This window comes from Methylomonas defluvii (assembly GCF_033949435.1).
Taxonomy (GTDB): domain Bacteria; phylum Pseudomonadota; class Gammaproteobacteria; order Methylococcales; family Methylomonadaceae; genus Methylomonas; species Methylomonas defluvii.
Genome location: NZ_JAXARY010000006.1, coordinates 115,343 through 173,013, shown reverse-complemented (window position 1 = coordinate 173,013; position 57,671 = coordinate 115,343). Strand labels below are relative to the sequence as shown.

Annotated in this window: 52 protein-coding genes (2 of these 52 running past the window's edge); 22 read left to right on the top strand and 30 right to left on the bottom strand. The window is 50.5% G+C overall.

Going from position 1 to position 57,671, the window contains the following annotated elements; all coding sequences use genetic code 11:
- Positions 1 to 2,343, bottom strand: partial view of a TonB-dependent siderophore receptor gene (locus QLH52_RS08655; protein ID WP_205453503.1) — the 5' portion only. 192 nt of this gene lie to the left of the window's left edge; the window shows 2,343 of its 2,535 coding nt (coding positions 1–2,343); it begins with the start codon at positions 2,341 to 2,343; its stop codon lies beyond the left edge, outside the window.
- 326 nt (positions 2,344 to 2,669) lie between these two features.
- Here QLH52_RS08655 and QLH52_RS08650 point away from each other — a divergent pair, with 326 nt between their 5' ends.
- Positions 2,670 to 2,915 (top strand): type II toxin-antitoxin system Phd/YefM family antitoxin, encoded by a 246-nt coding sequence (locus tag QLH52_RS08650; RefSeq protein WP_033157050.1) that lies wholly within the window; start codon positions 2,670 to 2,672, stop codon positions 2,913 to 2,915.
- 5 nt (positions 2,916 to 2,920) lie between these two features.
- Positions 2,921 to 3,328 (top strand): type II toxin-antitoxin system VapC family toxin, encoded by a 408-nt coding sequence (locus QLH52_RS08645; protein WP_240348339.1) that lies wholly within the window; start codon positions 2,921 to 2,923, stop codon positions 3,326 to 3,328.
- Positions 3,329 to 3,379: 51 nt separating this feature from the next.
- Here the strand turns inward: QLH52_RS08645 and QLH52_RS08640 are convergent, their stop codons facing one another.
- The 8 genes from QLH52_RS08640 to QLH52_RS08605 all read right to left on the bottom strand — a co-directional run bounded on the left by QLH52_RS08640 (position 3,380) and on the right by QLH52_RS08605 (position 11,180).
- The gene (locus tag QLH52_RS08640; RefSeq protein ID WP_319961254.1) at positions 3,380 to 4,438 is read right to left on the bottom strand and encodes a FecR family protein; all 1,059 of its coding nucleotides are present in this window, start codon (positions 4,436 to 4,438) and stop codon (positions 3,380 to 3,382) included.
- A 48-nt stretch (positions 4,439 to 4,486) separates the two neighbouring features.
- Positions 4,487 to 5,008 carry an RNA polymerase sigma factor gene (locus QLH52_RS08635; protein WP_205453506.1) on the bottom strand — a complete coding sequence of 174 codons (522 nt, stop codon included), beginning with the start codon at positions 5,006 to 5,008 and terminating at the stop codon, positions 4,487 to 4,489.
- Positions 5,009 to 5,295: 287 nt separating this feature from the next.
- A complete protein-coding gene (locus QLH52_RS08630) occupies positions 5,296 to 5,802 on the bottom strand; it encodes an RNA polymerase sigma factor (RefSeq protein WP_319961253.1) in 507 nt (168 codons plus the stop codon).
- 346 nt (positions 5,803 to 6,148) lie between these two features.
- Positions 6,149 to 8,596 (bottom strand): TonB-dependent siderophore receptor, encoded by a 2,448-nt coding sequence (locus QLH52_RS08625; protein WP_205453508.1) that lies wholly within the window; start codon positions 8,594 to 8,596, stop codon positions 6,149 to 6,151.
- Positions 8,597 to 9,049: 453 nt separating this feature from the next.
- On the bottom strand, positions 9,050 to 9,328 hold the full coding sequence (locus tag QLH52_RS08620; RefSeq protein WP_205453509.1) for a hypothetical protein: 279 nt from the start codon (positions 9,326 to 9,328) through the stop codon (positions 9,050 to 9,052).
- Positions 9,318 to 9,620, bottom strand: coding sequence for a BrnT family toxin (locus QLH52_RS08615; protein ID WP_205453510.1), 303 nt, complete (start codon positions 9,618 to 9,620; stop codon positions 9,318 to 9,320). Before QLH52_RS08615 ends, QLH52_RS08620 begins: the two co-directional genes overlap by 11 nt.
- A 78-nt stretch (positions 9,621 to 9,698) precedes the next feature.
- Positions 9,699 to 10,664, bottom strand: coding sequence for a FecR domain-containing protein (locus QLH52_RS08610; RefSeq protein ID WP_205453511.1), 966 nt, complete (start codon positions 10,662 to 10,664; stop codon positions 9,699 to 9,701).
- A 6-nt stretch (positions 10,665 to 10,670) separates the two neighbouring features.
- Positions 10,671 to 11,180, bottom strand: a complete 510-nt coding sequence (locus QLH52_RS08605; RefSeq protein ID WP_205453512.1) for a sigma-70 family RNA polymerase sigma factor — start codon at positions 11,178 to 11,180, stop codon at positions 10,671 to 10,673.
- 407 nt (positions 11,181 to 11,587) lie between these two features.
- Here QLH52_RS08605 and QLH52_RS08600 point away from each other — a divergent pair, with 407 nt between their 5' ends.
- A complete protein-coding gene (locus QLH52_RS08600) occupies positions 11,588 to 12,880 on the top strand; it encodes an MFS transporter (protein WP_205453513.1) in 1,293 nt (430 codons plus the stop codon).
- Between the two features lie 114 nt (positions 12,881 to 12,994).
- Here QLH52_RS08600 and nhaD read toward each other — a convergent pair whose 3' ends face one another.
- On the bottom strand, positions 12,995 to 14,437 hold the full coding sequence (gene nhaD / locus QLH52_RS08595) for a sodium:proton antiporter NhaD (RefSeq protein WP_319961252.1): 1,443 nt from the start codon (positions 14,435 to 14,437) through the stop codon (positions 12,995 to 12,997).
- A 127-nt stretch (positions 14,438 to 14,564) separates the two neighbouring features.
- Positions 14,565 to 15,101, bottom strand: coding sequence for a MarR family winged helix-turn-helix transcriptional regulator (locus QLH52_RS08590; protein WP_319961251.1), 537 nt, complete (start codon positions 15,099 to 15,101; stop codon positions 14,565 to 14,567).
- A 665-nt stretch (positions 15,102 to 15,766) separates the two neighbouring features.
- On the opposite strand from QLH52_RS08590, the gene QLH52_RS08585 reads away from it, so the two are divergent.
- From QLH52_RS08585 to QLH52_RS08575, 3 genes are all read left to right on the top strand, one after another.
- Positions 15,767 to 17,257 carry an HAD-IB family phosphatase gene (locus QLH52_RS08585; protein WP_319961250.1) on the top strand — a complete coding sequence of 497 codons (1,491 nt, stop codon included), beginning with the start codon at positions 15,767 to 15,769 and terminating at the stop codon, positions 17,255 to 17,257.
- A gap of 712 nt (positions 17,258 to 17,969) precedes the next feature.
- Complete coding sequence (clcA, locus tag QLH52_RS08580) at positions 17,970 to 19,301, top strand: H(+)/Cl(-) exchange transporter ClcA (RefSeq protein ID WP_319961249.1); 1,332 nt, start codon at positions 17,970 to 17,972, stop codon at positions 19,299 to 19,301.
- A gap of 62 nt (positions 19,302 to 19,363) precedes the next feature.
- The gene (locus QLH52_RS08575; RefSeq protein WP_319961248.1) at positions 19,364 to 20,527 is read left to right on the top strand and encodes a cation:proton antiporter; all 1,164 of its coding nucleotides are present in this window, start codon (positions 19,364 to 19,366) and stop codon (positions 20,525 to 20,527) included.
- Between the two features lie 42 nt (positions 20,528 to 20,569).
- Here QLH52_RS08575 and QLH52_RS08570 read toward each other — a convergent pair whose 3' ends face one another.
- From QLH52_RS08570 to QLH52_RS08530, 9 genes are all read right to left on the bottom strand, one after another.
- Positions 20,570 to 21,913: a glycoside hydrolase family 5 protein gene (locus QLH52_RS08570; protein ID WP_165385921.1), complete on the bottom strand. Its 1,344-nt coding sequence runs from the start codon at positions 21,911 to 21,913 to the stop codon at positions 20,570 to 20,572.
- A 189-nt stretch (positions 21,914 to 22,102) separates the two neighbouring features.
- A complete protein-coding gene (locus QLH52_RS08565) occupies positions 22,103 to 24,058 on the bottom strand; it encodes an alpha-amylase family glycosyl hydrolase (RefSeq protein WP_319961247.1) in 1,956 nt (651 codons plus the stop codon).
- A 166-nt stretch (positions 24,059 to 24,224) separates the two neighbouring features.
- On the bottom strand, positions 24,225 to 25,079 hold the full coding sequence (locus QLH52_RS08560) for an HAD-IIB family hydrolase (protein WP_101052146.1): 855 nt from the start codon (positions 25,077 to 25,079) through the stop codon (positions 24,225 to 24,227).
- A gap of 15 nt (positions 25,080 to 25,094) precedes the next feature.
- Positions 25,095 to 27,233 carry an HAD family hydrolase gene (locus QLH52_RS08555; RefSeq protein ID WP_319961246.1) on the bottom strand — a complete coding sequence of 713 codons (2,139 nt, stop codon included), beginning with the start codon at positions 27,231 to 27,233 and terminating at the stop codon, positions 25,095 to 25,097.
- A gap of 73 nt (positions 27,234 to 27,306) precedes the next feature.
- Complete coding sequence (locus tag QLH52_RS08550; protein ID WP_319961245.1) at positions 27,307 to 28,509, bottom strand: cation:proton antiporter; 1,203 nt, start codon at positions 28,507 to 28,509, stop codon at positions 27,307 to 27,309.
- Between the two features lie 14 nt (positions 28,510 to 28,523).
- Positions 28,524 to 29,873, bottom strand: coding sequence for an OpgC family protein (locus QLH52_RS08545; protein ID WP_319961244.1), 1,350 nt, complete (start codon positions 29,871 to 29,873; stop codon positions 28,524 to 28,526).
- Between the two features lie 130 nt (positions 29,874 to 30,003).
- On the bottom strand, positions 30,004 to 30,141 hold the full coding sequence (locus QLH52_RS08540) for a universal stress protein (protein WP_319961243.1): 138 nt from the start codon (positions 30,139 to 30,141) through the stop codon (positions 30,004 to 30,006).
- A 236-nt stretch (positions 30,142 to 30,377) separates the two neighbouring features.
- Positions 30,378 to 30,725: a hypothetical protein gene (locus QLH52_RS08535; protein ID WP_319961242.1), complete on the bottom strand. Its 348-nt coding sequence runs from the start codon at positions 30,723 to 30,725 to the stop codon at positions 30,378 to 30,380.
- A gap of 64 nt (positions 30,726 to 30,789) precedes the next feature.
- Positions 30,790 to 31,389, bottom strand: coding sequence for a DUF502 domain-containing protein (locus QLH52_RS08530; protein ID WP_319961241.1), 600 nt, complete (start codon positions 31,387 to 31,389; stop codon positions 30,790 to 30,792).
- A 448-nt stretch (positions 31,390 to 31,837) separates the two neighbouring features.
- Between QLH52_RS08530 and QLH52_RS08525 the strand changes: the two genes are divergently transcribed.
- Positions 31,838 to 32,098 carry a hypothetical protein gene (locus QLH52_RS08525; RefSeq protein WP_319961240.1) on the top strand — a complete coding sequence of 87 codons (261 nt, stop codon included), beginning with the start codon at positions 31,838 to 31,840 and terminating at the stop codon, positions 32,096 to 32,098.
- Between the two features lie 30 nt (positions 32,099 to 32,128).
- Here the strand turns inward: QLH52_RS08525 and QLH52_RS08520 are convergent, their stop codons facing one another.
- Positions 32,129 to 33,346, bottom strand: coding sequence for an MFS transporter (locus QLH52_RS08520; protein WP_319961239.1), 1,218 nt, complete (start codon positions 33,344 to 33,346; stop codon positions 32,129 to 32,131).
- Between the two features lie 88 nt (positions 33,347 to 33,434).
- Positions 33,435 to 34,547, bottom strand: coding sequence for an NADH:flavin oxidoreductase/NADH oxidase (locus tag QLH52_RS08515; RefSeq protein ID WP_319961238.1), 1,113 nt, complete (start codon positions 34,545 to 34,547; stop codon positions 33,435 to 33,437).
- Positions 34,548 to 34,773: 226 nt separating this feature from the next.
- On the opposite strand from QLH52_RS08515, the gene QLH52_RS08510 reads away from it, so the two are divergent.
- The 5 genes from QLH52_RS08510 (at position 34,774) to QLH52_RS08490 (ending at position 38,973) form a co-directional block, all read left to right on the top strand.
- Complete coding sequence (locus tag QLH52_RS08510; RefSeq protein ID WP_346015197.1) at positions 34,774 to 36,012, top strand: glutamate-5-semialdehyde dehydrogenase; 1,239 nt, start codon at positions 34,774 to 34,776, stop codon at positions 36,010 to 36,012.
- Positions 36,012 to 36,653 carry a nicotinate-nucleotide adenylyltransferase gene (gene nadD / locus QLH52_RS08505; protein ID WP_319961237.1) on the top strand — a complete coding sequence of 214 codons (642 nt, stop codon included), beginning with the start codon at positions 36,012 to 36,014 and terminating at the stop codon, positions 36,651 to 36,653. Before QLH52_RS08510 ends, nadD begins: the two co-directional genes overlap by 1 nt.
- Positions 36,654 to 36,995 (top strand): ribosome silencing factor, encoded by a 342-nt coding sequence (rsfS, locus tag QLH52_RS08500; RefSeq protein WP_033157031.1) that lies wholly within the window; start codon positions 36,654 to 36,656, stop codon positions 36,993 to 36,995. It begins immediately after the preceding gene.
- Between the two features lie 114 nt (positions 36,996 to 37,109).
- Positions 37,110 to 37,802 (top strand): hypothetical protein, encoded by a 693-nt coding sequence (locus QLH52_RS08495; protein WP_319961236.1) that lies wholly within the window; start codon positions 37,110 to 37,112, stop codon positions 37,800 to 37,802.
- Positions 37,792 to 38,973 carry a flagella assembly protein FlgT middle domain-containing protein gene (locus QLH52_RS08490; protein ID WP_319961235.1) on the top strand — a complete coding sequence of 394 codons (1,182 nt, stop codon included), beginning with the start codon at positions 37,792 to 37,794 and terminating at the stop codon, positions 38,971 to 38,973. The genes QLH52_RS08495 and QLH52_RS08490 overlap by 11 nt, the downstream gene beginning before the upstream one ends.
- Here the strand turns inward: QLH52_RS08490 and QLH52_RS08485 are convergent.
- Entirely contained in the window at positions 38,963 to 39,469 is a 507-nt protein-coding gene (locus QLH52_RS08485; RefSeq protein ID WP_033157028.1) for a glutathione peroxidase, read from the bottom strand. The genes QLH52_RS08490 and QLH52_RS08485 overlap by 11 nt on opposite strands.
- Positions 39,470 to 39,762: 293 nt before the next feature.
- A complete protein-coding gene (locus QLH52_RS08480) occupies positions 39,763 to 40,458 on the bottom strand; it encodes a hypothetical protein (protein ID WP_319961234.1) in 696 nt (231 codons plus the stop codon).
- A 773-nt stretch (positions 40,459 to 41,231) separates the two neighbouring features.
- On the opposite strand from QLH52_RS08480, the gene QLH52_RS08475 reads away from it, so the two are divergent.
- The 4 genes from QLH52_RS08475 to QLH52_RS08460 all read left to right on the top strand — a co-directional run bounded on the left by QLH52_RS08475 (position 41,232) and on the right by QLH52_RS08460 (position 47,086).
- The gene (locus QLH52_RS08475) at positions 41,232 to 41,939 is read left to right on the top strand and encodes a PEP-CTERM sorting domain-containing protein (protein ID WP_319961233.1); all 708 of its coding nucleotides are present in this window, start codon (positions 41,232 to 41,234) and stop codon (positions 41,937 to 41,939) included.
- 283 nt (positions 41,940 to 42,222) lie between these two features.
- Positions 42,223 to 44,040: a S8 family serine peptidase gene (locus tag QLH52_RS08470; RefSeq protein WP_319961231.1), complete on the top strand. Its 1,818-nt coding sequence runs from the start codon at positions 42,223 to 42,225 to the stop codon at positions 44,038 to 44,040.
- A 220-nt stretch (positions 44,041 to 44,260) separates the two neighbouring features.
- On the top strand, positions 44,261 to 46,048 hold the full coding sequence (locus QLH52_RS08465; RefSeq protein WP_319961230.1) for a S8 family serine peptidase: 1,788 nt from the start codon (positions 44,261 to 44,263) through the stop codon (positions 46,046 to 46,048).
- A 270-nt stretch (positions 46,049 to 46,318) separates the two neighbouring features.
- Complete coding sequence (locus tag QLH52_RS08460) at positions 46,319 to 47,086, top strand: HAD family hydrolase (protein WP_319961228.1); 768 nt, start codon at positions 46,319 to 46,321, stop codon at positions 47,084 to 47,086.
- Positions 47,087 to 47,096: 10 nt separating this feature from the next.
- Here QLH52_RS08460 and QLH52_RS08455 read toward each other — a convergent pair whose 3' ends face one another.
- From QLH52_RS08455 to QLH52_RS08440, 4 genes are read right to left on the bottom strand one after another with little or no spacing between them, the layout of a single operon-like run.
- Entirely contained in the window at positions 47,097 to 48,278 is a 1,182-nt protein-coding gene (locus QLH52_RS08455) for a molybdenum ABC transporter ATP-binding protein (RefSeq protein WP_319961227.1), read from the bottom strand.
- A gap of 55 nt (positions 48,279 to 48,333) precedes the next feature.
- Positions 48,334 to 48,762 carry a TOBE domain-containing protein gene (locus tag QLH52_RS08450; RefSeq protein WP_033157025.1) on the bottom strand — a complete coding sequence of 143 codons (429 nt, stop codon included), beginning with the start codon at positions 48,760 to 48,762 and terminating at the stop codon, positions 48,334 to 48,336.
- A gap of 57 nt (positions 48,763 to 48,819) precedes the next feature.
- Positions 48,820 to 49,590 carry a molybdate ABC transporter substrate-binding protein gene (gene modA / locus QLH52_RS08445; RefSeq protein WP_319961226.1) on the bottom strand — a complete coding sequence of 257 codons (771 nt, stop codon included), beginning with the start codon at positions 49,588 to 49,590 and terminating at the stop codon, positions 48,820 to 48,822.
- A gap of 26 nt (positions 49,591 to 49,616) precedes the next feature.
- Positions 49,617 to 50,990 (bottom strand): alginate export family protein, encoded by a 1,374-nt coding sequence (locus QLH52_RS08440; protein WP_319961225.1) that lies wholly within the window; start codon positions 50,988 to 50,990, stop codon positions 49,617 to 49,619.
- 341 nt (positions 50,991 to 51,331) lie between these two features.
- On the opposite strand from QLH52_RS08440, the gene QLH52_RS08435 reads away from it, so the two are divergent.
- From QLH52_RS08435 to QLH52_RS08420, 4 genes are all read left to right on the top strand, one after another.
- Entirely contained in the window at positions 51,332 to 52,171 is an 840-nt protein-coding gene (locus QLH52_RS08435; protein ID WP_171696338.1) for a TOBE domain-containing protein, read from the top strand.
- A 254-nt stretch (positions 52,172 to 52,425) separates the two neighbouring features.
- The gene (locus QLH52_RS08430) at positions 52,426 to 53,001 is read left to right on the top strand and encodes a hypothetical protein (RefSeq protein WP_101051838.1); all 576 of its coding nucleotides are present in this window, start codon (positions 52,426 to 52,428) and stop codon (positions 52,999 to 53,001) included.
- A 35-nt stretch (positions 53,002 to 53,036) separates the two neighbouring features.
- Positions 53,037 to 53,345, top strand: a complete 309-nt coding sequence (locus tag QLH52_RS08425) for a rhodanese-like domain-containing protein (RefSeq protein WP_319961224.1) — start codon at positions 53,037 to 53,039, stop codon at positions 53,343 to 53,345.
- A gap of 10 nt (positions 53,346 to 53,355) precedes the next feature.
- Entirely contained in the window at positions 53,356 to 54,063 is a 708-nt protein-coding gene (locus tag QLH52_RS08420) for a dinitrogenase iron-molybdenum cofactor biosynthesis protein (protein WP_033157020.1), read from the top strand.
- Between the two features lie 90 nt (positions 54,064 to 54,153).
- Here QLH52_RS08420 and QLH52_RS08415 read toward each other — a convergent pair whose 3' ends face one another.
- Positions 54,154 to 54,801, bottom strand: a complete 648-nt coding sequence (locus QLH52_RS08415) for a DUF2959 domain-containing protein (RefSeq protein WP_319961222.1) — start codon at positions 54,799 to 54,801, stop codon at positions 54,154 to 54,156.
- A gap of 375 nt (positions 54,802 to 55,176) precedes the next feature.
- On the opposite strand from QLH52_RS08415, the gene QLH52_RS08410 reads away from it, so the two are divergent.
- Complete coding sequence (locus QLH52_RS08410; RefSeq protein WP_165385922.1) at positions 55,177 to 55,338, top strand: hypothetical protein; 162 nt, start codon at positions 55,177 to 55,179, stop codon at positions 55,336 to 55,338.
- A gap of 231 nt (positions 55,339 to 55,569) precedes the next feature.
- On the opposite strand, the gene QLH52_RS08405 is transcribed toward QLH52_RS08410, so the two are convergent.
- Positions 55,570 to 56,880 (bottom strand): replication-associated recombination protein A, encoded by a 1,311-nt coding sequence (locus QLH52_RS08405; RefSeq protein ID WP_319961221.1) that lies wholly within the window; start codon positions 56,878 to 56,880, stop codon positions 55,570 to 55,572.
- Between the two features lie 88 nt (positions 56,881 to 56,968).
- Between QLH52_RS08405 and accA the strand changes: the two genes are divergently transcribed.
- A protein-coding gene (gene accA / locus QLH52_RS08400; RefSeq protein WP_319961220.1) for an acetyl-CoA carboxylase carboxyl transferase subunit alpha crosses the window boundary here: on the top strand, positions 56,969 to 57,671 show its 5' portion. Its footprint extends 272 nt past the window's final position; the window shows 703 of its 975 coding nt (coding positions 1–703); it begins with the start codon at positions 56,969 to 56,971; its stop codon lies beyond the right edge, outside the window.

Below are 57,671 nucleotides of genomic sequence, written 5' to 3'. Positions count from 1 at the left end.
TCCTGGTAATTTATAGCTATTTGCATTATCTCCTTCACGAGTTCCAGCAAGATAGCTACCAATACCCACACTTAAGCCTTTTAACGATGATTGTTGAAAAGCATATTTTAACCAAGCGCTTCCAGAATGTTCCGCAACATTAGGCAAACGCTTTCCAATATTATTTCCGGGCGCCCCACCGTCGGCTGTAATGCGTGCATCCGTGAAAGCATAACTGGCAATAAGGCTAAGTCCGTCTGATAAACGACCTGCGATGTCAACCTCAATTCCTTGACTACGAGCCGCACCAATTGTGTCGTAAATTCCGCCATCACTAACAAGTGTCAGTACATTCTTTTTATCAATATGGAAATAAGCAGTACTTGTTGTTAAGTTTCCATCAAACCATTCTGTTTTAAACCCAGCCTCATACTGTTCGGTAGTTTCTGGCTTTAATGGTTGTCCATTTCCAGACCTTCCATTATTTGTTCCAAATCCTTCTGTCCTATTACCGAATACAGATAGCCATGTCCATGGGCGATACAGAACACCTACACGCGGGCTAAAGAATCCCTCATTTTGCTTTGCCAATGCAATGATATTAAAGCTCGGTACGTAGCCATTGTAGTTGCCATTTATATCCTCTGAATTTGTATATGAATTAGATGATCCTGAGGCAAGATGTGCCCAATCATAACGACCACCTCCTAATATTTGTAATTTGTCATCAAATAAGGAAATTTGATCTTGGAAATAAAGGCCATACCAAGATGTTTGACTAACGAAGAAATTGTTTGGATGATTGATTCGCTGATTTTCATAAGCGTTGAAATCTAAATTTGGATAATTTGGGCTATAAAGATTAACTCGGGAGAATGCAAAGCTTCCTCCGCCAAAATCTCCTGGCATTTTATACGGGCTATCGAAAGGCGCATTTGTAGCGCTGAATCCAAAAAAACCACCCGATCTTGTTTCATCAGAATAATAATCACCTCCCAATAAAACGTTATGATTTACTTCGCCTGTTTTAAATTTACCGTTCAAATTAAAATAGGTAAGGTAGGTTTCTTGTGAGTCATCAGTAAATTGAGACCCCCGCCTTACCTGCATCGGATCAGTGCCTTGCTCTAATAAAGGCTGAAAAACTGCCACTAAGACTTTACGGTAATGCAAATTAGCCCAGTTGCCGACAAAGCCATTTTGTATCTTCCAGTTATCATTAAATGAATGAGACCAATTAAAATCTAATAAAGTGCTGTCACTTGGGTCTTCGTTAAATTTAAATCCTGGTTGCCCATAATTGGTATTAATTGGAACATTAGCTACCCTATTGCCAATTGCAGGAATACCTGTGTCATAAGGTAGTTTTCGATCCGTGTATTCAAGGCTTAAATTGAATTCGGTTTTGTCACTGGCTTGCCAATGCAATGCCGGTGCGACAAAAATCTGATTTTGACTAACAAAGTCACGAAAAGAATTCCTATCGGTATAGCCAAAATCCATACGATAGGTTAGTGACTTGTCACCAGTCAGGGGGCCAGTTGCCTCCGCAACAGTGCGGTAAAAATCATAAGAACCGAATTGCTGTTGCAATGAATAGTGAGCTTCATCCCGTGGCTTTTTAGTTACAACATTAACCATACCGCCGGGCTCAACCCTACCGTACAACATCGCCGCAGAACCTTTCAAAACCTCAACTTGTTCTACGTTGGCCATATCAGTATTGAAGTTTGAAATTCTTTGCCCGTTTCTAAATCTTGTATAACGTGTACCAAAGCCGCGAATCACGAAATCTTGCCCATTGGCTTCACCGTTCCACACACGCTGAACACCACTTACATTTTTGGTGGCGTCTTCAAGTATTGTCGCCTGTTGGTCACTTAATACTTGCTGAGGAACAACTTGGACGCTTACGGGAGTATCCATCAAGGGCTTATCGGTCTTTGTTGCAGTAATGGAATTTCCGACTAAATAGCTTTCAGTCGAATCATAAACCGCCTTCCCAGCAACCGTCACCGCCGGCAAAGTCGTCGTCGCATTGCTTCCTGTTTCTGCGGCCTTAACTGCCACCGCATCCTCCGCCGTAAAGGTATAGGTCAAGCCCGTGCCGGTCAGTAATTTCTGCAAGGCTTCCCGTGCGGTAAAGTCACCTTGAATGCCGCTGGTTTGCTTGCCTTTCAGCGCATCACCATCGCTGAATATTTGGATGTGGGTTTCCGCTGCCAGTGCTTTTAATGCATCACTCATGCTTTGCGGGGCAATGCTCAGGTGATGGGTTTGCTGTTCGGCAAGCGCTGTGCCGGTTGCAGACAGGATTGCCAGTGCCAGCAGGCTGCGACGCGGTTTCCATGTGAATTTTTTCATTCTTGATCCTCTGATTGCTGAAAGGTCTGTGCCGTTTATTCCGGCTCACTAAGTAAGACAGCTCAGCTTCGAAAATCTGGTCAGCTTGGCTTAGGAGTTTTGAAAAAATTTTGTTTGGTATTTGTAGTCAATGCGTGATTAATGGTTCGGCTTAGGAACGCCAACCAACGCAAGTCTTTCATCGTTACCAACAGTTTTATTTGCGTTGACCAATGAAGCCAGGCAACGGTTTATGGCTACACATGTTTTGATGGTTGTTTAGCGTTTTGACACACCATTTTATAAAGCTCATACTCATAACTGGTATCACTGGACAGGAGAGATAGATGCATACTTGGCAATTACAAGAGGCGAAGAGCCGATTCAGCGAGGTGGTGGAGCTCAGCCTGAAAGAAGGCCCACAACTGGTGACTCGACGCGGTGAAGAGGCTGTTGTCATCTTGGCCGTTGACGATTATCGGCGCTTAAGCGGTCAATTGCCGCGTTTGAAGGACTGCCTGCTCAATGCGCCACGCGGTGAGGCCTTAGTGTTGGAACGATCCACAGAAGTGATTCGGGATCTGGCTTTGTGAAATATATGTTGGATACTTGTGCGCTCTCTGAGCTAGTCAAGAGTAAGCCCGATGCCAAAGTCCTACAGTGGTTTGAAGCTAGCAAAGCGCACGAGCTTTGCATCAGTGCGATGACTTTGGCTGAATTGCAGCGTGGTGTGAACCGGTTGCCAGAATCAAAGCGCCGATCTGAGCTTACGCTATGGCTACAAGAGTTGGAGATCGGTTTTGAAGATCGAATTCTGGTATTTGACACTAGGGTTGCAAAGGTGTGGGCGCAAATGACGGTTGAGGCAGAGGCACAAGGGAAATCTCTAGCTGCCTTTGACTCGATCATTGCCGCGACTGCCCGAATGCATGGCTGTCGATTGGTTACTCGTAATGTTCGAGACTTCAGCAACGCAGGTATTGAAGCGCTTAATCCTTGGCTGTAAACATGATGGGCTAATCAGCCTCTTGGGACAAAGGGCTGGTTTGTATGCCTGTCAACCTCGGTTCGCAGAAACCACAATCTTGCCGCCTTGCAACTGCTGAGTTTTGATCGGCAGTGCCGCCTGCAGAGTATTCAGTATTTTTGGCAGGTTGTCGATTTCGAAGCTGGCCGATACCCGAATTTGTTTAAGTGCTTCGCCGCTGTATTGGAAGCTTATTTTGTGATAACGCTGGACTTGGCTTAAGACCGTTTCCAAAGGCGCCATCTCAAATACCAGCCGGCCACTGCGCCAGGCAATGATGTTGGTGGCATTGGTGGCAATCGGCGCATTGACTTGGCCTTGGTCGTCGTAGCTAATTTGCTGGCCTGCTAGCAATGCAGGGGTTTCGTCATTTTTCGGCGCGCTGTTCAGGTGCAGCCAAAATGCTGATCGGCTGATGACATGATCCAGCCAGCGAGCTCCGGTTATTTTGCTGTCCGGAATGATCTGTACTTGACCTTCGGCGACGGTGACTTGCGTTGTGTTGTTGGCCGAATAGACATTAAAGCGCGTACCAATATCATGAATGCGGCCATTGCCGGCTATCACATCGAAAGGACGGTCTATTTCATGGGCCACACTCACGTAAACCTCGCCTTTTTCCAGACCAATCACCCGGCGGTTGCCGGTCATTTTCACCGACAGTTGGGTATCGGTATTCAGGGTGATTTGCGAACCATCGGCCAAATCAATCGACTTGCGTTCGCCGACTGCGGTGGCATAGTAATCGGTTAGCCGATAGTCATTTAAACCAAAAGTCGTGGTCAAAACCAGCAATCCCATCAATCCGGTTGTTTGCGCTTTGCGGATGCGTTGTTTACGCTGGATGCGCTTTGCCCGAGTTTCCTGTGCCGCTTGCCGAGCCGGAAAAGTGGCTGGTTTTAGTTGATCCAGCTGTTGCCAAAGCTGGAGCGCGCGCTCGTATTCAAAGCGGTTGCTGTCATTTTCTGCCAGCCAAGCTTGTAGCTGCTGTTCTGCAGCCGTCGTCCACTCTTCCGAATGTTGAGTAAACACCCAAAATCCGGCTTGTTCCTGTGGCGTACCGCTGAGTTTGTAAGTTTTGGATTTCATCTGGCCAGTCTTGTTTGCGCTTTACCTAATAAGACAGTTGAGCCCTGCTTATCGGGTCAGATTATCGCCCAAAAAATCATGCCCCAGATGCTGAATAAGATGTTGCCAGGCTTTGAACACATAGCGTTGCGCCGATTTGCTGGAAATGCCCAGCGCTTCGGCAACCTCTGGGTAACTTAAACCATCCAGTTTGCTCAAGATGAAGGCGTGCTGTACGACTTCCGGCAGTTGCAGCAAAACCGATAGAAAACGCTCCAGTTGCTGCTGGATTGCGACCGTCGTTTCCGGCGCAGGCAGTGGGCAAACCAGTTGCTCCAGCTCTACCGGTTCGTCTGGCGTATACCGCAACCTGACCTGTTCGTGATCGTAGGCGTTTTTGCTGAGATTGGCGGCGGTTTTGAACAAATAGGCCCTGTGGTTTTCGATGGCCGTCAGATTGGGATGTTGCATTAATCGTAAAAAAGCTTCCTGGGTAATGTCTTCCGCGATTGTGACATTGCTTTGGCGTTCAGCGAATGCCAGAAGCTCCTTGCCGTGTCTGCGGAATAGTTTGTCCAGTAATGTATTCATGCATTTTTGATCGAGGCAGGCTTGATGCGGTCAATCGAGTTGGTTTTTTGGATAGAAAACCTGGTAGGGCAGCAAAAAATATTCCATTTAACTGGCTTCGGGTTTTTTCATGGCATGTGTTTTTCATAAAATCTCAATATATTCATTCGGTTAGATTATGGCTAAAACTCTAGTCAAGCCGATATTTTGACAACGCATCCAGTGCTGGTAAGCAATTGTTTAAGAAAAATCGTGGCATATGACTTATTTTCTTGTCGGAGTAAGTGAAATCTCATATCCGATAGATATCAACAATCGTCCAGGCGGACTCCTGCCAGCAATTTTCCGGTTCGGTACAAGATGTGTTCGACTTGACGTGCCGAGAGCTTTAATTCGGCGGCAATTTGTGGGTGACGTTTGCCGTCCAAGCGATGCAAGCACAAGATTTGTCGGTTGAGTGTGGGTAAACCGCAAAGCCAACTTTCGAGCGCCAACCATCGTTGCTCGCCCTGTAAAAAGCGCTCCGGCAGCGGCTTGGGGCACTGCCAGTCTTCATCCAAAGCGCCGCCGTCCCGCGCCTGTTGCCGAGCTTGGCGACGCAAATAATCCAAAGCCAGATTGCCGGCCACCCGGTACAAAAACGCCCGGCAATTGCTAATGGCATCTTGTGTTGGGTATTCGGCGATGTGCAAAAAGGTATCCTGCAACAAGTCTGCCGCCGCTTCCCGGCACTGGATCTGCCGCCACAGAAATTGCTGTAGCTCGGTTTGGTGCTGTAAAAACGCGGCAGTTAAGGGTGGGTGGTGGTTCGTCATCTAATATCAAAAAGATTGCCGCTTTTAAGCTGTGCCTCGGCGCTCAGGAGTGCCGAACAACTCTGAGTAATTCGTGTTTTACATCAGCGTATGGAATGCGAGTGGCATTTGGTTTGACCGGGTTTTTGGGTTCAATTTGAAAGTGGGCGGAAAATCGCCGAGAGCGTAGGTTGGGGTGAGGCACGAACCCCAACACGACAACCATAAAACCACCCGCAAACAACCGACAACGCGACATCAAAATTACCGATGATTCGAAGGCCACCAATGTTGGGGTTCGTGCCTCACCCCAACCTACGGTCCTAGCCAGCGCGAGTGGTAAACGAGCAAACAGATGATTTTGAAGCTAGTAATCCAATCGTAATGATCCGATAAATGAGATAGGTTCTCCCGGCAAGGCTCCAGTGCTATCCTGCACCCGTGAACCCCGGAAATAATCCTTATCCAATAAATTGTTGACATTGAATTGAGTGGTCAACTTCGAACCGCCGATTTTCCAGTTATAAGACACCATGGCATCCACGCGCACAAAGCCGGGCAATTCATAGGTATTATCATTGTTGCCGGCGCGCTGGCCTTGGGCAAACATACCGGCACCGATTTTAAAGCGCTCGTCAGGATGAAAGGTCAGCCACAAGCTGCCTGAGTGTTCTGGGACATTGGGTAAACGATTCCCTTGTTTGGATGTCATTCCCCAGGGTGCAAAGTCATTGTCTTTAGTAAAGATCGCATCGGTATAGGCATAATTGCCGAGCAGGCTCAAGTAATCGGTGAGCTCGCCGGTCAGGTCAAGCTCTATCCCCTGGCTTCTTGCCTCGCCAACAGGAATTCTATAGGGCAGGCCCGGCACGCCGGTCAACATGTTTTCCTTGGTTAAATGGTAGTAGGCGAGATTCGACGACAAACGGCCGTCGAAAAACTCGGTTTTAAATCCAATTTCATATTGAGTGCCAACTTCCGGCTTATTGACCGTTTTGGTGGGGGTTAAGCCGTTATTGGTACCGATGGATTCCACGTAATTGCCGAACACGGATAGCCATTCCCACGGTTGATAAACGATACCGAATCGGGGATTCAATCGGTTGTCTTCTCTATCATCAATACTGATTGGCTCCGAGCAACAACCGGTACCATAGTCCAGGATGTCGTAACGCGCGCCGACCAAGAAATGCAATTTATCCCATAGGGTGATTTGGTCCTGAGCGTAAACACCATACCATTGATCTTTTTCCTGCCACCAGAAGTCGTTTGGTACGGCGTTGATCGCATTGGCATCCAGCATGTGATTATTAGGATTAAAAATATCCAGCGCCGGTATCACACCATAGGTCCAATGGTTGTCATAGGTATCGGTGGTAAGCTTAAAGTAATCGCCCCCTATCAAGAGCTTATGCTTTAGGCCGAAGGTGTCGAATTCGCCGGAAATATCCAGATTGGTGGCAAAACTTTCCCTGTCTGTTGGCCCTGTCATCAAGGCTCGATTGATCGTTTGCTTGTCGGCATTGATGCTGCCCGCCGGGAAAATCGAGTTGAATTCGTGTGTCCATTCATGCCAATTGAATTTGTGTTCTATCTTCCAGTGGGCATTGAAGCGATGCGAAATGATGGTGGCGATTTGATTGCTATCCATGGAGCTATTGTTAACCGCCGCATCGCCGACAAAAAAACTTTTGGGAACCTGCGCAGGACGGTTGCCGACGGCAGGAATACCAAAATCCATCACATAGTCGTCATGTTGGTGTTCGAGCTGCACCGTCATCTCGGTTTGATCGGAAAGGCGCCAAGTCAAGGATGGGGCGACATAAATCCGCTCGTTCTCGTTGTAATTGCGGAATGAGTTGTTGCTCGAATAGGCAATATTTAAACGGTATAGCAATGATTTATCGTCGTCAATTGGGCCTGTCGCATCTGCCGTTGTGCGATACAAGTCGTAAGAACCGAACTGTTGTTGCAGAGAATAATGCGCTTTATCCAGTGGTTTCTTGGTAACGTAATTAACCAAACCTCCGGGCTGGGTACGACCATAAAGCATGGCCGCTGCTCCTTTCAGTACCTCAACCCGCTCCATGCCAGCAGGCTCGAAGTAGCCCGTGTTTTGCCTGAGACCATCGCGGTAAATGTTCGCCCCTAAACTAAAACCACGAACAATAAAGCCTTGGTACAAATCGCCGAAGTCGAAATTACGCTGTACGCCGCTTACATTTCGAATGACTGCGTCGTCAAATAAGACAATTTGCTGATCATCCATCACAGCTCTAGGTACAACCTTGATAGACATCGGCGTTTCCATGATCGGCGTATCTGTCTTGGTTGCCGTGGATGCGTGAGATCGGTTGTAATCAGGGTTGAAGGGATCGGTCGAGTCATAAACCGCCTTCCCCAAAACCGTCACCGCCGGCAAAGTCGATGCCGCATTACTCCCCGAATCCACCACCTTGATAGCCACCGAGTCCTCACCGGTAAAGCTGTACGTCAAACCGCTACCCGCCAGCAGTTTTCTAAAGCCTTCTTCGATGGTGTACTCGCCATCCAGCCCGCTAGTGGTTTTGCCGTCGGTCAACGTGGCTTCCGCTGAAAATAGTAAGCCGGAGCTAGTCGCAAACTGCCTTAAGGCCTGACTCAACGAGCCGCCGCCAATATGGTAGCTGCGCTTAATGCTGGCGTGGCCGTTACTGCTTTCCGCATGGATGGGAGCGGATACGGTTAATGCGGAGGCCAGTAGAATGCCTTGTATGGCTAAGTGCAATCGCGAGGGTGCCAAGCTCGATTTGCTGGTGTGTAGCGTCGATGACATCGGTTTTATCTCCTGTAAAAAATGCGGTTGTCATCACCTATGTCAATCGAGACTGAAAAAGCGGAACTGGAAATTGAAAAAATTTGAAATATTTTTTAAGTATTTGTTTTTTTTGTAAAAAAATTGAGTTTTTGGTGTAAATGCGTAGGGTGGAGTGCGCCTCGAACCCCAACACGACAACCGTTGAGCCACCCGCTAACCATGAAAGCGAGACACCGCGACCCATAAAGCCATCAGCAACCGATAAAAGCTAAACTGATCGAAAGTGTTGGGGTTCGTGCCTCACCCCAACATGCCCTTGAGCCACGCTACGTAAGCTTGATTTGCAGGAGGTGGGGCGATGCTGGGAGCGATTACCGAGACGATAGGATCATTTCGAAATGCGTGACAGGATGATGTAGCTGGCTTATCAGGGAACGGCCAAGTCGATTGAGGAGATGGGAAGTAACTCACTCATGAAACATCAAGATGAATTTTGTTAGACGTATATTGGTGCACCAAAATTTGAATAATATTTTGATACGGCACGCCATTTTCCAGTCCCTTTTTCTTTAACGCATAAAGATCGTTTTCAGAAAGTCTGATGGAAACTGATTTTTTCTTTTCGTGTTTCAAAAAATCTTGCAGTTCTACCAGGCGCTCCTGAATATTGCCTTTACTGCGCCATTCATCGTTTTCAACACTATCGAGAATGTCTTGTTCAAAAGCATCTAAATTTAGCTCAGTCATCATTTGCCGCCTTGTTGTAACGTTTATTCATTTTTCGGGAGGGGATAATCGTCTTTAAAAAAATGCTGTTCTCTTCTTCAACGTAAGGCACGATGTAAACATAATTTTTTATGGAGATTAAGATGATAAAAACCGATTGATTGGGATATTTTTCAGAATTTGGATGCGCCAAATCATCGAGTACATGTCCCATTTCAATGGCTAATAAGACATCCTCAAAACCAATCCCTCTTTCCGCTTTTAGCAAAGCGTTTTTTTCAGGAGAGAAATATACTTGTTTTTGCCTGTATGCCATACGATGTATGGTATTTTCTCAAGCAAGGTGCAGTCAACTAATACTCGGTGTATAGCGATGTTAAGTTGTCTGGCGCGCTTAGCGCGGCAGGACTTTAACCCAGAGCGGCAATGGGTTTGTTAACTTGACCGGCAAGTTGGTAGCCAACGAAGCCAGGATTTTGTCGGTATCCTTGAGCGGGAAGGAGCCGATGATGCGCATGTCGGCAATCTCCGGCGCACAGGTTATGTAGCCTTGCCGGTAACGATTCAGTTGTAGCAGAAACTCGCTGAGCGGGATGTCGTCGGCGACGATGACGCCTTGGGTCCAGGCGGGTTTGTCGAGTTTGTTTGGCTGTATGGGTTCGATGCGATCAGCTGCAAACCGGGTATTTTGTCCGGCATGTAGCTGCTGTTTTGGGCTGTTAGGATGGATTGGCTGAATCTCTACGCTGTCGGCAAACACCGTGACCTCGCTGCGGTCGGCTTGTTGGCTGACGCTAAAACGGGTGCCCAGCGCCCGAACTCGGCCATCCTGGGTATCGACCACAAAAGGCCGCTGCCAACCTGCGTTATCCTTGGCGGTCTCGATATAAATTTCCCCGGATACCAGTTGCAAGCGCCGCAAATCAGCGCCGAATGCCACGTTCAAGGCGCTGCCGCTATCCATAGCGACTGTCGAGCCGTCCGCCAAGGTGATTGTTTGGATTTGACCTTGGGCGACATGGTAATCCGCCGTCCAGGCTTGCCAGTAACCTGCACGGGAAAACTGCCAGCTCGCCAAGCCGACGCCACCGAGCAATACCAAATGTTTGATAGCGCGCCTGCGCTGCAAATCCGGCGCCGTCAAGGCGGCTAAAGCGGCTTTGGGTGGCAGCGCTTTAAAGCGCTCGATATGAAATTCCACTCTGGACCAAGCGGTTTGATGGTCAGGGTGTGCGGCTAACCAGGCTTGCCATTGCGCGGTTTCATTGGCTTGCACTCGTCCGGATCGGAATAACGCAAACCACTCGGCTGCTTCAGCCAGAATGCGCGGGTCGATTTCCAGGGGGCGTTTTTGTTGCATCTGGGATTAAAACCCGGCGCTCAGGCACTGAAACATGGCTTGTGCCATGTATTTTCTGACCATGCGGTCACTGACGCCCAATTGCCGACCGATTTCGGCATAAGTGAGGTCGTCCAGTTGCGCCAACAAAAAAGCCTTACGGACTTTTGCCGGTAGTTGATTGAGTAGTTCGTCGATTTCCCGCAAGACTTCGAGCACGATGGCGCTATCCTCCGCCGAAATGACCCGCTCCTCGGGATAGGCCGCGAGTCTCGCCAGGTAAGCCTGTTCGATGCTGTTGCGCCGCCAGTGATTGATCAGCAGGCGTTTGGCGATGGTGGTCAGGTAGGCGCGGGGTTCGTTGAGACTTGGTGTGTCTTTTGCGGCGATGACGCGCAGAAATGTATCTTGGGCATGATCTTCCGCCTGCAGGCGGTCCTGCACCCGTTTTTCCAACCATTGCAGCAGCCAGGGGTGGTGGTCCTGATAAAGGCGGGTGAGGTCTTGTTGGCCGTCGTCAATACACTCTGTGCTCATCGATTTAGTTTTACATGCCCAGTTTACAAAAGGTCTTACGCTTTGCCGTTAATGCTTTCGGCCTAGCGGCCCCGCTTTTTTTGCAAATTCAAAACTAAGCAAGAACTGCTCCGAAGTCGTTAATTTAGGCGGCTTGTCTGTTTAGGGTTTTAAAAAAGTAAATAAAATCATTTTCTTACAGTTGTTCACACTCAAACGCATTGTCGAGCCGGGGAGTGCGCTGCTTCGAAACCGGATGTCTAAAATGCGTGATTTGGCGTATTTTGTTTGGGAATGCGTGAAATCACCTAAATCCCCCAGGCCCCGCCGTTGAGGTATGGATCGGCCCTGTTACACGCGACCGAAATGGGTGTGGTTCAACGGGGGGCGTAAGTTAAGATGTGCAAAAACTCATCGGCTTAAACGACATGTCTCATTCCAATGACCCGTACTCGGAAACAAGGCGGCTGTTCAATATCTTCAGCGGCTCGGTTGGCAACCTGGTGGAATATTTTGATTGGGCCATTTACGCCGCGTTTGCCTTGTACTTTGCCCCGGCATTTTTCCCGGAAACCGATCAAACTGCTCAGTTGTTGAACAATGCGGCGATATTTGCGGTGGGCTTTATTTTTCGGCCTTTGGGCGGATGGTTGCTCGGCAGTCTTGCAGACCGCAAAGGCCGCAAAAGCGCTTTGCTGCTTTCGGTCAGCTTGATGTGTTTAGGATCGTTAATCATCGCTTGCACGCCGGGCTATGCGGTAATTGGTATGTGGGCGCCGGCTTTGTTGTTATTTGCCCGGATGTTGCAGGGGTTTAGTATCGGCGGCGAATACGGCAGCTCCGCGACATATCTGAGCGAGATGGCAGCACCCGAGCGGCGCGGCTATTACTCCAGTTTTCAATACGTCACTATCGTACTGGGGCAAATTCTGGCTTTGGGTTTATTGATGTTGCTGCAAAAATGCCTACTGAGCAGCGCAGAGCTGCATGATTGGGGCTGGCGTATCGGCTTTATTGTCGGCGGCTTGTTGGCGGTGGTGGCGATGGGCTTACGCGGCAACATGGCCGAGACCACGGCTTTTGTCGAACAACAGACTTTTACCGGCCAACGCGCCCAGCTACGGGAACTGCTGAACTATCCCAAACCGGTAATGACGGTGGTGGCGTTAACCGCTGGTGGGACCTTGTCGTATTACACCTTCACCGTCTACATGCAAAAGTATCTGGTCAACACCACCGGCTTTAGTAAGGACGATGCCACCACAATCTGCACGCTGGCCTTGATCGTGTTCATGTTGCTGCAGCCGTTGTTCGGATTAATTTCGGACTACCTCGGCCGTCGCACGATGCTGATTGCTTTTGGTGCCGGTGCCACATTGTTTACGACGCCATTGCTTGATCTATTAGGCCACGCGCAAACGATGGCTTCGGCGTTGGGCTGGTATGTTTGTGCATTGCTGATTGTCTCGGGCTATTCGTCAGTTAACGCCATCGTCAAAGCCGAGCTGTTTCCGGTGCATATTCGAGCTTTGGGGGTGGGGTTTCCCTATGCTTTGACCGTAGCAATATTCGGCGGCACCGCCGAGTATCTGGCTCTTTGGCTGAAAAGCCTGGGACACGCGGAATGGTTTGCATACTACGTTAGCGCATGCGCGGCCGTATCGATGCTGGTGGCCTTTACGATGAAAGAGCCTATGCGGCTGTCTCGCTTGGACGGATAGTTGGGCAAGTTTTGTCCAGTATGACCATGAATGCACTCGTTCGACACACAGCCACATGCGGAACTTTGGGGTGGATAAGTCGCGCGTATCCCCCCCATTTGTCGGACTGCAGAGCTAAAAAAGCGCGGAATTTATTAAAAAGTGCGCAGCCACGCTGCCCAAATACCCTAGGGCAATCACCGGCGTCCATTTCAGATGAGTCATGAAGGTGTAAATGCCCTTGGCTTGGCCCATAAGCGCCACGCCTGCTGCCGAGCCGACCGACAACAAACTGCCGCCAACACCCGCCGTCAGCGTGACCAGCAGCCATTGACCTTCCGACATCTCGGGGCGCATGGCTAAAATTGCAAACATTACCGGAATGTTGTCGATCAAGGCCGAGATCAGGCCAACTAGGACATTGGCAGGCGTTGCGCCAAGTTCGCCGTACAGAAACTCTGATAAATGGCGTAAATAGCCGAGAAAGTTCATACCACCCACACACAGCACCACGCCGTAGAAAAACAGCAAGGTATCCCATTCCATGCGCGCCAAATGATGAAAGACGTCGAAGCGCATACTGTCCTCGTCGGCAGCAGCGGGGTTTTCCTCGCCGGACATCGGGTCTAGGCCCAGTTCCGGTTCGTCGCGGTGGGTAATATGCAGAAAATAGCCGAACAATTGCAGATAGGTCAGGCCAGCCATCATGCCCACTGCTGCCGGCATATGCAGGCTATTCTGAAAGCCGACTGCCGTGAGAACGGTGAGCAGAAACAACGCTACGATACGCTTGGCGCCGCGACGCGTGACAACCTGGGCATGAAGAGGCGCCGGCAGGGTTTTCGGAATGGCAAAATGCATGATGGCAGCGGGAATCAGGAAGTTAAGCACCGAAGGCACAAACAACTTGAAGAACGCCCAGAAATCGATGATACCTTTTTGCCAGACCATCAAAGTGGTGATGTCGCCGAACGGGCAAAACGCACCGCCGGCATTGGCGGCTACCACCGTGTTGACGCAGGCAATGCCGACAAATTTGGGATTGTCCTTGCCAACCGCCATGACGACCGCGCACATCAGCATCGCGGTCGTCATGTTGTTGGACACCGAGGAGATGAAAAACGCCAAGACTCCGGTCACCCAAAACAGTTGGCGATAACTCAAACCTTTGTTAACCAGCCAGGCCCGCAAGCTATCAAAAACCCGTCTTTCTTCCATGGCATTGATGTAAGCAATCGAGACGATCAGGAATAGCAACAATTCACCATAATCCAACACATCGTGCCGAATCGCCGTTTCCGCGACCGGAGACATGCCTTGGTCTTTATAAACCAGGGCAATCGCCACCCAAATCAGAGCCGCAGCCAACATCATCGGTTTGGATTTGCGTAATTCCAAGACTTCTTCCAGCACTACCAGCAGATAAGCGATCGCAAACAGGCCGACACATAGATAACCTACCCAATGTCCGCTCAAGTCCAGGGATTGAGATAAGCTCTCCGCCAGCAATTTGGGCGACGATAACAATAGTCCGGCACCCGTTAAACAACCGAGCAAAATCTTGTTAAATTCTTTCATACAGTCTTCTATTTCAGTTACGCAGCGATTGTCTTCTGAGCCACTGGTTATTCTCGGGTATCAATATTCCGTATTGATGTCACAAAAGCAAACCCTGTTGCTATAGCTGCGGGATAGGTCGAAATGCTCATGCCTTCTTTCTAGGGGAAAGCGGTTTTTTAGGCAGCGCGTTAATCGGCAGCATAGCCGCCTCGTCATCCTTGATTTTCATCTCTTGGACAAGGACATCCAGATTCTTGGCCAGAGACTTGAGAACATTTTCCGGTAAGTCAAATAAGGCATGTTGCAGTATGCCCTGAGGCGGGGTGGGCACTTGGTTTAGTAATTCAATACCCTCCTGGGTCAAAGTCACCGTGACGACCCGCTGGTCCTCACTCACGCGTTCTCGCAGGATCAAACCTTTCTTGGCGAGTTTATCGAGCATATTGCTGGCGGTGGAATGATGAATCGACATCGCTTTAGCCAACTCGGTGACCTTCAATCCGGGCGTTTTTGACAATTCCCAAAGTGCCCACAGTTGCGCGCTGGTGACACCGCAATGCGTTTCGACCCATTGGGAATGTTGTTGGACAGCCTTAAAAATCAGGCGAAACTGTTTCAAGACCTCATAAGGCCATTGTTTGGAGTCGTCGGTTTTCCGAGTTTGCAGTGCGGTTTTGTCCATTGCGTTACGATTTATGTTCGGCAAAATTGCCATTAAAAGACATCATTATCCACCAAAGCGTTAATGTGGTCAGGTTGATTCCAAGGGTTTGTGCGTAGTTTGTGGTTACCTGCTAAAACACAATTCATGGAGAAAACAAGGATTCCTAAGTTTGTCTTTATATGTTTACACAAACATTGTTTGCATCAACATTATGCGGTTATTATAATGCCCTCGGCAAGTCTAAGAGCCGATCAACCGTTGTGAAAAGGCTTGATGTGGTTTCAAAAATTTAACCTGAGTTGATCTGTGTCACTTAGCTTGCCAACTAACTTTTTGAGTTGACGCGAAACAGAAAGACAAATGCTGTTTCGCGCTTGCTCAAGTCCCCATGGTTTCCGTAGCAATACTTACAAAGCAGCATAGAATCCGAAACTAGAATGTTTTCAAAAAATCACATGAGACGGCTTATCTACTGGATTTGCCTTGCCTCCCTATTGTCGCTGGCATCCTGTTGCGCTCGACATGATGCGGTCCCTATCGATCAATCTTCGTCGACGACTGCCTAGAGCTCGATAAATTTTGCCGATGTCCGGAATGTCACTGTGGCCGCAGGGATAAGCTGAGTAGGGATTGCCTAAAATCGTGGTCTCAACTGCGAGGCCGCAAATGACTAGGAATAACGTATGAAATCGAAATATGGTCACCGGGTATCCGTTAAGAGACAGAAATCCAATCGAATCTATCTCCCCCGCGAAGCGAACGCCTGCGCCACCGTCGTGATACCGGCTTTGAACGAAGCCAAACGCATTCGGGAAGTGGTCGCTTACGCCCTGGCCGATCCGGCAACGGCCGAAGTGATTGTCGTCGACGATAGCTCCATAGACAACACAGCAATATTGGCGCAACAGGCAGGCGCCCAGGTTCTGACCAGCAGTATGCTAGGCAAAGGCGCGTCGATGCGTGACGGTGCGGCGGCAGCCGCTCATGATCTGGTCGTTTACCTGGACGGTGATCTGAGGAATTTGCGTCCCGGTATTGTCACCAGCCTTTGTTTGCCGCTGCTCAATGAAAGCGCGGACTTTGTCAAAGCCCGCTTCGGTCGTGGCGGTGGCCGGGTGACGGAACTCACCGCAAAACCGATGCTAAAGGTCTTTTTTCCCGAACTAGCTTATCTATCCCAACCGCTGGGCGGCATCATCGCTGCGCGCAAATGCCTGCTGCAAACGCTAAGCTTCGAAGATGGTTATGGCGTGGATGCCGGTTTATTGCTTGACGCGCATTTGGCCGGTGCCCATCTGGCAGAAGTCGATATCGGTTCGTTAGAACATGATAGCCAGCCGCTGCAAGACTTATCGCTGATGGCCAATGAAGTCAGCCGCGTCATTTTTAACCGCGCCAAACTGGCGGGACGTCTGCACGTTGAACAGGTGATAGCCATGTATGAGAGCCAACGCCAAGTCGCGGCTAGCATTGACTATGTACTGACCTTGCGCAAGGGTCGGCGCTCCCTGGTCTTGCTGGACATGGACGGCACCATAACGCCCTCGCGCTTTGCGCTGGAACTGGCGCGCAATACCGGAAATGAAACGGCACTGATGCAATTGCTGGATACGCCCCACGACGATGCCATAACCCGTAGCGAGCGGATAGCCGAGTTGTTTCGCTTTGTTCACAAGCAGCAATTCGAACAGGTGGCTCGTACAATGGAAATTCGTCCTGGCGTCATCGAATTCGTCAAGCAGGCAAGGCGAGCCGGTTTCATGGTCGGCATAGTCAGCGACAGCTATTTTGTTGCTGCCGATATCATCAGACGCCGCATATTTGCTGATTTTGCCTTGGCTCATACCTTGACCTTCGAGGGAAGCGTCTGCAATGGGCAACTTCAAATCAATCCGGCTTTCTTGCCTGACGAAAGTGATGCAGTGACTTCCATTTGTAAAAGCAATGTTTTGCGTTGCTTCTTGACTGATAAAACACTGCCCCCTGTCGAACTGATCTGGGCGGTCGGCGATAACCTTAATGACCTGGAAATGTTGCGGCTAGCGGACAATGCCTTCGTCATCGATCCGAAGTTGCCCAAACTGCTTGAGGAGCCCGGTATCACACTGATCACTGAGTTCAATGATTTAGTGGAATTGTTAGTCTACGAGGCGTCGGAAAGTATGGAATCCTAATGGTAGCCGAGTTTAGTTGTTTTTAATGGTGTACCTAATATCGCGATTACTCAGCTAGTCCGAACGTCACCAAACCCTTGGTGTTTTTATGAGCCACATGCTTTATGTTGATGTGCTATTTCTTGTCAGTTTGCTATGTATCTTCGGTTGCGAACAGCACAATCCGCAGCCAGTAGCTCAATCTAGTCAATCAAAACGCCTTGCTGACAGTAACAAGCAAACGCACGTACATTGCCCTAAGTCGCATCCCTATACAATCAGCTCCGATAATTCAACCCGAAGTATCCGCGGACATGATTTTGAAACGGACCCGCATAGATTGTCTTGCTCAGACATTTATTATCGCAATCAGGGGCGAGTGGCTCGACACCCTAATACTCTAAAATAGGCGACAAAATATCCTCTTGCGATGTTGTTCTGTCCCCTGGCAACACCATTCACAATAAGCTGTAGAAGACGATAGTCTCCGCAATACACATGATTAGGATAGGTGATTTTTTGCGGCAATATGTTCATGCAAACATTGTTTGCTTCAACATTGAGTCATCACTAAAATGCTAACGGCCTGATCGATTTCTGCTGCTCCTCAATGCATTTAAAAAGACCAGGATTATCTAAAACCCGAGCCGCAACCTAATTCACGGCCATTGGAAATTACTTACTGTGTCGTGAGCCCGATAAACGTAAATTCCCCCACCTGAACCGGAGAAGGTTGTTGAAATGTGACTTATCAGAACACCAGCCGGCGTCAGCGGCGGAGCTTAACCGGCAGCGGAACCGTTTGATACCCCAAGCAATCGTTCTCGGCTTACTGACCGGCGGAACTTCGGTAGCATTTCATTTTGCGATGAATAGCGCCGAAGCATTTCGACATAAATTTTTCGACTTTTCCCATCAGAACAGCCACCTTGGCATGGGCATGGTTCTGGGGTTAGCGCTAGTCACCGTGAGTATCTCAGCCGGAATGGTCAGGCAATTTGCACCCGAGTCAAGCGGTAGTGGCATTCCCCATATTAAGGGGGTATTGATTGGGCACCGGCACTTCCGTTGGGTACGGGTGCTGCTTACCAAGTTCTTCAGTATGGTCATTGGCAGCGTTGGCGGCCTAGTGGTTGGCCGGGCCGGTCCCTGTGTGCACATGGGCAGCTCTATAGGGCAAGGGTTAGCCGATATTTGGCCTAAAGATGGTAAGCACTATCATACGATTTTGATCGCTGCCGGCGGCGGTGCCGGCCTCACGGCGGCATTCAATGCTCCGCTTTCCGGCTTGACCTTTGTACTGGAAGAACTTGAAAGGCGCTGCTCGTCGCTTGAATTCATTACCGCCGCCATTGCCTGTCTGACCGCTGATATGGTTTGCCGCTTAGCACTTGGGCAACAATCAGTCTTCCATTTCGCCCATGTCGCTGCTGCGCCGCTTAGTCAGCTCATTGCCTTCGTAGCTTTGGGCTTGTTATCAGCCCTGTTGGCTGGCTTGTTTACCCATACTTTATTGTGGGGACAGCGCTTGATCACCCTGGGACCTTGGTCAAGATCGATCTGGTGGCTAATCTTGGCTGGCGGGTTGACTGCCACAGCTTGGTATGCACCGCAGTTATTGGGCGGTGGGCATGATTTCGTGAATGATATTCTCGTCGGTCAAGAACTCACATTGCAGACCATCGGACTGTTATTTATCAGCCGATTCGTGTTGACTATTGGCAGTTCCTGCTCAGGCGCGGCCGGGGGAATTTTTATGCCGATCCTGGTGCTGGGTGCGCTGTTGGGGTGGGGTGTCGGTGTGTCCACCCAACTGGCTTTCCCCGCATTAGATGTAGACCCCAGATTATTTGCCGTAGTCGGTATGGCGGCGTATTTTAGTGGCGTGGTGCAAGCGCCCTTGACCGGCATTGTGTTAATCATCGAGATGACCGGTGATTACGCGTTGATTTTGCCGCTATTCACCGCCTGTTTTACCGCATTGCTAATCGCGAATTGGTTGGGGTGCCCGCCCGTTTATGAAGCGTTGTTGGAAAACGATTTGCGAAAAGAACGGATTCAGTGAATGGTTCATTGAAAACGCTTGATACTCCCCACATTGCCAACCCGCCCCATCAGGAGACAGTTATGGAATCTTACCGAATAGCGCTATTTGTCATTGCTTTGGTGGCGGCTTTCGCGCCTTTGCTCGCCAGATTACCCACTCGCCTGCGTATGCCGGTGGTGGTGGTGGAAATGCTTTTGGGAATGCTGATTGGCCCGCATATTTTCAATTGGGTATCCCCTGACGGTTTAGTGGGCATGTTGGGCGAGCTAGGCCTGACGTTTTTGCTGTTTATGGTGGGCATGGAAATTAATCTCGGCGAAATTCACGGCAAACCCTTAGCGCTGGCGATTGGTGGCTGGTTTCTGTCGTTTACGGTAGCCATGGTGTGCATGTTTTTTGTGCATGCCATCGGCCTGATTCAGGCGCCGCCCTTATTGGCTGCCATCGCCTTGTCGACCACTGCGCTGGGAATATTGGCGCCGATCCTGCGCGACGAGGGCATTTTGAATTCGGACTTTGGCAAGCTGCTTCTCTCGGCTGCGGCGATGGGAGAATTCGGCCCGCTCATGGTTGTCTCCTTACTGATCATCCCGACCCATAGTACCTTTTTGCATACTGTGTTCATCGTGGCCTTCGTGGGGATTACCTTTGTGATTGCGGATACGGCTATCAATGCGCGATCCTCTGCTTTAATCAATCTCCTGGCTCAAACCATGCAAAGCAGTGGCCAATTGCCGGTGAGAATCTGCATTGCGCTCCAAGCGTTATTAGTGGTTTTGGCCGGCGAGTTCGGGCTGAATGTGGTGATCGGAGCCTTCGCGGCCGGCATGGTGGTCAGCCTTGCCAGCCAAGGCGACCATGGCGTGATTCTGCATCAGAAATTGGATGCCATCGGTTATGGCTTCATAATACCCATCTTCTTCATCGTCTCCGGGATGAAATTTGATGTCAGTGCGCTTTGGGCGAATCCGTTGGTTCCCGTGCAGATTATCTGTTTATTGGGCCTGCTGATCCTGATTCGTGGCGCTCCGATACTGCTTTACCATCAAGTTTTATCAAAAAAAGACAGGCTGCCTTTTGCCCTTTATTCCGCCACCGGCCTGCCCATGATTGTCATCATCACTGAAATTGGGGTCTCGTCCGGCTTGATGTCTCCGGATCGCGCCGCGGTTCTGGTCAGTGCTGCGATGATTTCCGTTATGCTGTTTCCTCTCCTCGCGGAAAGGATAAGAGTGCACTCGTAGGGTGGTATGCAAACACCATCGATAACCCGGCCCGTTTCAAGCTCATTCCGTTACCGCTATATTTAAATTAACGCCGGAAATAATCTCTTGTTCAGCCTGATTTTCTGATTTAGCGGTAACGGTTTGAGTGGGGCGTTTCAGGTTTCGGCCTAAGGTTGCTTTTTGCATGGCCTCGATCACTGTAGGATTGGGCGAAAAATAGTCCGGTGTGTTCCATCGACTCCATTTGTACTTGATCGTGTTGAAATCATCCGTAGCAATATTGGCAACATTGCTATTCTGCTCTGCGGTGTTGTACATGCCCCAATTATTGCGGCCCAACACCTTATACGACCAGGTAGTCCAATGGCTGCCGGACTCTGTAAATTGCTGAAGGCCGTAATTCCAGGATTCGGGATTGCCGAACAACGTGAACTCCCCTATAAAATGCGGTACGTTATATTCCGCACCCCATTTTTTCGCGTCCTGAATCCACCCGTCCACGGCATTCTTCATCACCATGAAGTCTTCATTGTTTTGCCATTGGTAATAGTGCAGAGAATAGACGACGTTCTCCCAGTTTTTTTCTTGAGGATTCGGCAGGGTATTCCACCACCAGATGGCTTCCATAATGATGATATGGTCGGGATCAATCGCCCGGATAGCGTGATACAGGCGATCATATAGATTGACCACCTCAGCCCCCATCGCGCCGGGAAAGGTTTCCGAGGGTTCATTTAGCAGGTCATAACCGGCTACACCCGCATTGTCTTTAAAACGCATGGCAAGGGTTTCCCAAAACTCTACCAGTTGATTCTGATAGAGCGGAGTGGAATAAAGCAGCTTGCCGTTTTGCCGGCCTGAGTGATGGGCTCCGTTTTGTGAACCCGGCGCACCATGCAGATCAAGGATGGTGTACAGCCCATATTCCCGAGCTTTGTTGACGGTCCACTCAATCCTGGATAAATCAATGGCACCGGTATCGTCCAGTCGCCAGTTGCCCCCGTCATCCATATGGTTTAGCGCATAGATGGGCAATCGGATACAGTTGAGACCGGCGGCGGCGATGTTCTTAAAATCGGTTTCCGTGATCCATGAATCCCAATAAGCTTGGTAGAGCTCCCAGACGGCATCCTTACCAAAACGCTTGTTAAGAATATTTCGCGCATCCCATTCATTTGACGCGCCGGCTAATGGCGACATCCAGGGTTCATGCCCCCGCCAGCCACCCAGGTTGGTGCCGTAAAGATGAACCTCCTTACCCATACCATGATTGTCTTTGATAGTCGCGCCATCCACTTTCAGAAAATCTGCAGCGGAACGACATACAGGCGACCATAGCAGCAGCGTGCAGAGTAAGACAGAAATTGTCGGTAAGAGTGGGAGAAAAACAGAGTTCAGTTTCATAATCATCACTAAAGCTTGGTGGGCTCCGTCCCTTGGATTTTAGCATCGAACAAGCGACCGTTTATTCTCGAGCTAACGGTAAAAGCGTGGGCAACATAATCCGCATCATTAGCAATGCCACTACAGATTTTACAGGCTATTCAGCCAATATACGCGATCATGGTCAGTCAATCTCGGGTGATCTAATGATTATATTTCCGTCAACCAATAGAACTGATAACCCTGCAACACCATCCGCCTATCATATTGCGCCGGCTTGCCGCCGCTGTACAAATCGACGAATTGCCCAAAAGGATCGATGCCCCGACTCCTGAGCAGATATAAATCAAGATATTGCGGGTTGGCGTCGAAATTGGCGACGACCAAAATGCGTTCCGATGGCCGGTCGTGATTGAAACGAATGAAGCACAGCAAATGCGGGTTATCGACCTCGACCAGTTCCCGGTTGTTGAAGTCGGCGAACGCCGAGATTTCCTTACGGATCGCGATCATTTTTTTTATCGCATTGAACAGGGCAAATTCAGTGGTGCCTTGTTTTTTGCGCAATTCCGCTCGGTCCCAGTTGATTTTTGGGCGATGTATCCAACGGTTGTCGTCGCTTTTGCCGGGGTCGTCGCGGTAGCCATAATCGTTAACGACGCCGAGCGCATCGCCGTTGTAAAGTAAGGGAATACCGCCAAAAGACAATATCAGGCTATGCAATAACAGAATCTTTTTGATCGCGGTATCGATCAAGCCCTGGTCATTCATTTCCTGACCCGCCTCCAGTCCCGCCAGGGACGCCAGCGAGCCACTGATACGGGCATCTCCGGTGGTTTCGTTACGCATGAACACCATCCCTCTGGCTGGCGACGCCTCGAACTGGCCGCTGAAATAATTGACTAGAAACTGCCGGTGCGCATAGGGATCGTATCCTGCGGCCCGGATGTCGTTGTCGTCAAAGCCAAAGCCTATATCATCGTGGCAGCGCACATAATTCAGCCAAGTGGCTCGTTCCAGTTTCGCCGGCAGGTTTTTGACGCCTTGATAAAGCAATTTGGTATTTTGCGTGGCTATGGCATCCCATAGTAAGGCCATCAAGGTAGCGTTGTAGGCGATTTCGCATTCCTTGGCGATGATCGCGTCCTCGCCGAAATATTTGATGACTTCGAGCGGCGTGACGATGGCTTCGGCGATGAATAGCACGCCCGGCGCGGTGACCTGACAGCAATCCTTCATCAGTTGCAGAATCAGATGGGCATTGCGTTCGTTCTGGCAGGAAGAACCGATTTTCTTCCACAGGAAGGCGACGGCATCCAGCCGCAGGATGTCCACCCCCTGATTCGCCCAGAACAGGATGATATCCAGCATTTCGATGAAGACTTCTGGATTGCTGTAATTTAAATCCCACTGATAATGCTGGAACACCGTCATCACCCATTTCTGCATCTTCTCATTCCAGGTGAAGTTGCCAGGGGCTGATTCCGGGAAAATTTGCGGCATGGTCTGCTCGAACATATCGGGAATTTCCCGATTGTCGAAAACAAAGTAGTAATCCTGATAACGCTTATCGCCCTCGACCGCCTTGGCAGCCCAGTCGTGTTCGTCGGAGGTATGATTCATGACGATGTCCAACACCAGCAGGATATCGCGTTTCCTGAATTCCTCAGCCACCCGCCGCAGATCATTCAAATCGCCCAACCTGTCGTCGATTTGCCGAAAATCGCTGACTGCATAGCCGCCGTCACTCTTACCGGTCGGACACATCAGAATCGGCATGATATGCACCAAATTGATGCCAAGTTCCTGAAAGTACGAGATCTTGGTGGCCAGATCAGCCAGATTGTCCGCGAAACCATTGGTATACAGGGCCATGCCCACCCATTTCTGCGACAGAAACCAGTTGTGATTCTGTTCGCGTTCGATGTCGACCCGTTCCAACTCGGCGGATCGATCAATATAGCCCTTGGCCATGGTTTCCACCAGTCGCAGCATTTGTGCCTTGAAATCCTCGCGGTGACCATATAAGTTGAAAAACAGCGAATAAATCGCATAAAAATTAGCACCCAGCCGGGTGTAGAAGTGCCGAAGATCCTGGCGCCGAATCTCCGGCTTCAGATCATCCAGAATGGCGTTCAAGAGCGAGTGGGAAACTTGTTCGTACATGACCGTAACCTGTTCGAGTTAATGTGGCAACATGGCGTAACGAATGCGAAACTGGGATGGGCATTGGCGCCCATTGCGAGCTTAGTAGCCCCGCAGCAATTGTTGCATCATGCCGTTGTCTGCAAGACGCTTGAACTGTAAGGTGCAGAAAACGGCCATACTGCGATCAATCTTCATGGGTCTCCATCATCCAGTACCGGGTTTTCGGAAGATAATGGGCGATGCCTTCGAGTATACCCGCACTGTAATTGCCATTCATGCCCAAAAAGCCGCCTCGCGCCAGATAAAAAGCCACCTGGTTGCTGTTTTGCTCAATCAAGATTTGCGCCTGTTTGACCACGGCACGGTCAGCATTGGCGACCAGCACCGACGGTATCCGGCTGACAATCACCGGCAGATCGTTGCCGCTGTCGCCGGCAAATACCGTATCGCCAATATCGAAGCCCTGATGCCGCATCAAAAATTCCACGGCGTGCAGCTTGGTGGCGCGGGCCGGCAGCACATCCAGCAAACCGGTCGCCGAGGCTTCGTCCACGCTGTAAATCAGGCTGGCCGCAAGGTTTTGAGCCTCCAGCCGACTAGCCATTTCCTGGCGCAAAGCCTCAGTATCACACTGCATCGACAGATAATAACTAAGTTTGAAACGGTTTTGTTTGGCCTGTTCCTGCACGCGCAAATCCGGCAAATCGTCAAACAAGGGCCGCAAGTCCTTGGCCATCAGACCACGCCAGTCGCTGTTGATATTGTCTTCCCAGGCGGTCCAATGCTGCCATTCTGTGGAGCCCGCTCTGTAGATCGTGGTGCCGACGTCGCCGATGATCCAATCCGGTAACGGCAAATCGTATTCGAGCATGGCTTCCTCGACCAGTTCGCGGTGCCTGCCGCTGACATAGGCCAACGTCACCTCGGGGCGCGCAACCAAGCGCCGGAAAATGTCGCGCGCACCCGGCGATTCCGGCTGGCTGCCGTTGGGCAACAGGGTACGATCCAAGTCGGTGCAAATCAGGATACGCGTCTGCATGACACTGGAGCTTTGTCAGAGATCGAAGAAATCATAATGTTCGATGGCCTCCAGTATGCCCCAGGCATTTGACCGCTCGGCGAAATAGACTTGTTCTATGTCGGACAAATTCGCCAATTCCTCGCGATGGCGGTTGGCGACCACCACGCCCAGCGTATTGCCTGCCACCATGTCGCAATCGCCGCCGGAGCCGCCCGTCGCCAGGATGCGCTCTAGTGGAATATTCCATTGCCGGGCAACATATCGCAATGCCTGTCCTTTCGAGGCTCGCGCCGGTACGATGTCCAGAAACTGCCCAAATGACAGGGTGGGATTCACCGACAATTCCTTTTGACGCAACAAGGTCAGAATCTCGTCCATCGGCGGCGCACGCTCACTATCGTAATAATAGGAAATCTTGAAGCGGCTTTGTTCTTCCTTGGGTTGCGGTGTCAAACCGGGCAGACCACTGAGAACACGGCGCAGCACCTGTGGCGTCCACAGATGATCGATATGATAGCTCCAGGCTATATCGGCAATCAGTTGTGACGTGAAATAGATTTCGGTACCCAAGCTGGTGATCAAAATATCCGGCTTGGGAATCCGCTTTTGCTTCAAAATCGCCAAAACTGCATCCAGCCGGCGTCCGGTGGCGATACCGAACAGACACTTTCGTCGCTTCTCCCTGATCAAGTTGACGAATTGTGCCAATCCCTCGTCATCCCCCAACAGCGTGTTGTCCATCGCCGTAAAAATCGCCTGCCGCCGCAGCCGGCCCACTTTTCCCACCGGCGGCGTTTTCGGCAGACGTTCGAAATGTTGCAACAGCGGCTGCAGTTTTTGTAGATAGGCTTGAGTATGCGCCTCCCAGGAATAATAGCGGGCGACATTCCGTAGTCCGTTGGCGGACAGTGTCCGCCAGCGCTCGGGATTGTCTAGTATGCTCAGCAAGGCCTCGGCAATCGCGGTTTTGTCCAGCGGGTCCACTAACAACCCGTTATGGCAGTTGCCGATGATGTCGACCGGGCCACCGTTTTCGGTGGCCACCAGCGGCAGGCCGCTGGCGGCCGCTTCCAGCAGTGTCAGTCCAAACGGTTCGGTCAGGGCTGGATTGATGAAAATCCCCTTGGCTGCCGCCGCCAGACGATAAATCTCCGCGACCTCGTCCGCGCTGTGGTGCTTGGGTAGCGCAACCTGGCCGTACAGATCATAACAATCGATCACCAGCAACAATTCGGTCAACACGCCTTGCGCTCCGTCGTTCATTTCCCGGATGTCGTCGCGGTTGCCGGCGACGATCACCAGGTTAGCCATCGCCTGTAAACGCGGCGATTCGCCGTAGGCTTCCAACAAGGTGACAATGTTTTTGCGTTCGTCGGGTCTGGACAAGGCCAAAATCATCGGCTTATCCGCTTCGTACAAGAATTTATTGAGTGATACGGCAAACGCCGAATCCGCGGTTTTGGCGCTGGGCGGGTGAAATTGCTGGAGGTCCGTGCCGGGCGGAATGACCGCCATCTTCTCCGGGGTGTAGTAATCGTAAAGTTCGTATTGGTCTTCGATTTCGTTGCGGGTACTGGTGATGATCAACTCGGCATTGCTCAGCGTATCTTCTTCCGCATTAATGCGCCGGGAAATGTGATAACGCTGCTCGATTTCCTCCATTGCCAGGCCCAGTGCCAACAACCTACGGCACTTGTCCCGCCCCAAGGAATGGCCGGTATGAATCAACGGCAAACCTGTCAAATGCGCCAGTCGCACGCCAACATAGCCGGCGTCGGCATAATGGCTGTGCAACACATCCGGCCAGCGTGGCTGACGATGCAGCCAACTCAAAAGATTATCCGCGAAGCTGTCCAGATGATCCCAAAGCTCTTCTTTGCGGATATAGCCTTCCGGACCGGCATCGATACGCGCGATCTGCGCGTTTTCCGCCAATGCTTCGACGGCTTCTGCGTAATCGTCGCTGACGTCGCTGTCGACGATGCGCCGGGTAATCAAGTCCACCCGCTCGACCTGTGGCTGTTTCGCCAAGGCTTTGGCTAATTCCACGACATATTTGGTCTGCCCACCGGTATCGGCGTCGCGGCCCAATTCCAAATCATGCCCACGTATCAGGCCGTGGATGCTGATCAAGACGATATGCAGGCGTCCGGTATCTCCGTGTTCTAGCATGGTTCGCTCCGTGGACGACGTTGGTTTGCCCCGTCGACCTAGGTTAATACCGCTAAGAAATAGAGCAATCGACTTATTTCACGTAGCGGTAAAAACCTTTTAATAACATGGGCGCAAACAGGGTGGTCATGGCTATGACAATAATCAGCGCCGCGTAAACTTCGTTGACCATAATACCTGATGTGCGGCCGAGCTCGGCAAAAATCAGGCCGACTTCGCCGCGTGGAACCATGGCAATACCGATAGCCAGGCGCTCAGTCCAAGGTCCTCGCAGCACTAAGGCACCCAGCATTTTACCGAGTATAGCCACAGCCAACAGGCTGGCGGAAAACCACCATATGAACGGCGAGGCCCAATCGATTTCACGCAGATTCAACGAAAGCCCGACCATCACGAAAAATATCGGCACGAATAAGTGGATGATAGGCCGCATCTGAGCTTCGATACGCCCGGTAAAATCCGGATCTTCATGCAACGCCATAGCAAACGGCAGAAAAAAGCGCCGTGAAAGCGCTAGTCCCGCGGCAAACCCGCCCAACAATTCCGGGGCGCCCATTTCGTGGGCTAACCAGGCGAAAAACAGCACAAGAGAGACAATCAGCGTGGGGATGAGTCCGTCGGTCTGGCTGATTTTGGCAAATTGCCGGATCAGCAAGGAAATAGCTTTAGCAAACAACGGCGCCAAAACAAAGAACATGGCGATAAAGCCGATGACTTGCAGGGCATTGGCTGCGTTGATTTGTCCGACCTGCGAAAAATCGTACAGTACGGCCAGCAGCACGACGCCGAGTATGTCGTCAATCACCGCCGCGCCCAATACCACCTGTGCTTCCCGGCTGTGCTGACGTTTTAAATCGGTAAGCACGCGGACAGTAATACCGATACTGGTGGCGGTCAGGGTGCCGCCGATAAATAGCGATTCCAGCAAGTTACGATCAAACAGCCAATGGCTGAGACTGAAACCGAACACGAATGGCCACAGAAAGCCGCTGACCGCGACGAACAAAGCCTGCCAACCGCTTTTTGCTAATTGGCGTATGTCGGTATCCAGCCCGACTTCAAACAACAGCAAAATGATGCCGATTTCCGCCAATAATTTGATGACCTGACTAGGTTCCATCCAACCCAGAAAACTGGGGCCAAGAAGAACACCGGCCAACAGTTCGCCTACGACTGGTGGGCTTTTAAGCCGCGCGAACGATTCGCCAAACAGCCGAGCGGTCAGCAGAATAACCATTAACTGCAAGAAAAACTGATGAACGGCTTGGGCTTCCATGAGCTTAAAATCGTTTAAAGCTGTTGCCGGCTGTCGATCACTTTATCGGCTTCGGTTTCTGGTGACAGCGTTTCCACTGTTTGTAAAGCCTCCTTATCAGGCTCCCGTAACTGCACGGCAAGGTCTGGCGTGGCCACAATGCCGGACGGTTGTGAGTGGGTCAACATCGCTGGCAGCGCGGCTAAACCGATCAAGCAGGGCAGTGCTAAAGCTTGGTTAACCCAGCGATACCGGGGTATAAATGGCTCGAAATAATAGCTGTTATCGCTTTGGGCGAATCTTTCCGGCTGAGAAATTTTCCAGGGCTTAGTATCCAGCCAGGACATCGTTTGGCCGGCCAGCAACATCAGTCCTAAGCCGCTGAGATTGACCAAGGCCGCAGCGGACCATTCGTCGCGCCCAAGGTGGTCCAGCCAGATGCCCCCCGCATACGAGAGCACCATGGAACACAGGTAAATCGGTAAAGATTGTTGACCCATAATGACAACGGCACGCGGCACCGGACTGTGTAGCCATTGTGATCGCCAATGGCACAAGCGATACATCAGATAAGCCAGCGCGAGTAAATGCAACCAACGCAACACCCCCAAATGACTTTTGTCCAGCCAGGGCGTCAAGTTAGCGCGAAGCTCGCCCCAGAATTTAATCCGGGTATACGTGGCCTCATGCTCCAAAGGAATTGAAACCAGGACTAGCCCGAGGCAAACCGCTAACAGCCAGCCGTGTTTTACACTGACCTTGGCCCAGCCGGCGCCGAAGGCGTAACCGGTAAAAAACATCAGTTGCCAGTTATAGGGATTGAAATACCATTTTCGTCCACTCACTGGGTCGGCACTCAGTTCCCATCCGTAGTAATAACTGGCCCAATACAGGGTGACCGAACACGCTAAAGCCATACCGACATGCAAACGGGATACTAGCCAGAATATAGGCAGCCAAACGATCACTAGTAGATACAGCGGTAGGATGTCGAAATAATTGGGTACATATGCCAAGGTGAACAAGTCATACAGCGCTTGTTGGGTGGCGTCGAAAAAATAGGTTATGTTCAGACGTTGAATATCATCCATTTCCGGCACCCAGCGATTACCAACGACGCAAACCACAGCCAGCAGTACAAAAGAAGCCAGATGTGCGCTGTAAATTTGCACGCATCGGTGCAGGACGCGAACCAGTCCCAGCCAGAGTCCGGCGCGTTCAAAGCAGCGGCCGTAGGCCAGCGCGGAGGCAAAGCCGGATGAAAACACGAACACTTCTGCTGCGTCGCTGAGGCCGAATCGAGAAGGGGTATACCAAAACCAAGGGTTATCCGGCATGTGGTTAATAAAAATCACCATCAACGCCAAACCTCTAAAAAAATCCAAAGGCAAATTCCTGCTTTGCAGTGACGGGTCCGGCAATGCCATATAGGTCCTTTTGTCCAAGTAACGTTGATTAAGTGAATGAAGCCTGCCAATTAAATTTCCCTGATTATAAAAAAATTCAACCGCATCGTCATTCCAGGATTGACGAAGCCGCGTGCTGCGGGGCTAGCCGCAACAACAGCGGCTTGTGACTATTCATCAGCACTTTTACGGTAAAGCTGCTCAATAACCACTCACGGATGCGAGTATGACCAAAAGCGCTCATCATGGTCATATCGATACCTTTTGATCTTGGTAGTCGGACTGGGCTTGTTCGATGCCGATCAGCTTATTGGCGATAATCTCTATACAGCCCCGACAATAAACAATATGCCGTCTTTCGAAACCGGAATATTAAAGCCGGCTACTAACAAAATGCCGAATATGAGGGTCGGGGTATATTCAATATAATTTTGAATGATGTCGATAACAGCATTCATTTTGTTTAGTGGTGACCAGAAGGTTTTACTGCCGATTTTGCCAATATCTTGCTGCCAGATAACCCATCAAAGCGCCCCATACCAACATATAAATGCCATGCAATATTATTTCGAAGTTTAAGCGATAAGCCTCGATATAGTAATCGTATAAGTAATCCAATGTAACAATGATAAGGATCAGTTTTAGGGTAGTCTTAAAGCTTAACGATTTGGCGTAGAAATAGCTCACGCCCATGATAAAAAAGCCCACTAAGAATCGTGTGCCGGCGTGAATACTCCATTCGGAGCTGAGTATGGCGGTTTTTAAGATTGCCAGATTCATGAAATACAGAAGAGCTAATCCCAATATAAAACTAAAACTTAGCATTTTCATAGCGGACCCTTTTGGTTTTAAGACTATTTTCCGATCATAAAGTGAAGTAAAAAATATTTTTTTATTATTTTATGGGCAGCAGTTTTGAGGCTGCATCGTGCAATTTCGCAAAATCAACGCCGACGCTGATGACAAAGCTGGATGCCTCTTCAAAACTCATCGTCGATCTGACGATCTTGGATTCATCAACCATTACTGTGAATCCTGATGTCGGATTTGGCGAGGTGGGGACGTAAAGCACATAAAGCCTATCCAGTTTATTAGTGACATAAGCAGGAACCCAAACGCCGTCTTTAGGATATTCGACATAAACGACTTCGCGTGGTTTATCCTGGCCGTCTCCGGAAAATATGCCGATGAGCTTTTTGCTAACTCGATAAACGGTACGCAAGACGGGCAGTTTCTCTAGATAAGATTCCAATACGGAAAACATATGCGTTTTGCCGTTTCTAATTCTGAAGCCTAGGAATATTAAACCTAAAATCGTAACGGCAAATAATAACAAGGTTATCCAATAATTTTCATAATAGCCGTGGACACTTAAAAAAGTATCCCGTAACAAGCGCTCTATCAGCACCACGATTTGGATGACAACCAAAATCGGTAAAACCGCGAAAACGCCTAACAGGAAAAAGTCCATAATTTGACGTAATTTTTCTTTCATGCGTCCCCCTTGCAATCTATACATTTAAGTAAGTCGAAAACCGTCGACACTCGGAATAATCTGTGAGCATCATTTCCGTGTTATCAGGATATTTTTTATTTTGGTAAAGGCTTCTCGTGTGAATTGACGGTAAACAATCGCATTTAGTTCAGTATTTTTAATACTCGGGGATTATTAAAGCGTAAATTGGCAGATCGATTTCGGCGGGCTGTGCGAGATTACCTCAGCTGATAGTTGGGCTGGTGCAGTTTGCTCGTCCTTTTTAAAGGCGCTAGTGTGCTCAGATGAGCAGGATAAACACCTCAATAATTGGTTTGTAATGAAGCGTTGGCTGCTTTCAATTGAGTCGAGCTTGTGCAGCCGTAATAAATTTTAATGCATAGCTTTGAATTGGGTGAGGTGTTCGACCAAACCCAGGCGGAGCTCGGTTCGATCATGATAGGAAGGAGTGCAAGCGCTTTCAGTGCTCACAAAATTGGACAACGCTGATTTCCAGGGTAGATTTGGTACCTCAGAAGTCGTATTGGCTGCGAGCAAATCATTAATTGATAATGTGGGAGGAATTATGGGGCCGTATTACAGAGGTACATCGCAAAGCACCGGTGCGTTTTTTGATATGTTTTATCAACATCCGATCTTAACGGTGGTTTTAGTGGTAGCCACGATTGGCGCGGGTTTTTTATTGATGCGCGGAAAAAAGTCTGAATAAAACCGCTGTTTTGGGCAATTGACACGAAGATTACTGGAGCTGATTAAGCTCCAGCCTGCGTAGTTTAGGCGCGCATTTAGCCGTAACCGCCACCACCAACAGCGTCATACCACCGCCAAACACTACTGACGGCACCAAGCCCAGCAGTCGCGCGGCAACCCCGGATTCGAACGCGCCGAGTTCGTTAGACGAGCCGATGAATATGCCGTTGATCGCCGCGACTCTGCCGCGCATGGTATCCGGCGTGGCCAATTGCATGATGGTGGTACGCATCACCACCGATACCCCGTCGCAAATTCCGGAAAATAGTAAAGCTAGGCCTGCCACCCAGAAGTTCGTCGAAAGCGCAAAGCCGATCATACAAAAGCCAAAGCCGGCTACGGCGATCAGCAACCAGCGTCCGGCGTGCTTGTTGAGGGGATGCCGGGCTAGAAACAAGCCGGTCATCACCGCGCCAACGGCGGGCGCTGCACGTAAAATCCCCAGACCTTCCGGGCCGTAATGAAATATGTCGTGAATGAAGGCCGGCAGCATGGCGACCGCGCCGCCAAACAACACGGCAAACATATCCAGCGACTGCGCGCCCAGGATGATCTGGTTATTGAATACAAAACGCAAACCTTCGGCGATACTGGTAAAAATCGGCGCGCTTTCCGCCGCTGGCGGTTCCTTGATGCGTAAGGACAGCAAAGCCAGCGCGGCCAGTACGCATAAACCACCGGATGTGCCGTAAGCGACAGTCTTACCGGCCCAGCCGACCAGAACGCCACCCAGTGCCGGGCCGGCTACCAGAGCAAACTGAAACACCGAGCTCCCGAGGCCTGCTGCCCGCGCATAGTGTTCGCGTTGCAAAACCAAGGCGAACAGTGCGCTGTAAGATGGGCCGATAAAGGCGCGTGCCACGCCGGTGACGGCTATGGAGCCGTAAATCAAAACGACCGGATTGTCGGGAATCCAATGCGCCGCGACCGCGGTCAAGGTCAGGGCATTGAGACAGAGCAGCATACAGGCCGAAATCGCAAACCAGCGCCGTGAGTAATGATCGACAGCGTAACCGGCAAACAGCGCGCTGCAAAAATACGGGACCACTTCGGCCAGGCCTATCAGACCCAAGGCCAGCGGGTCGTGCGTCAGTTCGTAGATATGCCAGCCCACCACAATCGCCACGATTTGATAGGCCAGCACGATGAGCACGCGAAAAGTTAACAGTTTTAGAAACGCGGGGTTTGCAGTGCCTAAAAAACGCATGAATATCCAATGTTTAAATACAGCCGGCTACAGCTGCATGGGCGAATTTATTATGTGACTGATTGACTTGGTTAAGCTATTCAAAGTCTTAGCGCTGCCGAAAGCGAATGTCGCCAAATAAAGCCTTTTGTTCGCGCGGCTGGCAGCGCCAGTATTGTGGCGGCGCTGCGACTTGCGCGCCCAGTTTGGCGGCGGCATGCCAGGGCCAGCGCGGATCGTAGAGTATGCCGCGCGCCAAACCCACCATATCAGCCTGGCCGTCGGCGACGATAGCTTCGGCGTCTTCCGTTTCCGTGATCAGGCCGACAGCGATGGTAGGCAGGCCGGTTGCGGCGCGGATGCTCGCCGCCAGCGGCACTTGGTAATGGGGGCCGACCGGGATTTTTTGCAAAGGCGATAGGCCGCCGCTGGAGACGTGGATAAATGCGCAGCCGCGTGCTTGCAAGGCTTTAGCAAAGATCACACTTTGCGCTAAGTCCCAGCCGCCGTCCACCCAATCGGTCGCGGAAATTCTTACGCCGATAGGCATTTGCATAGGCACGGCAGCCCGCATCGCGTCGAATACCGCCAACGGGAAACGCATCCGGTTTTCCAGCGAGCCGCCGTATTCGTCGTCACGCTGATTGGATAAGGGCGAGAGAAATTCGTGCAGCAAATAGCCGTGGGCGGCGTGTATCTCGATGGCATCGAGCCCTAGCTTATGCGCGCGCTTTGCCGCAGATACAAACGCCTGCACCATGCGTTGCAATCCGCTGGCATCGAGCGCAGTCGGCGCGGGGTCGTCCGGCATGAAAGCGAGTGCCGACGGTGCCACGGTCTGCCAGCCGCCCTGTTCGATATTGACTAGGCCACCGCCGTCCCAGGGTGCGGCGGTGGAGGCCTTGCGGCCGGCGTGCGCCAGCTGAATCGCTATGGGTATCTGCGAATATTGTCGCACCGCAGTTAACACCCGGGCCAAAGCGGCTTCGGTGTCGTCCGACCAGAGGCCGAGATCGGCCGGTGAGATGCGGCCTTCCGGCTCCACGGCCGTGGCTTCGATAATCAACAAGCCGGCGCCGGACATCGCCAAATTGCCCAGGTGCATTAAATGCCAATCGCTGGCTTCGCCGTTGACTGCCGAGTACTGACACATCGGCGCGATGACGATACGGTTGGGCAGCGTAACCGTGCCGAGGGAATACGGCGAAAAAAGCTGACTCATTTCAGGGTACCTTTGAATAAAGTGGGTGTTAATCCAGGGTTGCAGTCTACGAGCTCGGTTCTGGCTTGGCAATGGGAAGTGCTCGCATTTAAGCCTGTCGCGCAGGGTCGAATCTATGGCGGGAACGGGCGCTGAATTTGCCGCATTCGTTGTAACTTGGCCCGGCTTGCTATAATGCCGGCTTTTCCAATTCATCGGGTCGATAATTGTGGACGTTAAACAGTACATGCAGCAATTGGGGCAACAGGCCAGAGCGGCCGGCCGCGAGATCAGCAAGGCCGAGAGCGGGCGGAAAAATAGCGCTTTATTGAAAATTGCCGAGGCTATCGCCGCCGGTAGCGCCGAGATAGCCAGCGAAAACCGCAAAGACCTGGCAGCCGGCAAACAGAACGGTATGGATCCGGCGTCGCTGGATCGTCTGGAACTGACACCAGCCCGCATCCAAGCCATGATAGAAGGCCTGAAGCAGGTTGCCGCGCTGCCCGATCCGGTTGGGGAAATTACCAATCTTAACTATCAGCCCAGCGGGATTCAGGTGGGGCAAATGCGCGTGCCCTTGGGTGTGATCGGGATTATTTACGAATCGCGGCCTAACGTTACTGTCGATGCGGCGGCCTTGTGCTTGAAGTCGGGCAACGCCTGTATTTTACGTGGCGGTTCCGAGTCGATTCATTCCAATCGCGCGATTGCGGTGTGCATCGCCAGCGGTTTGGCGGCTGCCGGTTTGCCGCAGCAAGCGGTGCAAGTGGTGGAAACCACAGATAGGGCCGCAGTCGGCGAGCTGATTACGATGCAGGATTATGTTGACGTGATCGTGCCGCGTGGCGGCAAAAGCCTGATCGAACGGATTAGTGGCGAAGCCACCATCCCGGTCATCAAACATCTGGATGGTATTTGCCATGTCTACATCGACGGTAAGGCCGATCTTGATAAGGCCGTGGCGATAGCGATGAACGCGAAAACCCATCGTTACGGCGTTTGCAATGCGATGGAGACTTTGTTGGTGGCGGAAAGCATTGCCGCGACCGTGTTGCCGATTTTGGCCGAACAATATGCGGCCAAAAACGTGGAACTGCGCGGTTGCTTGAAAACCTGTTCCTTGATCAAAAACGCTGTACGCGCGACTGAAGAAGATTGGCATACCGAATATCTGGCGCCGATTTTGTCCATCAAGATTGTCGCCGACATCGACGAGGCGATAGCGCATATCAATACTTACAGCTCGGCTCATACCGAGGCCATCGTCACCGAGGATTACACCTTGGCGCGGCGCTTTTTGCGGGAAGTGGATTCCAGCTCGGTGATGGTCAATGCTTCTACCCGTTTTGCCGACGGCTTTGAATACGGTTTGGGTGCGGAGATTGGTATCAGCACCGACAAGTTGCACGCGCGCGGCCCGGTTGGCTTGCATGGTTTGACCTCGTTGAAATTTATCGTGTTGGGCGACGGGCATATCCGCCAATAATGATCGGGGTTTACGGCGGCACGTTTAATCCGGTCCATTACGGCCATTTGCGCACCGCGCTGGAAGTGAAAGAGCTGTTTGAATTGGAGCAGCTGCGCTTGATTCCTTGCCGGATGCCGGCGCACCGAGACGAACCCGACGTGCCGGCGCACCTGCGTTTGCAAATGCTGGAAGTCGCCGTCGCCGATACTCACGGCTTTAGCGTTGATCGGCGCGAGTTGGATAGGGCGGGGCCATCGTATATGGTGGATACGCTGCATTCCTTACGCAACGAAATGGGCGATACGCCTTTGCTGTTGTTTATCGGCGCCGATGCCTTTGCCGGTTTGGAGCGCTGGCATCAATGGCAACGTTTATTCGATTATGCGCACATCGTGGTGATGACTCGACCCGGCTATGCCGGATCGGCGCTATCGGCGTTTTTACAACAACGAATCGCCAAAGACCGAGCCCAATTAAGCCGGCAGAATGCAGGACTGTTAACCTTCCAGGAAGTCACCGCGCTGGCGATTTCCGCTACCGCAATCCGCGAACTGGTGGCGGCCGGACGCGATCCACAATTTTTACTGCCCGACCGGGTCATCGAATTGATTCGCAGGCATCATTTATATCAACCCCTCATTCATCACACAGGAAATTGAATGCAAACAGAAGCATTACTTAAGCTGGTCGAAACCGAGCTCGACGACCGCAAAGGCCTTAACATCAAGACTATCGATGTGCGTGGCAAAACCAGTATTACCGATTATATGGTCATTGCCACCGGTACCTCGTCTCGGCACGCCAAATCGCTGTGTGATTATGTAGTGGAAAAGGTCAAGGAGCAGGGGCAGCAGCCGCTAGGATTGGAAGGCGATCAAAGTTCCGATTGGATTTTGTTGGATTTGGGTGATGTGATCGTGCATGTGATGACCGGTCAGGCCCGCGAACTGTATCAGCTGGAAAAACTCTGGTCAGTGGCTGGCGACAAGACGCACGGTTAGTTTTTGCCGCGATTTGCTGAAAGCAATTTCAAGCGGCTCAAGGGCATAATTTGTCATCCGCCCTCAAGAAAAAGCCCAAGTAGTCGATGACTTAGGCGAGTAGGAGGAGGGGTTATGAAAGCGTTTAAGACAATCTGTTTGCTGTTGATCATGGCAGTCGCGACGGGGTGCGCGTCCGTGGGCGGTAAAAGTGCCGAGGCGCCGTCGCAGTCAGCCGGCAAAACCCTGCGCGCTAGCGGTTATAGCCGTTTCGACGATAGCGGCAAGCTGGCGGTCAATCAACGCTGGTTACAAGCGCAACAAGCTGCCAAACTGGATGCCTATCGCGGCTTGGCGGATTTGCTGTATCAAGAAAAATTGGGCAATCAAACCACGGTCGGCGCTCAAGTGATGCGTGACGAGGTCTACCGGGTTTATCTGGATAGTTATTTACGCGAAGCGCGTGCCGCCGATTATCGGACTGTCAGAGACAATTTAAAAACAACGCTGGAATTGCGTCTTAGCCCGCGTTTTTACCAATGTATGTCCGGCGATACCTATGTCGTTGGCCAGTGTCTGCAGGAAGATAATAAGCTGGCGTTTACGCGGTTGGGTTATAAAACAGCAACGGTGACCTCCGCCAACCTGGCCTGCGGGACACGCGATTGTAGCGATCAATATTATGTGGCAGGCTTTTCCAAAAAGCCCAATGTCGTAGACGATACCTTGCTTGAAGCCGGTCTTTACGACGTGGAATGGATTGCCAACACGGGTTTACGAACGATATTTCAGTATTTGTTGATCAACGGATTTTATAGTGCCTTATAAAAGCTTGCTAACAGTGTTACTGATCGCCTTGCTGGCTGCATGCAGCAGCGGCAATAGTAAGCGGCGCGGCGATGAGAATGGCGTTGCCGTGTCCGGCCACCAGGTTAGCGTGCAAGGCAGTGCACCAATCGTTGGCGGCGGTATCGAAGCAGCCCGTCGCGCTGCTATCGACGATGCGGTGCATCAGGCATCCTTGCAGCTCAAACGCAACAATAACTCGGCGATGCTGGTTAGTGATATTAAGGTGGTCGACGAATGGCAGGATGCCGATCTCTACCATGTGCAAGTGCTGGCTGTGTTGTCCGATAAGCAGCGTTGCGGTTCGCCGTATCGGAAGAAAATCGTCGCCACCGGCTTTCCGGTCATGAATGCCGATCAAATCAGCGGTACCGAAAGCCAGGATTTATACAGCGGCATCCCTAGGGAAATTAATAATCAGCTGATGGAAACCGGCGACTTTATCGGCCGTAATCTGACCAACACCTCTTTATATAGCCGGCCCGATATGGCACCGGAGATTCGCTTTGCCGAGGGTGGTGGTGAGTCGGTTATTCTGAATATTGCCAAGCAACAGAACGCGCAGTTCGTGTTATCGGGCGTGATTCGCGATTTTCGGGTGGAGTCTACAGAATACGTGCGTGGTAGCGGCGCTCTGGCGGATTTAAAATCGATGGTCAGGGATTTCGTGGCCCGCCGCAGCGTCGGGATTGACGTATTTGTTTACGACGGTTTTAGCGGTGCCTTGCTGTTTCAACATCGTTATACCGATTCCATCCTGGGCGACGTCTCGCTGCCGAGCGGCTATACGGTGGGTAGCGAGCGTTTCAACTCCACGTCGGCCGGTCACGCCATCAGCGAGATCATTCAGCAGGCCAGTGAAGATATTCACAAATTATTCGGCTGCTATCCCTTTACCACCCGGGTGATACAAGCCGGCAACAACCGGATCGTGATTGCCGCCGGCGCCCAGGATAAAATCAGAGTTGGTGATAAGCTGATGATTTATTCGGCGTCCGCCGGTGGTACGGCGGGAGCGGGTTTGGGTGAGTCGCAAGGTATCTTGACGATAACCGACGTTAGTGCTGCTACGGCGGCGGGTACTCTTGATTCTTCGGCGGTTGCCGGTACAGTAAGGCCGGGCGACTGGGTGAAAAGTTTTGCTACGCCTTAACGGGGGCGTCGCTCAAACTCAGTAAGCGTTCTATGTCTTTACTGATACCTGCCGGCGTGTCTATCGGCGCATAGCGTTTAAAAACCTTGCCATCTCGGCCGACCAGAAATTTACTGAAATTCCATTTAATGGCATTTAAACCCAGGATGCCCGGGGCTGAGGTTTTCAAATACTCGAACAGCGGATGTGCGTGGTTACCGTTGACGTCGATTTTTTCGAACATGGGGAAGCTAACGCCATAGTTCAGTTCGCAAAAGCTGGCAATTTCTTGGCTATCGCCTGGTTCCTGCTGGCCGAATTGATTACACGGAAACCCCAGGATCACTAAGCCGCGGCTTTTATAGGTCTGGTACAGCGCTTCCAATCCACGGAACTGCGGGGTAAAGCCGCATCGACTGGCGGTGTTGACGATTAGCAGCACTTTTCCGCGGTAATCTGCCAAAGCGACAGTTTCGCCGTTAATGTTAGTAGCCGAGAATTGGTATATGTCATTCATGCTGATGCCGGTCAGTTATCGAATTACTTGTGCTTGTGGTAAACGTTGGGATGGCGCTTCTTAAAGTCTATGTATCCCCATCAAGATGCATAGACAAACATTCGCGCAGCATACCGTTATTCATCGGATTGTCAAAAATCTGTAGCGCCAACATACCCATATTTGCTGGGGGCTTACCAGGAAGTTTAATGGGCTTTGAAGGTATACCGCCTAGGCAACTCTTTCGCGGGACGACCGCCCATAGCGTCCTGGCGTATGGGCGGCTGTTGAAACCTGCCGAGATTTCTCAGTGCCTATTGTGAGGCTAGCCGTTGTTGCAGTTTGGTTTGCAGTAAGCTGTCATAGTGACGTTTCAACACCGAGTCGGTAGGCGGTGTTGGCAATTCGGCTGCAATTTCGCGGCGTAATTGCTCAAGGTCCTGCGTCTGCACTGACGAATCTTCAGGCCGAACCGCTTCTACAGGGCTGGCTGGCTGGGCCGCAGCTTCCGGCTGGGAGGGCGCTGATTCGTCCACCGCTTGTGAATGCTGAGGCGATGCGATTTTGTGCAGCGTTTCGTAGTGACGGCGCAGCACGGAGTCGGTGGGATAGGGATTGCTGAGGGCCTCTTTCTCCGCTTGCAATGCTGCCAGATAATGGCGTTTTAATACTGAATCTTCCGGTATTGTGATTGCCGGCTCTTCTTTCGTCAGTGTACTCGGCTCTTCGGTAACTGCTGTGACGATTGGCGCCTGTGGCGCGGGTTCGGCAATTGGTTCAGGCGCTTGGATGGGAGGCTCTACCGGGGTCTCGATTTCTTGCGCTATTGGAGTGGTTGGCGACGCGGTATTCGGTTGCGAAGGGGAATTGGCTGCACGGGAAGCAGTTGGTTGAGGTGGTGTCGCCTGTTTGTTCTCCGGCGTCTTGCCGATGGGCTTGAGTTTTAGTTTGCCTTTCCAGACCAGCCAACCGACTACTGCCAGCCCTAAGATTACCAGAAGTTCTATCATGATTTGTCCCCCTCAATATTGTTATTAATCCAAAACTAACTAACACCTACAGCGTTACCGATTGGCTTTCTAGGCATAGCTTCCGCGGCTTGTATTCCAAAGCATGATGGAAGCGCTACGATTAAATCGCAGCGCTTTATACCATAGATCGTTGAAATAGTTGATTTGTCGAGTCGCAAGGCCCGCGCTTGGGCAGCACTAGCCAAGGCGCATTCTCCCAGGTAGGTTTTCTGTATTAAAAAAACGAAGTTTCAATTTTTCGATTGGGTCAATTGATCATGACTGGCAAAACATTCAACAGCGCAAGTGTTTTGTCAGTTTTTTTTACAGGCAAAAATGCTGAATTTCCAAATGAAAATTGTGGTTCGGGGTATTGTTAAATTTTTATGACAATGCGTCGGGATTTTTTCCTGAAATTGCTTTGTAAAAGCGCTCTGGCGTTGGATTTGCAAAAAAATCTTTAATGAAAATCCCTGGGGAAAAACCGATTAAGTTGATGCCACGACGCAGTTTTTCTTAAGTTGATGCTCAGGTAGGTTTGAATTGTAATGCACGATAATGTAAGCAAATGCTGACGTAAAAATTTACAGGTCGTGGTGGTTGAAATTGTTTCGATAGGATGATTTTTGTTTAAGCAATTGTTTTATAAATTTAAATTATTCTTGGCTTCTTATTTGCTTAATAATTGTATGATTTCGTGGCATGCCTAACGGAAACTTAACCAAAGAAAGTATTCAAAAGGATTGTACAGATTTTTATATTTAGGGGGAATTATGGAAACCAAAGCGATTAAACACATACTGTTGGCGGGATTTTTATCGTCAACCGCAATTTTCGGAGGAGGCGCTCAAGCGGCCTCATTTAGCGTAGCGGGTAGCCTAACAGGCGATCCAAGAACCGATAATCCGGATAACCTGTTCATCAACGTCGGCATAAATGTCCTTGACACTGTAGCTACTTGGACAGTGGATATCGCTTCGCCTCTGCATCCAAATGCAAAGCTCGATGAGTTTTATTTCAATCTGGGATCTTCGGTTAATGCTGCAAATGTTCTTTTTGGTGGGTTTTCGCCAGCGGGTTGGGTTATCAACAGTCCAGCATCGACACTAGGTGGAGGGAACTTCAATCCCACGTTTCTTTTTGAAGCTGTTGATCCGCCAGGTAACGGAAACAACGTCACTAATGCCGTGAATTTGTCGTTTACCGCAACCTTAAACCGTAATTGGACTTTGGATGACTTTTATTCCGCAGCAGCACTACAGAGCTCGGAAGCTACGTTACCTGCCGGTCAATTGGGTGCGCATTTGCAATCACTAAGTACGGCGGGTTGTGCAGGTTGCTCGGATAGTGGCTTCCTGATCGGTAACTATACACGCGACGGCGGTGGCGGTGGTCAAGGCAGCGTGCCCGAGCCAAGCGTTTTAGCTTTGCTGGGCATGGGCTTGTTGGGCATGGGTTTGTCACGTAAAAGCAAAGTCTGATTGTCCGATTTGTTTACACACCTAAAAAACGCCGGTTAAACCGGCGTTTTTTTTTCCAGAAATTGTCTGGTAGCTTTAGCAACAGGTGTTACCCCATTGTTGTTATGGTGATTCTGAAAGCAAAGTCACAGTAATGGCAGCCCAGTTTTTTTAGACTTTCTTCCAAGCAGAAAGCTGATTCATAACATTCAAATTAGCTTACGTTCAGAAAGCCTCAAGGCAAGAAGCCAAGGATGAGGTGTTTAAGATTTGGACATTCAAAATAAAAACGAGGGGAACAGTCATGAACAAAAAAAATTTATACATCACTTTAGGCGTTGCGTTGCTGGCAGTGCCTGCAATCATTTATCTTGATAAATACTTGCTCGACCAGGAAATTTTGCTAATAAACCAGGATATGCAACAGTTGCCAGCCTCCGCTGGTAACGTCGCCAAAACCTGGAAACCAGGGCAAATTTTAGTTAAACCCAATGCCGGTTTGTCGGATGCGGAGTTTGAAAAAATTCTGCGTGGCAATCAAGGTAAAAGCAGTGAAAAAATCGGTAATTTGCCGGTTCATATCGTTAGCGTTCCAGAGCAAGCGGAGGAAGCGGTGGTGCGGGCGCTATCAAAAAATCCCCATATCGAGTTCGCTGAGTTGGATATGGTTCAGCCCATGAGCACGACTACCCCGAATGATCCGAACTTTGCCGGGGCGTGGCATTTAGCAAAAATACAAATGCCTGGGGCTTGGGATGTTTCCAAAGCCGATGGTATTACGATAGCAGTATTGGATAGCGGTGTTGATGGTTCGCATCCGGATTTGGCCAATCATATGATTCCGGGTTGGAATGCTGTGGACGGCGGCTCAGATACCTCTGACATCAATGGTCATGGTACGGCTGTTGCCGGTACTGCAGCGGCTGTCACCGATAACGCTGTGGGGGTTGCCGGCGTGGCCTGGAATGCTAAAGTGATGCCGGTGAGGATTACTAACGATTCTACGGGATACGCTTATTGGAGTGATATAGCGCGGGGTTTGAGTTGGGCGGCAGATAATGGTGCCGATGTCGCGAATATTAGCTACGGTGTGAGTGCTAGTTCGGCCGTGTCATCGGCAGCGCAGTATATGAATGCCAAAGGCGGATTAGTGGTTGTTGCAGGCGCCAACGACGGAGTCGATCCCGGATATACCGATAATCCCTACATGATTTCTGTTTCAGCAAGCGATTGGAATGATGCGAAAGCCAGTTGGTCCAATTTTGGCGCCTTTATTGATGTCGCCGCTCCCGGCACTTCTATTGCCACCCTGCTCAGAGGTGGCGGATATGCCAATTGGAACGGAACTTCATTTTCTAGCCCGGTCACGGCGGGTGTGGTCGCGTTGATTCAAGCGGCAAATCCCAATTTGGTGCCTGCGGATGTTGAAAAAGTGCTAAAAGATTCTGCCGATAAAGTATCCGGCGTTAATTTTGATCCAAACTATGGCTATGGACGTATCAATGCTAACACCGCTGTGCAATTAGCGCTCAATACAGTGGCTAGAGATACTCTCGCGCCGACCGCTGCCATTTCATCTCCAACCGCTGGCGCTGTGGTAAGTGGTTTGGCCTCTGTGGCCGTTAATGCTAACGATAATGTCGCCGTAAGCCAGGTTTCATTTTACGCAGGCGGTAAATTGGTCGGAACAGATGGCACTGCGCCTTACACATTTAGTTGGGATTCCACGACTGTGGCAAACGGCAATATCAATTTAACGGCGGTGGCGACTGACTCTTCCGGAAACCAAGGTTCATCAAGCGCCGTGACTGTGAACGTACAAAATCAAACCACGGTAAGCACCACGGATCAAGCGGCGCCAACCGTGACTATTTCTAACCCGATTAACGGTGCGAAACTGAGTGGTAGCGTGGTGAGTATCTCTGCTGCTGCTAATGACGACGTTGCCGTCGCTAAAGTGCAGCTTTATATCGATAACAAGCTGGTGTCGTCTACGACTAACAAAACCTTGAGCTATAGCTGGAATGTCAAGAAAGTGGCTGCCGGCAGCCATTCGATAAAAGCGGTTGCCACCGATACCGCCAATAAAACCGGTACCGTCAGTATTCTCGTCAGTAAGTAGCCTTCGTATTCGGAAAACTGCCAACAGTTTTGTTGGCGGTATCGTAAAGGCAATAAAAAACAGGGGTGTATTCCGCCCCTGTTTTTTATTGTACAAGTCGGCTAAACAAATCCTTGCGAGACAACTCGCGTATGTTCCCCAGAAGTTTTAATGTGCTCTTAATAAAGTATTTGCCCTAAGCCTCTTACAATGGCCTCTTTGTTATATGAATGGGATTGTAATGTTAAGAGTTAAGGATGTTGTGGTTGTCAGTTTGTTCAGTTTGCCTACCGGATTTGCTTATGGGCAAGCTTTTCCGAATACCGCAACGAATTTACCAGCCGGCAAAACGTGGAAATCGGGACAGATTTTAGTTCAACCCAAGGCAGGGTTACCAAAAACCGAGTTTGAAAAAGTGCTTCATTTCAACGGCGGTAATATTGCAGAAAAGATCGGTAGTTCGGCTATTCATGTCATCAATGTCCCGGAAAATGCTGAAGTAGCTGTGGTGCGGGCCTTGTCAAAAAATCCCCATATCGAATTTGCCGAATTCGATATGGCTGTGCCATTGAGTGCTATTCCGAACGACCCACAATTTGCCAACGCCTGGCATTTGTCTAAAATTCAGAGCCCTAACGCATGGGATGTCTCAAAAGCAGACGGCATTACCATTGCGATACTTGATAGTGGGGTAGATGGGTCACATCCAGATTTAGCGGCACATATAGTGCCTGGCTGGAACGCGGTAGATAGTGGTTCGGTGACTACTGACATTAATGGACATGGTACTGCCGTGGCGGGTGCCGCCGCTGCTGTTACCAACAATGCCAGTGGTGTGGCAGGCGTAGCGTGGAACGCCAAAATCATGCCTATCAGAATTACAAATGATGCCAGTGGTTATGCCTATTGGAGTGATGTTGCACGAGGCTTGAGCTGGGCTGCGGATAATGGTGCTGATGTCGCTAACCTTAGCTATGCCGCAAGCGATAGTGCTGCAGTAGTCTCTGCTGCTCAATACATGCGCAGTAAAGGCGGTTTGGTATTGGTGGCTGCCGGCAATGATGGTTTGGACCCTGGGTTTGCAGATAATGTAAATCTGATTGCTGTTTCCGCTACAGATACCAACGATGTGAAAGCAAGCTTCTCGAATTTCGGTAAATACATTGATGTTGCCGCACCGGGCGTATCCATCGCGACGACCAATAAAGGCGGAACTTATGCTGCTTGGTACGGTACTTCGCTCGCCACTCCTGTTGCCGCTGGTGTTGTCGCACTGATTCAGGCAGCCAATCCCAAACTTACGCCTGACAATGTCGAGAAAATATTGAAAAGTTCTGCCGATAAGGTCTCCGGTGTTAATTTTGACTTGAACTACGGCTATGGGCGAATCAACGCGGCTAATGCAATAAAAACAGCTATCAATACCGTTTCAGTGGACACTCAAGCACCGACAGCGGCTATTATGTCGCCAAGTGCCGGTAGTGTGGTTAGTGGGTTGGCCTCTGTAGCGGTGTCCGCTAGCGATAATGTGTCCGTCAGCCAAGTCTCGCTTTTTGCCAATGGCAAGTTGGTCGGAACCGACGGTGTCGCGCCTTATCAATTTAGTTGGGATACCAGTAGTCTAGCCAATGGCAACGTTAGCCTAACTGCTGCCGCAATCGATTTGGCTGGCAATACGGGTTCATCTGCTGTCGTGGCTGTTAGCGTACAGAATCAAAATGCTACCGGCGGCACTACTGGCAATACAGCCACTGCTGATTTGATCGCACCCACGGTTAATATTTCTAACCCAGTGAACGGGGCTAAAGTCAGTGGTTTGGTCGCGGTTTCTGTTTCGGCAAAAGATAATGTCGCTGTTGCCAAGGTGCAGACTTATATCGATACCAAGTTGGTTGCTTCCACGACCAGCAGTAGTTTGAGTTATAACTGGAACGCCAAAAAAATCTCAGCAGGCAACCATGTTATCAAAGCGATTGCAACTGATACATCTGGTAATTCAGGCACTGTCAGTATACAGGTGACAAAATAAGCTTATCCGTCAGGGGATTCGTATCGCGTACTTCCGGCGCAATATTTGCTCAAACCTCAGGCAGACAGCAAAATCGACACAGTCCAGAATTGGACCAGTCAAAGGCGAGTGCAGGTAGTTACGCGACTGAATCACACTCGGCATCGACTCTAGTTTTGATAATTGCGAGTGGCACGATTCCTGGCGGGATTTGCGACGCAATCAAGATTATCCGCCGCGCCATCCGTTACAATAGTCGCCATCTTCCGTGAACCTTAGCTTCCCTTTCAAATGAACGATTCGATTATTTATGCACTGGATTTTGATGGCGTTGTCTGCGACAGTGCGGTAGAAACCGCGATCACCGGCTGGAAAGCCGGCACTACTATTTGGAAAGACATGCCTGACGCGGTACCGCAGGCTATCGTTGAGCAGTTTCGCGAAGTGCGACCGATTATCGAGACGGGTTACGAAGCTATTCTGATCATCCGCCTCATGTATTTGGGCAAAAGCACTGCCGCTATTTACGCCAACTACGCCGCTAAAGTGCAACGGATGCTGGATGAAATCCATTTAAGCATCGACGATTTGAAAAAGCTGTTCGGTGATACTCGCGACAATTGGATTGCTAGTGATCGTGCCGATTGGATAGCCAAGAATCCTTTGTATCCGGGGGTTGCGGAAAAATTGCGGCGCTTGGGCCAGAGGCATTTGTGGTGTGTGATTACGACCAAGCAAGAACGCTTCGTCAAGGAAATCCTCAGAGCCAACAACATTGAATTGGCCGACGAGAGGATTTTCGGGATGGACCGCAAGCTCAGCAAACCTGACGTTCTGAAAGGATTGAAAGCTCAGCATCCGGGCCAGCCGATTTATTTCACTGAGGATCGCCTACCGGCACTCGATGGGGTGCAAAAACATCCGGAGTTGGCGGATGTGAAATTATTCCTCGCCCTCTGGGGTTATAACCTTGCCGCAGACCATGCCGTTGCAGCGGGGCAAGCAATCGCGCTACAACAGTTAGATACTTTTCTCAGCGACAGTTTGGGTGCCGTTTAAACCGCCGAATTCAGTAGCGGTATTCCAAAACACTTTGGGTGTCGACGTCGGCATTGTTCAAATAATAGTAGCCGTCGCCGTGGCTGACAATGCGTTGGTAGGGTAGGGTGTCCATCTCGGCCAAATAAACGATGGCGTGAGTTTTAATCAGGCAATACACCACGTCGCCTTCCCGCAACGCCATGCTCTGACAGGCGCCCGGCGTAATTTCCACCAATAAAGTCCCCCCGCAATCGACTTGCACGATCAGGCTTTCGCCGCTGGGAATGATCGCGCAGATCCGGCCTTTCAGTTGATTCTGAATGGAGATGCCATCAATGTAGGCCCGAGACAGAGCGATGTCGTTGGCGCGTATCGATACCTGGCTGTGGCTGCCGATTGCAAACTGGGGGCGTAGAGGCAATGCCAGCGGCAGACCGAAACTGTCCGCCATACTGCAACCCGCCTTGACATCGTGACTGCGGATACTGATCGGCAAGATGTTGTCGATCTGGCGAATACCAAGGTAACGCAAGATACCTTGTTGTTTGGCCACTTCGCGCAAGGAGCCGCTGCGCAGCACCTGACCATGTTCCAGCACGATCAGCTGATCGGTCAATTCCAGAATCTCGCCCAGCGACTGGCTGGCATACAGTACCGGCAAGCCGAATTCGTCTTGCAGGCGTTTTAAAATCGGCAGCAGTTGCGAGCGGTAACCATGGCCGATGGCGGCCAAGGTTTCGTCCAACAGTAATAGTTTTGGCGATTTCAGCAGGGAACGGGCTAGCGCGACGCGCTGGCGCTCACCAACCGAGAGCCGTTCGATAGGCTGATCCAGGTTGGCGCCCAGTTCCAGTAAGTTGATTAGATAGTCCGGTTTGAATAGCCGACGCTGTTTTAGGGTTCGGTAATAAGTGGCGGTTAAATTGTCGCGCACGGTTTCGCCGGCGTCGGCGCAATCGATTTGCAATACAGCGCCTATCGGCCGTTGTTCGCGCGGCATTACGATGCCTTTGCGGCTGTCGAACAAAATCTTGCCGTCCAATGCGATATGCCCGCTTTGCGGCTGGATAGTGCCGGCGATCAAGCCCAGTAAGGTGCTTTTTCCGGCGCCGGATTGCCCGAACAGGCCAACGCTGATGTCGCCCACCGAACATTGCGTGCTGAGGTCGAAATGACCGCGACGCAGTTTGACATTCATTTCCAGCAGCATGACCACCTCCGGTGGTTAAAGCCAACCCGGCTTGGTGGCCGGGTCGCGCATTTTATTAGCCTTGCACGCCAAGAATCACCGCGCCGGCCTTGAATATTGCCGTGGCCGTTTGGCCTTTACGCAGCCCCAGGGTTTCCACGCTATCGTTGGTAACGGTAGCCGCAATTTTGTCGCCGCCGGGCAGGGCAATATCCACTTCGGTGTTGACCGCGCCGGGCTTGACGTCAGTTATCGTGCCTTCCAGCTGGTTGCGCGCCGAAATCCGGTAACCGCCGAAATCGGTGACGACGATCACTTGTGGCGCTTTAACCAACGCGATGACTTTCTTGCCGGTTTCGATGGCCAAGTTTTCAACGGATTCTTTGGTGATCGAGGCGACGATGGTTTCGCCGCCTTTTAAGCCAACATGTACCTCGGCGTTGACAGCACCGATGATGACTTGATTAACGGTGCCGGAAAATTGGTTACGTGCGCTGGTTTTCATAGTAATTCCTCGTGAAGTGTGGGGGGAGTCCGTCTCATAACGGTATTGCGTGGAAAATTAATTGACAGCCGGTAAGGCATAGCCGTATTTCTCGATGATCGCTAATGCCGACGGTGATTTTAGAAACGCCAGCAAAGCCTGCGCTGCCGGATTTTCGGCGCCGGTTTTCAGCAGCACCGCATCTTGCAGAATGGGAGTATGCAGATTTTTCGGGACGATCCAGCCGGAGCCCGAACCGATTTTGCCGTTTTCGATCACTTGCGATAAAGCCACAAAGCCCAGCTCGGCGTTGCCGGTACTGATAAATTGATGAGTTTGGGCGATGTTTTCGCCTTGCACGAATAAGGGTTGCAGTTTTTCCAATAAACCTTGGCTTTTCAGGACTTCCACTGCCGCTGCGCCGTAAGGTGCCAGTTTCGGATCAGCCAGAGCCAGATGTTTGAAGTCACCTTTGCTGAGAATTTGGCCTTGCTCGTCCACATAACTAGGGTTGCTGGACCACAGTACCAGCTTGCCGATGGCATACGTAAAGCGGGTGCCGGCCACCGCCAAACCGGATTGCTCCAGTTTCAGCGGGCTTTTGTCATCAGCCGATAGAAACACCTCAAACGGCGCGCCGTTCTCAAATTGGGCGACGAATTTGCCGGACGATCCGAAGGAAAGCTTGGCACTGTGGCCGCTGGCTTTTTCAAACGCCTCGGCGATTTCCGTCATTGGCTTGGTAAAGTTAGCCGCCACCGCGACTAAAGTCGTTTCGGCTTGCGCTATCGCGCTTAGCGCGGCCAGCGATAGGGCCAGAATAATTCGGTTTAAAGCGATAAACGACATGCTATTTCTCCTTAATGATAAAGCGTTTAAAACCGTAATTGGCTCTGCACGTAAACGTAATCGACGTCGTCTTTAACAGTCGGTGCCGACGGTGCGTTTTTGGCGAATTCGCCCTTGAACAAATGTGCCCAGCCGGTTTCGAAATTCAGGCTGCTGTTGAAATCCCAACGCGCAGTCAATTCCAATTGTTGGCCGATAAAATCGCCGCTACGGCCGCTGCTATCTTGCAAACCGGCCGCCGTCCAACTGTCTCTGGCCGATGCCAGCCAATAGAAACGGTGACTCAGTCCAAGCTGCACATCGCTGCGCGGCGCGGCGGCGATTCTGTAACCAGGCGTGCTGATATTGCTGCGGGCGAATGCGCCATACATACCCGTCGCGCCGAACTCGAAGCGCCGTGCGCCGTACAAGGTGTCGAAGCGTTGGTCTTGATTGTCGTTTGGGTTTTCGTCACCGCTGGCATAGTCGTATTCCAACGCAAAACGCGGTGACCAAGGGGCATCGAAGGTATAGCCGAAATCGGCATGTTGGTACCAGGCCGCGTGCTCCAAATCGCGGCCATTGCTGGCGGCAGTACTGGAACGGACGGTGCCTAGCTGGCCGATTGTTTCGGTTTGAAAGTCGAAATTGGCCTTCTTGGGTTTCAGGAAAAATCGCACACCGGGTGTGAAATAGCGGCGATTGCGGGTGGGGTTGCGGATGCTGTCGCCTTCGTCGAGATGATATAGATAAACTTCGCTGTTGACGCCCCAGGCCAAGTTGTACAGTTCCAAAAAGCCGCCGGAAAACCAGGTGTGGGTGTCTTCTTCGTCGAACTCGTGGACCTCGTTGAGAATATCAGCTGAAGCGGTCGGGTAGCGGTTGACCGGCATCGTTACAAAGCCGGTAAATTGCCATTGATCGTAATTCAGCAGCCGGAGTTTTACGCCGGTAAAACTGTTGATGTCGTTGCGCATCGCATTGCGGGCAATTAAGCGGCGACTGCCCAAGTTCAGCGTTTGCCGCCCCGCCACAATTTCAGCGCCGATGCCGCTGTAAAACAGGTTTTGATCTGCCCAGGCCAGATAACCTTGAATAAAGTCCGCTGCATCCGCGTGGGTGTTATTCACGCCGGAACCACTATCGGCGCCCAAGGCGCGTGCATCGAGAAATTCCGCACCTATCCTGAATTTAGCGATGTGCGCTTGTAGCCATAGTGCAGTTTGCAAGGCGATTTGCTGATCTCCGCCCCGGCCGTTGGCCTTGAAGTTGCCGTCCATTGTTTCGTAACGGGTGCGTTGCTCTACAGACGCATCCAGCCATTTTGGCAGATTTAGCGCATCGTGCAGATTCCAGACCGGCTTTTCGAATTTATCGTTGCCCAGCAGGGCGTCCTGCATCTGACTGGAAAATGCGGCCATGGGTGGCCTGCTGTAGGTTTTATTTTCCGCCGCTTCACTTACGTCAATATAGAGGCTGTTCGTTGTGATCACACTCATTGCCGTGAGAAAACAGACTTTGCGATAACGGTTTTTGGGGGCCATGGTTTACCTATTAAGCGGGTTAAATGCCTTGGGTTTATGATAATGTCCTGGCTTTTGTATGACTTTGCTATGGTGTTCATCGCGGCCAAGGAATGTTGGCAGTCTACTTTTCGTTATGTACAAAAGTAAATAACGAAAAACAAAAATAACTTATTTCAATGTGGGAAATAGTGTTTGTTGCCAATCCGTTTTGTTCAAATCAGATAAATAATTGAATAATGTCTACACCAGAGAAAAATCCAAAGGCGCTAGAACTCCCTTGGCTTGAAGGTGAATTGCGTCTAGCCGGCATTTTGGATCGGCGCATGATCAGCTTGCTACGGGCAATAGAGCAAAGCGGATCTATCAATCAAGCCGCCAAACAGGCTGGATTAAGCTACAAAGGTGCGTGGCAGATGATAGAGCGTGCAAATAATCTGGCTCCGAAGGTTTTAGTAGCCACCGCGACGGGCGGCAGCAAGGGAGGCGGTACCAAGCTAACGGCGGCGGGTTTGTCCTTGCTCAAGCTATTTGCCCGCCTAGAGGATCAGCATCGCGCCCTTTTGCAGCAGCTCAATCAAAGCTTGATCGACGATCCGGATGTAATGCTTTTGTTGAAACGTCAGGTGATTAAAACCAGTGCCGGAAACCAGCTGTTCGGAACGATTGCCAAGATCCATTCTGGCGCAGTAAACGTCGAAGTATTTGTGTCATTGAAGGGGGGAGAGCAAGTTGTTGCCAGTGTGCCGTTGGCAACATGTGTAAATTTGCAATTGAAGGTAGGCGGCGACGCCGTGTTATTGGTCAATGCGCCGGATATTTTGGTGTTGGGTGATGATGATCTTGGGTTTCATGGATTGTCGGCGCGGAATCGTCTGGCTGGTCGTGTGATTCGCATCCATTTTGATGGTGTGGATTCTGAAGTGATTATCCAATTACCCAGTGGCGAAACCATTGCCGCTACTATCACCCAGATTAGCGCTGAGGCTCTTACACTCAAACCGGGCGCCAATGCGACAGCCGTGTTTAAGAGTAATGCTGTGATCTTGGCTGCATTGGTGCCTACCGGCGACTGTTAGCTAGGCCGATAAAGATATTCGTTATAAATCCTACAAATCTTAAATAATCATCATTCGATAATTGTCGCGTTTGCGACATTGTCGGGTCGCTTCGCCGCCAAACTGCCGGTTTCCGCGAATGATTCCCATCAGAAAACCAAGCAAAAACCGTCTCAACCATGGGTTTGGTGTGGTTTTAGTCGTCCTGGCAAGTGTTTTGCTTGCATGCTGTTAACGACTTTTCATTCATTACCTTTCATTGGGGATTTAAGCAGATGCTACTTGAAAAATACGACAGCCAAGGGCTTTTATGGATCACTACCTTAGTTGGCAAAACCAGCAAAGCCGGCATTTCGGCGTTTCGCGGCGACTTGGTGTTGGTCGAAGGCGAGTTGCGTGAAGGGTCGACGAATATTCGTGACCGGAAAACCCCGGAGCTGGTGATCAATCAATCAGCGATATTAGCCGACAGCGACAAAATTCTGTTTATCAACGGCTTGTTTTTCCAATTGGAGGATCTGCCGGTATTCGTTGAAAAATATAAGGATGCCTTGACTCCTGAAACCGTCACGCTGTTTTACGTGCAAAACATCGCCAAACCAACGCAAATCGTTTTAGACGGCGTTGTCTTCAATTTATTGCCGCATCAGGAAGGCATGGTTTGGAATTTGATGCTGGAAGAGCTTTATATCGAAAAATCCGATCTGAAAGGCCAATCCGGCGAAGACAAGGTCATCACTGCATATGAGGCAGCCAAGGGCTATAAAATCAAAGCCGAGTCGATCAGTTTGGAGACAGCTTTATCGCAAACTATTGAGGTTAAGAAAGATTTAGCCGTTGGGCCGGTTTAAGTTGGGTTCCGCGGACCTTTTTTGGGGAATGCGCCATGAAAAATTTTAAAACTATTTCCGCTGTCGATTCCGAAAAGCTGATCGCTGAACAGCAACCGATGATATTGGATTGCCGTGATCTCAAGGATTATCGGGCCGGGCATATCGACAATGCCATGCATGTCCACGAGCAATTGCGCGATTCGCTGTTAAAAAAAGCCGACAAGGCCAAACCTTTGCTGATTTATTGCTATTACGGCCATGCCAGCGAGCATTTGGCGGAAATGTTCGGCGATTTTGGTTTTCAACAGGTCTACAGCATGGCCGGCGGCTATGCCGACTGGAAAGAACAGTACAAACTTTAAGGGTGACGCTATGGAACAATTATCACGAGATCTGGCTTTGCGTATTGCACTGGCTTCGCGGATTTTGCCGGGAGTAGATGTACCGAAGTTGATCGGTGTGTTGCACGAAAAAGTCGGCTCGCCGTTGGATGACGAAAAACTGAAATCGATTACCGTTACCAATCTGAAGACCGGCATCGGAAGTCTGGATGGCGAGGAAGACGGCGAAGATATTGGCATCGGTTTGGAAAACATCAAGCTGGCGGTCCGGTATTTGTGGGGCGAGGAAGACGAAGATGAGGGGCTGCCGGAAATCATGCCTTATAAAGAGGGTGATATTCCGGAGTCGATCCGGGTGGCGATTGCCTCCAATAGCGGGCAGCTATTGAACGGTCATTTTGGTTCCTGCATCCGGTTTTTGGTCTACCAATTGTCCCGATCTGATATGCGCTTGATCGATATTCGCTCGACAGTGGAAGCCGACAGCGCCGACGACAGAAATCTGTTCCGGGCCAATATGATCAAGGATTGCCACGTATTGTTTGTGCAATCCATTGGTGGGCCGGCGGCCGCCAAGGTGATCCGTGCCGATATTTATCCGATCAAGGAACCCGATGTGATCGATGCGGTGGAGAAACTCACTGAGTTTCAGAAAGTGTTTGACGCTGCGCCGCCTTGGATGGCGAAGGCTCTCGGTAAAAGTGCCGAGGAGCGGAAGCGTTTCGCTCATCAGGAATAAGGTTCTGAAATTGTGCGTCTTACCCTTTCCGTGGAGAGGGTAAGTTTTTGTTCCGCTTAGCTTTGGCCGTAATAATTCAATCGCGGATCGTTACTGCTTTTCCATCGTTTTGATAAACGCATCTGCCTCGTTAATCGACTTTTCCATTTCCACAACCAAAGCCGATACATCCGATTTAACCGAGTCCAGCTGACCTTTTAGCGAAGCAATGGCCTGGGCATTCAGATTGTGTTTCAGATACAGCACCTGATCGCGAAATACGCTGAGTACCGGCTCGATTTTGGTTTCGGCTTTGCGCATTGCCGCTAGTAATTGTTGATAGTGCGCTTTGGTGGCCGTCAACTTTTGCTGGCTGTTCCGTCTTAGTGAAACATTGCTGTATTGGGTTAGTTCGGTTTCCCATTCGCTGAATAGTGCGTTGGAGACGTCCTCTATATCAGCGATGCGCTTGTTCACTTCCGCCGCTTTCTTGACGCTGGCCTCATATTCACCGTTCAGTTTGTTGTAGGTGGCTTCCAAATCGCCGCCTTTGAAATTGGTCATCACGGTGAATTGTTCGAGCGCCGACTTAAATTGTTGCTTGGTTTCCTCTTGAGTATCCCGGGCTTTTTCCACGCGATGCACCATCACTTCGCGTTTGGGTATGCCAACTTTCTCCAGGCCGCTGTAATAGGCGCTGGAGCAGGCGGCTAAGTCAAACATCAACAAAAACAAACTAAATCGTGAACTGAATTTCATAAAAGCTCCGTGGGTTGGTGGATGCATTATAAGCCCGTGTTCGTGTACTTCAACTTCGGGTGCTTACGGGGTTCTGACGCAGCTAGACTGAGTGTGGACGTTCGATTGTGAATATATTCACATATTTGACTTGGTGTTTTAAAACGCAATAAACATCAATAAGCAAACTCCAGATTTAATCAGGGTTACAGTAGATCTGGATATTTTTGAAAGTAAAATAATGCGATAGCTATTCAAAATTTATCGATTGCCGGTGGCGGATGATTCGATTTTAGGTTTTACTTAAGCCACGTTTTCGAACAGGGCATTGAAGATTTGGGATGATTTAAAAACTATTAAATTTTTAATTATTATTTTTTATATTAGGTGGCGCAAATGAACGAATTAAAAAAAGATGTATTTATCGGTTCTGTATCATTTTTAGGTATAGTCGCTTTTGTTTCCGGGCAATTTATATTGTCAACAATGATGTTTGGGGTGGCGGCATTATGGAGTACGATTCTATTAAATAATCGTGTGCAAGCAGTTAAGAATTGAAAGTTTTTCAATATAGTCAGAGACTTGCAAGCGATATTTTTCATTATTCGCTTGTGTTCATACTCCCGTAGTCTCATGGGTCTACGGGAGTTTTTTTTTGCCTAGATGATATTAGTGGTAAGAGTTAGAAAGTGCCGCTGTCGATAATATCAAAGTTGTCATCGTTTTTATGATCTATTCCGCATTGGCCAATTTTAGCTACGCCGGTAGATTACGTGCGGGTTTGAATTTTTATAACTTCCTTAAAAAGCCCAGTTTCTCTTTTATTTTTATCTCCAAACCGCGCTCCACCGGAAAATAATACTGCCTGTTTTTTAATGATTCAGGGAAGTAGTTTTCGCCGGCGGCATAAGCATTTTTTTCGTCATGGGCATAGCGATACTCCGCACCGTGTCCCAATTCCTTCATTAATTTGGTCGGCGCGTTGCGCAAATGGATAGGTACTTCCAGCGAGCCGCTATTGCGGGCGTCCGCCATCGCGGCTTTATAGGCGACGTACACTGCGTTGCTTTTCGGCGCACAGGCCAGATAAACGATGGCTTGTGCCAGCGATAGTTCGCCTTCCGGACTGCCTAGTCGTTCGTATGCATTTGCGGCGTTCAACGCTAATTCCAGGCCGCGCGGGTCGGCATTACCTATGTCTTCGGATGCCATGCGAATCACTCGGCGGGCGATATACAAAGGATCGCAACCACCGTCCAGCATTCTGGCAAACCAATAAAGAGCGGCGTCCGGATCGGTGCCGCGTACCGATTTGTGTAAGGCCGAAATCTGGTCATAAAAAATATCGCCGCCCTTATCGAAGCGGTTCGCATGGCCCAGCAGCACTTCGTCCAGCACTTCCCGATTCACTGTTTCCCGACCGTCGAGGTTTTCAGCCAGGTCGGCGGCGATTTGCAAGATGTTCAGACAGCGGCGGGCATCGCCGTCGGCGGCTTTGGCGATCATCGTCAATATATCGTCTTCGATCAGCAAATTGCGGTCACCCAGTCCGCGTACTTTGTCGGTCAATGCGTTGTGCAGCAAGGCTTGCAGATCTTCGGTTTCGATACTGCGCATCACGTAAACCCGCAAGCGCGACAACAAAGCGTTATTCAATTCGAACGAAGGATTTTCGGTGGTGGCACCGAATAAAATAATCGCGCCGCTTTCGATGGGGGCCAGCAAAGAATCCTGCTGGCTTTTGGAAAAACGGTGAATCTCGTCGATAAATACCACGGTATTCAGATTGCGGCTTTGTTTGACCTCTTCCGCCTCGGCCACTGCGGCCCGGATTTCTTTCACGCCGGCCATGACTGCCGACAATTCGATGAAATGGCAATGTGCGCTGGCGGCAATGATTTTGGCTAAAGTGGTTTTGCCGACGCCGGGCGGCCCCCAAAATACCAACGAGTGCGGCGCACCTTGTTCGATTGCCACACGTAGCGATTTGCCCTTGCCCAGCAGGTGCTGCTGGCCGATGAAATCGTCCAGCGTAGTCGGTCGCATTCTGGCCGCAAGTGGCGCATAGGCAGTATTGTCAAAGGCGGTAGCATTCTTCATTTGCGGGGACTCGGTAAAACAAATAGGCAATAGCGGCATTTTTCTTTAGAATTGCCGACCATTTTATTGATTCTAATGCCGGATTGACATGGATTTAAAATTCTTAGATTTCGAACAGCCGATTGCCGAACTACAGGCCAAAATAGAAGAGCTGCGTAAGGTCGAACTCGACAACAATTTTGACATTTCCGAAACCTTGAAGCAGCTTGAGCAGAAATGCGAGAGTTTGACGGAAAGCATTTTCGCGGATTTGTCGGACTGGCAAATCTCGCAATTGTCCAGACATCCGGGCCGGCCTTATACGCTGGATTATATCGATCTGATATTCACCGAATTTCACGAATTGCACGGTGATCGCTCCTACGCTGACGATCCGGCCATCGTCTGCGGCATGGCTCGCCTGCAAGGTCAGCCGGTGGTGGTGATCGGTCATCAAAAAGGCCGCGATACCAAAGAAAAAATTTATCGCAACTTCGGTATGCCGCGTCCGGAAGGTTATCGGAAGGCGCTGCGGGTGATGAAGCTGGCCGAACGCTTCAAGCTGCCCATCATTTGCTTGATAGATACCCCGGGGGCTTATCCGGGGATCGGTGCCGAGGAGCGCGGTCAAAGCGAGGCGATTGCCCGCAATCTGTTCGAAATGTCCAAATTGCGCACCCCGATTATTTGTACAGTAATCGGAGAAGGTGGTTCAGGTGGCGCGTTGGCCATCGGCGTGGGTGATAGATTATTGATGCTGGAATACAGCACCTATGCGGTTATATCGCCGGAAGGTTGTGCTTCTATTTTAT

What these genes read in the sequence shown, in the direction of transcription:
- QLH52_RS08540 (WP_319961243.1), bottom strand. Translation starts at nt 30,141, where the DNA reads ATGATGAGCGCTTTTGGTCATACTCGCATCCGTGAGTGGTTATTGAGC.
- QLH52_RS08550 (WP_319961245.1), bottom strand. Translation starts at nt 28,509, where the DNA reads ATGGAAGCCCAAGCCGTTCATCAGTTTTTCTTGCAGTTAATGGTTATT.
- QLH52_RS08480 (WP_319961234.1), bottom strand. Translation starts at nt 40,458, where the DNA reads ATGATAGAACTTCTGGTAATCTTAGGGCTGGCAGTAGTCGGTTGGCTG.
- QLH52_RS08565 (WP_319961247.1), bottom strand. Translation starts at nt 24,058, where the DNA reads ATGTACGAACAAGTTTCCCACTCGCTCTTGAACGCCATTCTGGATGAT.
- QLH52_RS08570 (WP_165385921.1), bottom strand. Translation starts at nt 21,913, where the DNA reads ATGAAACTGAACTCTGTTTTTCTCCCACTCTTACCGACAATTTCTGTC.
- QLH52_RS08610 (WP_205453511.1), bottom strand. Translation starts at nt 10,664, where the DNA reads ATGCAACAAAAACGCCCCCTGGAAATCGACCCGCGCATTCTGGCTGAA.
- QLH52_RS08470 (WP_319961231.1), top strand. Translation starts at nt 42,223, where the DNA reads ATGAACAAAAAAAATTTATACATCACTTTAGGCGTTGCGTTGCTGGCA.
- QLH52_RS08635 (WP_205453506.1), bottom strand. Translation starts at nt 5,008, where the DNA reads ATGAATACATTACTGGACAAACTATTCCGCAGACACGGCAAGGAGCTT.
- nadD (WP_319961237.1), top strand. Translation starts at nt 36,012, where the DNA reads ATGATCGGGGTTTACGGCGGCACGTTTAATCCGGTCCATTACGGCCAT.
- QLH52_RS08430 (WP_101051838.1), top strand. Translation starts at nt 52,426, where the DNA reads ATGCTACTTGAAAAATACGACAGCCAAGGGCTTTTATGGATCACTACC.
- QLH52_RS08435 (WP_171696338.1), top strand. Translation starts at nt 51,332, where the DNA reads ATGTCTACACCAGAGAAAAATCCAAAGGCGCTAGAACTCCCTTGGCTT.
- QLH52_RS08510 (WP_346015197.1), top strand. Translation starts at nt 34,774, where the DNA reads ATGCAGCAATTGGGGCAACAGGCCAGAGCGGCCGGCCGCGAGATCAGC.
- QLH52_RS08630 (WP_319961253.1), bottom strand. Translation starts at nt 5,802, where the DNA reads ATGACGAACCACCACCCACCCTTAACTGCCGCGTTTTTACAGCACCAA.
- QLH52_RS08420 (WP_033157020.1), top strand. Translation starts at nt 53,356, where the DNA reads ATGGAACAATTATCACGAGATCTGGCTTTGCGTATTGCACTGGCTTCG.
- QLH52_RS08410 (WP_165385922.1), top strand. Translation starts at nt 55,177, where the DNA reads ATGAACGAATTAAAAAAAGATGTATTTATCGGTTCTGTATCATTTTTA.
- QLH52_RS08475 (WP_319961233.1), top strand. Translation starts at nt 41,232, where the DNA reads ATGGAAACCAAAGCGATTAAACACATACTGTTGGCGGGATTTTTATCG.
- QLH52_RS08600 (WP_205453513.1), top strand. Translation starts at nt 11,588, where the DNA reads ATGTCTCATTCCAATGACCCGTACTCGGAAACAAGGCGGCTGTTCAAT.
- QLH52_RS08620 (WP_205453509.1), bottom strand. Translation starts at nt 9,328, where the DNA reads ATGATGACTGAGCTAAATTTAGATGCTTTTGAACAAGACATTCTCGAT.
- QLH52_RS08615 (WP_205453510.1), bottom strand. Translation starts at nt 9,620, where the DNA reads ATGGCATACAGGCAAAAACAAGTATATTTCTCTCCTGAAAAAAACGCT.
- QLH52_RS08590 (WP_319961251.1), bottom strand. Translation starts at nt 15,101, where the DNA reads ATGGACAAAACCGCACTGCAAACTCGGAAAACCGACGACTCCAAACAA.
- nhaD (WP_319961252.1), bottom strand. Translation starts at nt 14,437, where the DNA reads ATGAAAGAATTTAACAAGATTTTGCTCGGTTGTTTAACGGGTGCCGGA.
- QLH52_RS08485 (WP_033157028.1), bottom strand. Translation starts at nt 39,469, where the DNA reads ATGAATGACATATACCAATTCTCGGCTACTAACATTAACGGCGAAACT.
- QLH52_RS08530 (WP_319961241.1), bottom strand. Translation starts at nt 31,389, where the DNA reads ATGAAAGAAAAATTACGTCAAATTATGGACTTTTTCCTGTTAGGCGTT.
- modA (WP_319961226.1), bottom strand. Translation starts at nt 49,590, where the DNA reads ATGTCGTTTATCGCTTTAAACCGAATTATTCTGGCCCTATCGCTGGCC.
- QLH52_RS08555 (WP_319961246.1), bottom strand. Translation starts at nt 27,233, where the DNA reads ATGCTAGAACACGGAGATACCGGACGCCTGCATATCGTCTTGATCAGC.
- QLH52_RS08405 (WP_319961221.1), bottom strand. Translation starts at nt 56,880, where the DNA reads ATGAAGAATGCTACCGCCTTTGACAATACTGCCTATGCGCCACTTGCG.
- QLH52_RS08640 (WP_319961254.1), bottom strand. Translation starts at nt 4,438, where the DNA reads ATGAAATCCAAAACTTACAAACTCAGCGGTACGCCACAGGAACAAGCC.
- QLH52_RS08650 (WP_033157050.1), top strand. Translation starts at nt 2,670, where the DNA reads ATGCATACTTGGCAATTACAAGAGGCGAAGAGCCGATTCAGCGAGGTG.
- QLH52_RS08495 (WP_319961236.1), top strand. Translation starts at nt 37,110, where the DNA reads ATGAAAGCGTTTAAGACAATCTGTTTGCTGTTGATCATGGCAGTCGCG.
- QLH52_RS08515 (WP_319961238.1), bottom strand. Translation starts at nt 34,547, where the DNA reads ATGAGTCAGCTTTTTTCGCCGTATTCCCTCGGCACGGTTACGCTGCCC.
- QLH52_RS08465 (WP_319961230.1), top strand. Translation starts at nt 44,261, where the DNA reads ATGTTAAGAGTTAAGGATGTTGTGGTTGTCAGTTTGTTCAGTTTGCCT.
- QLH52_RS08560 (WP_101052146.1), bottom strand. Translation starts at nt 25,079, where the DNA reads ATGCAGACGCGTATCCTGATTTGCACCGACTTGGATCGTACCCTGTTG.
- QLH52_RS08625 (WP_205453508.1), bottom strand. Translation starts at nt 8,596, where the DNA reads ATGTCATCGACGCTACACACCAGCAAATCGAGCTTGGCACCCTCGCGA.
- QLH52_RS08440 (WP_319961225.1), bottom strand. Translation starts at nt 50,990, where the DNA reads ATGGCCGCATTTTCCAGTCAGATGCAGGACGCCCTGCTGGGCAACGAT.
- QLH52_RS08575 (WP_319961248.1), top strand. Translation starts at nt 19,364, where the DNA reads ATGGAATCTTACCGAATAGCGCTATTTGTCATTGCTTTGGTGGCGGCT.
- QLH52_RS08460 (WP_319961228.1), top strand. Translation starts at nt 46,319, where the DNA reads ATGAACGATTCGATTATTTATGCACTGGATTTTGATGGCGTTGTCTGC.
- QLH52_RS08645 (WP_240348339.1), top strand. Translation starts at nt 2,921, where the DNA reads ATGTTGGATACTTGTGCGCTCTCTGAGCTAGTCAAGAGTAAGCCCGAT.
- QLH52_RS08585 (WP_319961250.1), top strand. Translation starts at nt 15,767, where the DNA reads ATGAAATCGAAATATGGTCACCGGGTATCCGTTAAGAGACAGAAATCC.
- QLH52_RS08455 (WP_319961227.1), bottom strand. Translation starts at nt 48,278, where the DNA reads ATGCTGCTGGAAATGAATGTCAAACTGCGTCGCGGTCATTTCGACCTC.
- rsfS (WP_033157031.1), top strand. Translation starts at nt 36,654, where the DNA reads ATGCAAACAGAAGCATTACTTAAGCTGGTCGAAACCGAGCTCGACGAC.
- QLH52_RS08535 (WP_319961242.1), bottom strand. Translation starts at nt 30,725, where the DNA reads ATGAAAATGCTAAGTTTTAGTTTTATATTGGGATTAGCTCTTCTGTAT.
- QLH52_RS08450 (WP_033157025.1), bottom strand. Translation starts at nt 48,762, where the DNA reads ATGAAAACCAGCGCACGTAACCAATTTTCCGGCACCGTTAATCAAGTC.
- QLH52_RS08425 (WP_319961224.1), top strand. Translation starts at nt 53,037, where the DNA reads ATGAAAAATTTTAAAACTATTTCCGCTGTCGATTCCGAAAAGCTGATC.
- QLH52_RS08605 (WP_205453512.1), bottom strand. Translation starts at nt 11,180, where the DNA reads ATGAGCACAGAGTGTATTGACGACGGCCAACAAGACCTCACCCGCCTT.
- QLH52_RS08520 (WP_319961239.1), bottom strand. Translation starts at nt 33,346, where the DNA reads ATGCGTTTTTTAGGCACTGCAAACCCCGCGTTTCTAAAACTGTTAACT.
- QLH52_RS08415 (WP_319961222.1), bottom strand. Translation starts at nt 54,801, where the DNA reads ATGAAATTCAGTTCACGATTTAGTTTGTTTTTGTTGATGTTTGACTTA.